Raw genomic sequence first — 46,669 nt, 5'->3', positions numbered from 1 at the left:
AACGATCTGCGGGGATTAAGAAGCCCGGTTTCTGGGTTAGCTGCGGGGATTAAGAAACCCGGTTTCTTGTTGGGATTTAACAGTAGGGGCGAATGGCCATTCGCCCCTACATTTTCACCAAAGAAACCCGGTTTCTAGGTTATCTGCGAGGACGAAGAAACCGGGTTTCTTGTTTGCTTAAAACAGATAACTGTGATATGCCGAAAAGAAACCCGGTTTCTAGCTGGTCTGCGGGGAATAAGAAACCGGGTTTCTTTTTTGCATCCTAAAGTTATTTATGAGATTCCGAAAAGAAACCCGGTTTCTGGGTTGCTTTTACTCCGGTTTGAACTCCCCACAATTTAGCGTAGATACCCTGAATCTGTAGGAGTTCTTCGTGTTTGCCTTGTTCGACTAATTGGCCGTTTTCCATGACATAAATACAGTCCGCATTGCGAATGGTGGAAAGACGATGCGCGATCGCGATTGTGGTGCGATTTTTGGTGATTTTTTCTAATGAACGAGCGATCGCTGCTTCGGTTTCATTGTCCACTGCGGAAGTGGCTTCATCGAGAATTAAAATCGGTGGATTTTTCAAAATTGCGCGGGCGATCGCTAACCGTTGCCGCTGACCACCGGACAACTTTTGGCCCCGTTCCCCGACAATGGTATTATAGCCATCTGGTAACTGCATAATAAATTCATGGGCTTCGGCGATCGTGGCAGCGGCGACAATTTCTGCAAATTTAGACTCAAAACTACCATAAGCAATATTATCCGCTACGGTGCCATGAAATAAAAACACATCTTGACTGACTAAACCAATAGCTTGACGTAAGGATTTTAAATGAATTTCTTGTAAAGGAATGCCATCGAGGGTAATAGTTCCCGAATTCACTTCATAAAGTCGCAATAACAATTTAACCAAGGTACTTTTTCCCGACCCGGTAGCACCGACAATGCCAATAGTTTGGCCAGCGGGAATATGCAGGGAAAGATTTTGCAGTACGGGCAGCCGATTTTTATAGGCAAAGTTGACATTTTCAAATGCTAATTCACCGCGAACCGAGTCTACGGGTAAATAGCGATCGCCGGAGTGAATTTGCATCGGCGTATCTAATAAATTCATTACCCGATTTGTAGACGCCATTGCCCGTTGATACTGGTCAAGAGTTTGACCTAATCGGGTTAAAGGCCAAAGTAACCGTTGGGTTAAAAAGACCAAAACACTATAAGTACCTACGGATAAATTGCCCTTAATGGCTTCCATGCCCCCGCCGAGTAAAATTCCCGTAAATCCAATTAAAATCAGGATTCTAATTAAGGGAATAAACGCCGCACTGAGCGCGATCGCCCGCCGATTACTTTGTTGATATCCCTCACTTTCTTTAGTAATTCGGCGAATTTCATAATCTTCAGCGGTAAAGCTTTTAATCGTCGTAATTCCTGAGATATTATTCGCCAATTGACTATTGAGCAAACTGACTTTTTCCCGGACAGTGGCATAACGAGGGGCTAGTAATTTCTGAAAGGCGATCGCCCCCCAAATAATCAAAGGAATCGGTAAAATCGTCATCCATGCCACCGTCGGCGCCAGGGCAACAAATGCCCCGCCAATCACCACCACCGTAGTCATTACTTGGATAATTTCATTAGCGCCAATATCCAAAAATCGCTCTAATTGATTAATATCATCACTGACAATAGATAGCAAAGCGCCGGTACTGCTTTCTTCAAAAAAAGCTAATTCTAAATCCTGCAAATGACGATAAGCATCCTGACGTAAATCATGCTGGATTTGCTGGGCTAAATTCCGCCACCATGTGGCATAAGCATATTCAAACAGAGACTCTAATAGCCAAACAATAATTGTAATTAAACTTAAAACTAAAAACTGGCTAAAAATATCGGTAATTCCTAACTGTGCGATCGCCGATTTTTCTTTTTGCACCACCACATCAACTGCGGCGCCAATTAATGCGGGTGGTGCCAAATCTAAGAGTTTATTTGAAATCGAGTAAAGACTAGCCAGCCAAATCTTTTGGCGATATTTTTCGGTATAGTCTAATAACCGTTGTAACGGATGAGTTTCAGCCATAGATTTCGCCATAGATTTCGCCATAGATTTCGCCATGTTTTATAGAATAAAAATTAAATGCCGTTGGGGGATCATCCCAATCAGGGATGCTGATTGGGATGATCTAATTCCATTTTAGGTATCAAGTTCTTCGGGATTGATGCCGAGACTTTTTAGCTTTTCTGCCAATTTAGCGGCCTTTTCTTGGGCGATTAAAGCTTCTTGCTTCGCCGCTAAAATTTGCTCCTCTGGAGTTAAATATCTTTGTCCTTGGGCATCATACCAATATAACCATTCTCTAGTAATTCCTTGGTAGGTTCCCTCACTGCGACCGATACCTAAATTTATTTCGGCTAACCAGACAGGTTCACCGCTTAATAATTGATAACCCCCTGGTTCTAGTTTATACACCTCTAACCGGGCTTTTCTCTTTCTCAGGGGGTTATAAATTACATAATATAAAATCCCCAGTTCGGCGTATTCTTTTTTCTTGTATGTATATTCTCCCCGACGGGTTTGGGAGACTACTTCTAGCACCAGAATCGGTCTTTTTTGTTCTTCCCACAAGACATAAGATAACCGTAAATCTGAGTCAATAATCCGGGGGACTCCGATAGAAAGAAATCCATCGGGGACGATCGCTGGTTGATTCGGATCGGAATAAATCCCCATATCGACCCCAAAAAACCAGTCCATTCTTTCTGACCAAATTAACGCGAGAATGGCTTTGAGCAGTCCAGGAATTAAGTTTTGTAGTTCGTTATCCACAGGTGTATCGTCAGAATCAGGTAAATCTTCAGCGGAGGGCAAGCAATCTCTAGGATTATATTCTAGTAGCATAGCCGGTAAAAGAGTTTAGGTAATTTTTTTATTTTAGCACAGGACTTATTGGGGTTGGATGGGTGCAAAAAAAAACAACTTGACAATATTGCCAAGTTGAGAAGGAACTTATATAGTCAGGAGCAGAGGAAAAAAACGGTAATTTTTTATATATTAAAAGGATATTGAAATGCGGGGTTTAAGGTTGAGGGATGACAGAAGGTTGATCGAGAAGATTATAAGTCATAATCCGATAGCTGAAGTTAAATTCTTCAGGCTGAATCTGTTTTTGGCCGACATGAAGTTGATAAATCAGGCCACCATGTCTACCATGAGTTTTTGGTGAATCATTAAAATTTCCTTGATGGTTCACGATTGACTCCCCCATGATGTGCAAGCTTTATGATTTTTTGCTTGCAGTTTTCTTTATATTTTTATTCTCAGCTATCTTTGGGGAAAAATCTGTGATTTCAATCCGCAAAATCTGTGAATTTGATCGCTGAAATCCGATGATTTAGGTCATACTTAAGTATGACTTAAATCTCCGCTCGTTTATGCCTGATATTACCAAAGTGTAGTGATTTCGCTCACCAATAAGTAATTTATTGCTTATTGGTTATTATTTATAATATGGCGATTGGCTACTTGATGGGGAAAGTCTGGGTTAATGATGGGTGACGGGTAAGTAGGGAGCGGGGGAGCGGGGGAAGAGAGGGTATAGGGTGTAGGGTGTAGGGTGTAGGGGGAAGAGGATGTAGGGTTTAGGGTGTAGGGTGTAGGGGGAAGAGGGTGTAGGGTTTAGGGTGTAGGGTGTAGGGGGAAGAGGGTGTAGGGTTTAGGGAAAAGTGAATGGTGAATAGTGATATTTCTTTTGTACGGGCGTCCTTGCGAAGCATAATCCGTCAGGCTATATGGCCATTCGGCTTTTGTACGGGCGAATGGCCATTCGGCTTTTGTACGGGCGAATGGGCATTCGGCTTTTGTACGGGCGAATGGCCATTCGCCCCTACGACTTTTCACTTTTCCTACCCAACAACCAACAACCAACAACCAACAAAATTCAGGCTTAGGATTGAATCGCTCGCAGGAATTTAGGCTCAATTAATGTCTCTAAATCAGGGATTTGTTGAATTTGGTTGCGTTCTTTGAGGAATTCAGCCAGAGATTTCATGGATTTTAATAAAGACTCGCTACTGTTATGGTCGGTGAGAATTTGTAGGTTTTTAGCTAGGTTGGGGAGTTCAATGCCTTGGATATCTTTGGCTAGTTCTTCTGGACTAACTCCGATCGCACTAGCTGCGATCGCCATTCCTTCTTCTTTGTTGTTGTTGTAAAATTCCAATCCATCGAGAATGCCTCGAATAAAGGCATCGACTGTTTGGGGACGGTCTTGAATGAACTGGGGGGAAAAAACATAGAGGTCGGCGATCGCACCGGGCAAATCAGAAGAGGTAAAAATAATCCGGCCATCCGGTTGGGCTTGATCCGCTTTGGCTAAATAAGGAGAATATGTCACCGCAATGTCAATTTGCCCCGATTGATAGGCAGCAGCAGCGGCATCCGGTGGCGTATTGACTAGGGTAAAATCACCGGCTTTTAATTTAACTGTTTCTAGGGCTTTTAACAAAAAGAAATGGCTGACGCTATCTTCTTCTACGGCAATTTTTTTACCTTTAAAGTCTGCCAGATTCTTAATACTATTCCGGGCTAAAATTCCATCAGCCCCGTTAGAAATATCCTGGACTAAGACAATTCTAAATTCCGAAACTACCCCGCCCTTTGCTGCCAGGGCTACGGCTTCCGATGTCACTGGAGACCAGCTATCTAACCGACCGGAGATATAGGCGGAGTTGGCGTCGCCGGTGCCGCTAAATATTTTAACTTCTAAGTTTAAACCTCGCTTTTGAAAAAAACCTTTTTCTTTGGCAATATGCAACGGGGTACTGCCCACCCAAGGATTTAAACCGATCGCGGCGGTGTTTTGATTCTTCTGGTTGCCAAAGGTACAAGCGTGCAAAACTAAGCTACCAGTCATCCCGGTGAGCATCCAGAGAGTTTGACGACGAGTCCAAAGTTGATTCATTCTATTTATACCTAGTCCTACCTAGGAGCAAAATTTGATCGTAGCGCATTCACGATCGCGATCGCCTCTAGGTGTGGCAAAGTAATGTCTAGTAAGGAAATTTACGCTTAATGGCGGATTGTATGTTGTTTAATCTAGAAGTTAAATCTAAAAGGAAATAAGCCTGATCCCACCGACAACATCCCACCGATAACATTTTACCTAAAACATCCCACCGACAACGTTTTACCTACAATATCCCACCGATAACATCCCACCCACAACATTTTACCTACAACATTTTTTATGTCAGTTTTTCCTAATTCACCGATTCTCTTGTCATTAGAAACGGCCATTGATTACCACCCGGTGACGGTGACGCCACAAACTCTTCTATTAGAAGCGATCGCCACCCATGAATTTCGCACCCCTTTAACCAGTATTTTAGGCTCAAGTAGACTGCTGGAAAACTATGGGGATAATTTATCCGAAAGCCAAAAAAGTAAGCATTTTCAACGAATTCAAAGAGCCGTGAAGGAAATGAATTATTTACTCGAAGATATCCTGATGTTGGAAAATGCAGAATATCAGAAAATTTACTGTCATCTTAAAACCATAGAAATGGTAAAGTTTTGTGAACAAATTTTAGAAAAACTAGAGGTGATGTATCCGGGTAGAACCGTTTATTTACAACATGATTATCCCATGATGAACGCGGAATTAGATCCAATTATTTTACGACATATCTTGCTCAACTTGCTGTCCAATGCTTTAAAATATTCTCAACCAGATAGTCCAGTCTATTTTCAGCTTGATTTAACCAATGAATCCGTTATTTTCAAAATTCAGGATCAAGGCATCGGCATTCCTAGTGAAGACTTAGAAAATTTGTTTAACTCATTTTATCGAGGAAAAAATGTCGGCAAAATTCCCGGAACCGGACTAGGACTTTCGATTGTGAAAAACTTTATTCAACTTCATCGGGGTCAGATTGAATTTCATAGTGTAGTTAACTCAGGCACCACTGTAACGGTGACTTTACCTTTAGAATAGGAGATATTCATCTATGCTAAGAATCTTAACTATTGAAGATGAAGAAAATATTCGGGATACGATCGTGGAAACTTTGAGTATGGAAGGGTTTGAAGTCATTCAGGCGGAAAATGGTAAAGTTGGACTTAAATTAGCCCAAAAGCATTTACCGGATTTAATTCTTTGTGATGTACTCATGCCCGAATTAGATGGCTATGATGTGCTTAGGCAACTCAATCAGAATCGACAGACTCAGGGAATACCGTTTATTTTCCTCACCGCTAAAGATACTAGCGATGATTTTCGCTATGGGATGAACTTGGGGGCGAATGATTATCTAATGAAGCCATTTACTACTCAAGAGTTAGTGATGGCCGTGAAGAGTCGATTACAAAGATATAGAATGGAGTAAACGTGAAACGTGAAACGTGAAACGTGAAACGTGAAACGTGAAACGTGAAACGTGAAACGTGAAAGTGCCGCCATCGGATAACTCAGAAACCGGGTTTCTTTTCTGGATATGACAGTTATCTGTTTTAAGCAAATAAGAAACCCGGTTTCTCGGTGCGCTTTCGGTGCGATCGGTCTATGGCAAGGGGTCTCTCCCCTAGCATCCAGGGATTGACTCAGATATGCTAAGGAATTGATTCAAATTTCCTAAATGACTTTTTTAGATCGCATTTGATCTATTAGATCGCTAAAAAGCCCCATGATCGCCTGGGAGGGAATTGACCACCTTCCCTGATATCAAGAGAGTACCTTCCGGGGACTGATGTACGTCTTGGAAGATTTAAGTGCTATCCAGGTTTTACAGTTTAATTGTATGCTATGGATTATCGATCAATTTCGCAGTCATTCTGAAGATGCATCAAACCAGTAACAATGAGTAAAATTTTAATCATAGAAGACGAAGACGACATTCGCGATATTATTATTCAACTACTGACCGCCCACAATTATCAAGTGATTGATGCAAAAGATGGGGAAACCGGAATCAAATTGGCGATCGCCCATCATCCGGATCTGATTATTTGTGACATTATGATGCCTGGAGTTGATGGTTATGAGGTGTTAAGGCAATTACATAACCATCCCTCAACTCAGATGATTCCTTTTATATTTTTAACCGCTAAAGCGACGAAAGAAGATATTCGTCAAGGAATGGAACTGGGGGCGGACGACTATTTAAGCAAACCATTTACGAGATCGGAATTACTCGGTGCCGTGAAAATTCGCTTAGAAAAAAAAGTGCTTTTGCAGCAACAGTCGGAGAAAAAACTAGATGATTTACGCAAAAATTTAACGCGATCGCTGCCCCACGAACTACTCACCCCGTTAAATGGAATTCTGGGTTTTGCCAAACTTCTGGGGGATCATGCGACAGAAATCACACCGGATGAGATCAAAGAAATGTCAGAAATGATCGAAACTTCAGCGTGGCGATTGCATCGCACGATTCAAAACTTTTTACTCCATGCACAACTAGAAATTATCCGTCAAGATCCGCAACGACTCCAATCTTTTTTGATGGGAGAAACCGGCTCGACTCAGTTTATTTTGCAAGTTTTAGCCCAAAAGAAAGCCCAGGAATTCAACCGCACCGAAGATTTACATTTAGACATGGAAGATACCCCATTGCCCGTTGCGGAAAACTGGTTGAGCAAAATTGCCAAAGAACTGATTGATAATGCGTTTAAATTTTCTCAACCGGGCAGTATTGTAGAGGTGAAAACTCTAATCAATGCACCAGAATTTATCTTGACTGTTTGCGATCGCGGTCGGGGAATGACTGCCCAACAAATTGCTAATGTAGGAGCTTACGTCCAATTTGAACGTAAGCTTTATGAGCAACAAGGCTCCGGTTTAGGTTTAGTAATTGCCCAAGAACTCACCGAATTGTATGGGGGTCGTATCTCGATCAAGAGTTCTCCAGAACAAGGCACTACAGTTAGCGCCATATTTCCCCTAACTAAAAACCAAGAATTAATCAACAAGTCTAATTACTATGAAACTTTTTTTAATTGATGGTTTTATCGATGGTTTTCTCTGACCAAACCATCCGAATCGAATAACCCATTTATTATGCGATATTAAAAGTAATTGTCAAAGTAACCGTCAAAGTAATCGTTAAATTAATTATTGCCAGTAATTATTGCAATTGCTGAAAATACATTTATAGGACTTATTAGAGTTATTAAATACCAAAAAACCTGTCATTCCCGCGCCCTCTATAGCAATCCTATTTAAGTTGTAATATGTTTTGAAATGTCACCCTGTAGGGGCAATTTATGAATTTCCCCTACCACAACCCCTAAACCGATTGCTATAGAATTCAGAAAAACTCTGTAATTCTGACAATAACCGCTATATTTAGGGCTGATCTATATTTTTGCTATAACTTGCTATAACTTGCTATAACTTGCTATAACTTGCTATAACTTGCTATAACTTGCTATAACTTGCTATAACTTGCTATAACTATAACTTGCTATAACTATAACTTGCTATAACTATAACTTGCTATAACTATAACTTGCTATAATATATTGCTTGAATAGGATTAAAATGTCTAAAAAAATTCTCATTTTTGATTTTGATGGAACTTTAGCCAATACTCTAGATGCTATTATCGAAATTACTAATCGATTTTCTGATGAATTTGGCTATAAAAAAATCACGGATGAAGAAATAACAACGCTGCAAAATTTAACTTCTAGAGACATTATTAAAAACTCAAAAATACCCTTAATCAAAATACCCATTTTAATTCATTTAATCAAAAATGAATTAAATCATAATCTGCCAAAAGTGCAGCCCATAGAAGGAATTGATTCAGTATTAAAAAATCTTAACTTAATGGGATATGACCTGGGAATTGTCAGTTCTAACTCCTCAGAAAATATTCATCAGTTTATTCAGATAAATAATTGGAACCACCTGTTTAAAATCATATGTTGTGGGGCGACGATTTTTGGTAAAGCTAAAGTGCTGCATAAACTCCTACACACCCAAAACTTATCCCCGAAACAGATAGTTTATTTTGGCGACGAAACCCGCGATATTGATGCAGCTAAAAAGGTAAATATTCCCGTGGTTGGGGTGAGTTGGGGGTTTAATTCTCGTTCAGTTTTAGCGGCACATCATCCAGATTTTTTAATCGATCGCCCCGCCGAAATTTTGGATGTCATTTCCCAGTTATAAAGCCGCAGAATATGATATTAATAATAATAATGATAATATTAATGATAATAGCCTGATGGTTCCGCATCGGGGAAAAGGGGGAGATCGGTCTCCCGACTCTTCTCATTTGATGCTTAAAGCTTGTGCATATTTTTAACGATGAACCGCAATGCGATCGCCTTGAATTTTTTTCACTGCCTGAGCCAGAGGTAAAGCGCGAATGCACCTTTGAAAAACATTGACTTGGTAAACTTTGCGTTGAGTAATATCTAGGGCAGTTAACCAACCACTATTAGAATTGTACACGCCCGTATCAATGCCAATCCATCCTTGACCGAGTGCAAGTTGTCCCGGTTCTATGCCCTTGAAAGTAAAGGTCATTGTATGACCAATGACAATTAATTTATCAGGGAAATACGGCTTAGACATTTGATGAAATTCGCTGCGAATCCAACAGAAATCTTCCGGTCCTTGGGCTTTAATGGGCAGTTCCGGGTGAACTCCCGCATGAACCAACCAAATATCCCCTAAATCAATATAAGCCGGCAGAGTTCGCATCCATTCAATATCTTCCAGGATTTGTTGGGGGTTGCCATAACTCGCTACCGTGGTATGTCCACCACTGTAAAGCCAAGATTGGAATGCGGCTTTATTAATTTTATTTTGACGCAAACTCTCCAGGAGGAGTTGTTCGTGGTTTCCTAATACGCATTGATAGGAACCTTCTTTGATAAATTTGACCACTTGGGCGCTCTTGGGTCCGCGATCGATTAAATCGCCGACAAAGTAAATTTGATCGCTTCGATCAGGGGCGATCGCCTCTAGTAACTTCATCAAACCGTCATAGTGGCCATGCACGTCACCAATAAAAATACGTCGATCAGTCATATTAATAAATTCTGCCTCCTAGATCGCCATCATCGGTAGTTGCACCAACAGTTTCACCAGCGCATCCCAACTTATCCGGGAAAAATTTAGCACCTGAATCGCACTCATATTTTTATTATGGCGCGATCACTGGCTCAAAGCACGCAAAAACCGCTGAAGATTGGTTAGCAAACCGGGTTTTTTCCGTTGGGGTGTAGCTACTGGGGTCGCTTCAGTTTGATCCACCGATGGGGAAGTGCCTTTTTGTAATATCTCTTCTAAGACTTCTCCCACTGGTTTTTGGGTCGTTTCGGAAATCAGTTCATAGCCTTCTTCTTTTTCCAGCCAAACTTGCCAGGGGTTCGGGTAACAGCGAAATAGGGCCGCCCCTTCCAGAGGACGGATATAGTAGCAAGATTCAAAAGTGCTGATGAAGCGCTCCCGCAGTTGTCGGGCTGCGTAGCCAATGCCAATGGTGGTAATACTTTCTAGTTTAGGGATGAATAGCACCACGGGGCGATCGCCTGCTTGCTCACACATCTTTTCCAAATCATTCACTTCCACCGCAGACGGTTCAATAAAGAAAAATAGGCGATCGTCCGGTTGAATTTTGCCTTTGGGTTCCGTCATCCCCCGCACCACATAAGGGGTTTCACCCCAATCCCGTCGAGCCAAAGCCGCCGCCCCCGGATCGGGAAAATACACTTTCAGGTGCGAACCGTACTCTTCAAAGATGGGAATAAATTGATGAGCCGGATCCTGAACTTTCAACTCTGGAATCAGGATTTCTACTTGCAGACGGTGCAAGCCATCTTTGAGAGCGGCAGTGGTCGCCGTCTTTGCTTGATCTAATGCCTCTTCAATACTGTTAGGGAGTGTCACCATAATTTTATTTTTAACGTTTAACTTTTAACGGTGTTGGTTGGGTTTTGTGGGTTTTGAGACTTCAAGGACTAATTCTATATTGATTTCTTCTCTGCTTCAACCAAGCCTGCAAATCTACCCCAGTGGCTTGTTGAATATATTCATAAGTTTTTGCCCCGGTTTTAACCGTCCACCCTCCCTGAACACAAGCGGCGATCGCGTTCGGTAAATTATCCTCCCGAAGAATCAGCATGATCGGTTCATATCCTTTCTCTTGCAGCCTTGAGGCATAGTTCTTGAATTTCTTTAACGTGCCTGAATCACCAGAACCAATTCTATACTTGGTATCAATGGCATGATTGCCAATTACTAAATCACATATCTCATCTTTTCCTTCTCGGATCCCCTCGGCAAAGTTCTCACACTTTTGCTGACACAATTCTTTAACCAAACGTTGCCAGCACATTCCCAACTCTCTGCCCCAATATTGTTTATTTTCCGCCTTCATCTCTTGAGTCAATCCGAAGACTAGCATCAAATCATCTTCCTCGGCAGATTCCTCCCCAAAGAGTTTGGCCGAAAATGACTGTTGGTATTCTTGTAAAATCGCCTCTAAAGATTTTGATTTAGGATCATTCATCGATTAGGCTTCTCCAAAACTACGATAGTGTCATGTTTGATACTCCCAGCCCATTCTAGATTTCTCGGTAAATTTAATTGCCGATTTTTCAAAATTAAATGAAATTTAAATTTTTCCTTAAATCCTACTTGATTCGCTAGATCAGTTAACAGAGAAGCTACGGGGATTTCTACGCCACAAATTTTACTGACATCTCCCATTGAAAAACAGTAGTAACCTCCGGGACGTAACCGCAAAAAACTACTTTGAAAATGCTGGATCATATCCATAAAATACTGATAAACAACTCTAGCCCTGAGTTGATTTTGACCTTTACTTGCTTGATATTTTTTGCCCGTGTAAATATCCTCGATCAACCGATCTAAATTAGGATGTCCTGTTTCACCCAGTTCTTGACATTGTTTTTTAGGAATTCGTTCTGTGCCAATTTCTCTAGCATACAAATCTAATCTTTCTGTATTATTTTTCACCAATCCTAGCCAGTGTAATTCAAATTTTGCCGCCCAGACATAATCGATCGCATTAATATAAGGAGGAGAAGTCACGATCGCAGACGCACGAAAATCGCCGGTTAAATTTCTGGCATCATGCAAAGGTAATTCTTTTGCGGTTCCTTTTGATTCTTTGAAAATTGGTTGCCATTCTGCTACCGCATCAATGGCTTTATCTAAGTAAAACTGAAAATATCTAAAAACATCTTCTCTCGATCGCTGGGGAATTTCTGCAATATGAGTCCGACGGGCAGCCAGCAGCATTCCATCATTCATATTGGAAGTTTTTCTCACCGTGGAGGCGAAAGCTAACCAAAATAACGGTTGATTTTTTACATTAGATTTTGAAATCAAAGATTTGAGAATTTCTAAACCGGCTTGGACTGACGGTTGAAACCAAAAATCTTTATTGCTAAAATTAACCGTATTCGGGGCAAATTTCTCCGCGATCGCTTCTCTCATCATCCTTGCCGCTTCTTCCCGCACTTCTGCCACCGCAAAATCACTTGTTTTAACCTGACAAATTAGCCGACTTAAAGGTTGATAATCCAACCAATAAACTGAGCAATCGTGTTTCAATGATTCAATAATTGTTGTCCCAGAACCGGCAAATGGATCGAGAATATTCATTGAATTTTGAGCATACTTTTGTAAGAACCAACGAGGTATTTCGGGAATCGATTTGGCAGGTTGAAAACCTAAAGAGTAAATTTTTAATGGTTGATTTCTCGTCAACGAAATAAACGTATCATTTTCTAAGTCTATGGGGATATCCCCTTGAAAATGTTGGTAGGAAATAAACTGTGGTTCTACCTGAGTTACTCTGGTCTGGATCATAAGTTTTAAATAAGTTTAAAATTTAGGCAAAGTAAGTAATTTTATTGGTCAAAAGGTTGTCGTTCAAAAGGTCGTCAGGCCATTTGAATCACCAATAATTATAACCATAACCATAACCAACAACAACCAAAGAATCCCTACCCAACAACCAACAACAACCAACAACCAACCAACAACCATTAACGAGCGATGCCGTGCAGCGGATCCCTTACGGGAATCGCGCATTCTGGCCTTAACCGTTGTAAAACTTGCTTAAATACCATTGCGGTCCAGTCAATATCCTCCACGGTGGTATGACGGCCTAAAGTCATGCGAATGGCGGCAGTGGCGGCTTGCGGCGAATATCCCATCGCCAACAAGACGGGACTGGGATTTAGTTGACCACTGCTGCAAGCGGATCCCGAACTAATGGCAATGCCCGCTAAATTCATTTGCCGAACTAAGGTTCTACCACTGACCGCACCTGTTTCGGCTTGATAGGGCGAATTTTCTTGGAGGCAAAAGCTGACATGGTGGGGTAAACGGTGCAGCCGATCGCCTGTGGGGGTTAAACCGGGAATATCCGCCAATTGGTCAAACAGGCGATCGCGCAAACTGCGTAACCGGGGGGTTTCCGCAGCCATGTCTGTCCTTGCCAACTCTGCCGCTACCCCAAAACCAGCGATCGCTGCCACTGCCTGAGTTCCCGATCGCCAGCCTCCTTCCTGACCGCCCCCACAAAGCCAGGGGACCAACTCCACCCCAGGGCGAACATAAAGCGCCCCAGCCCCTTGGGGACCATAAAATTTATGACTGGACAAAGACAGCAAATCCACCGGCAACTGTTCTAAGTCCAAAGGCAAGCGACCCGCCACTTGTACCGCATCCGTATGAAATAAAACCCCGTGCGATCGGGCAATTTCCGCCAAAGCTTGAATCGGTTGTAGGGTTCCTACCTCACTTTGGCCATAAATAATCGACACCAATACCGTATTTTCTTGAATCGCTGCGGTTAAATCTGCGGGATTAACTCGTCCCTGAGCATTCACCGGCAACCGAGTCACTTGCCACCCGGACTTTTCCAACCATTCCACCGGCTTACTCACTGCCGAATGTTCCACCTGAGAAATAATTAGATGTTGCGGTTGGGCATAACGTCGGGCCACCCCCATAATCGCCAAATTATCCGACTCCGTGCCCCCAGAAGTAAACACGATCGCCTCTGGCACCACATTCAACAATGACGCCACCTGCATTCGGGCGACTTCCACCAAAGTGCTGGAACGTCCACCCCACTCGTGAATACTGGAGGGATTGCCCCACTGGTCAAGTAACGCGGTTTGCATAGCGGCGATCGCTTCCGCACGGGGGGGAGTTGTGGCGCTGTAATCTAAATAAATCTGCATCTTTTTCCTGGTTATCCGTTATCGGTTATTCGTTATTCGTTATTTGTTATTTAGCTGCAAATAACAAATAACAAACAACCAATAACAAACAACCATTAATTTAGATCGTCTAACTAAATCGTCCAGATTGGACCTGGACTAATGAACCTTAAAAGTCTATACAGACTTTGTTGCCTGACTCTATGGAATCGATCGCAATTCCTATCAATAGAGTGCAAGAGTAAGCTCCTCTGGATAAAAATCTCGACAATTTGAGAGAAAAACCTCTGAGAAATCATCCGGACTGAGAGAGTTTGAGCGGCATTGATCATGGTTAATTGCTTGTTCATAATTCTGACACTTATTGTTTCTATCCACCGGGTTTGCACACATTGTAATCCTCATGGGATAACACTGCTTGAGGAATCGCGATCGATCCATTATCGTGGCAAATCATCCGATAGTTGCGGGTCACGGGAATACTAATAATTTGACGATTATGGCGCAAACGCTTACCGCCGAAATCTCGATAATTTCGTTGATCGTTAAGACCCGCGATAATATTTCGAGCTTTCAAAACCACGTATTCCGGTAACTCTCTTAAATCAATGGGATCCGCTTCAAAGCTAGTTTCCCATTCGAGTTTTTGCTGTCTTTTTTCCGCTAGGGATCGAATGGCTTCCTCTTGTGCCGCTTTTAACTGGGCACAACGATGGCATATTTGACCATATCCCTTATGACCGCATGTAAATGTTTTTTTTCTTCTCGGCATAAGTTTCACCAATCAACTCAACAAGTCATTCTGATTGAGAATTAACACTTCTTAACAGGGAATCAGTCAAGCAGGACTTTTTGATTAAGTTTGTTATAGATTCATTGCGTTATGTAAAGTAAGGATTAGGAATCAACCACAATCCTCAACCGGACAATATTTCCGCATTGTTGAATCTAGACCGCCCTAAACAGGGCGAAATAACCTAACTTAATTCTCAATAAGATTCCAGAGGTAATGAGTAATTACTCTTAATATACCTCTGTATATTTGGCGTAATGCCTAACCTAATCCTGTTTGACGAGCGCTGAGAGCGACACTTTACAGGTGGAAAGAATCAGCATTCTTTGTGCCGTAGCCGCAAGTCAGCAAGATACAAATATTATCGTACTCTAATTTCTGCACAAAGCAAGATTTTTTCGGTGGTTTTTGTGTTAATCTCAGACAGTCGGTGGTGCTTGATTTTCTCAGGCGGCTTTCTCAGTCAGGCGATAAACCATCCACCCTGAAGAAAAGTGAGCCCAAGGTGCCGATTCCGAAAAAGTGCTGACCTGCCGAGGATCTTGATTTAATATCCTTAGCTGTGCCGGTAATTTTTCCAGCCAACCGATGATTCCAGCGGTTAACTTTTTCCCGATTTAAAGATATCTCCTTTGTTTGTGATCTCACGGATTTATCGGCGTATTTTCTGGACTGCCTTTCTGACAGTCACCGTGACAGGTTGTCAACGGTGTCAGGCACCAATTAGCCAGCCAAAGCCCCTTAGCCAGCTAAAGACTGCCCCACTGCCCCAAGACCCCTTTGTCCAGGTCTATTTTAATCAGCATCAAGGGGCTGAGTATCAGGAACCCTTCAGACCCCAGCAGCGTTTTGGGGATGATTTGGAACAAGTGATGGTGGAGGCGATCGCCGCTGCCAATTCCACCGTCGAGGTAGCAGTGCAAGAGTTACGCTTGCCGAAAATTGCCGCTGCTTTGGTGGAACGTCATCAAGCGGGGGTGCAGGTGCGGGTGATTTTGGAAAATAACTATAGTCGTCCTTTTAGTGATTTTACCCCTGGCGAGGTGCAAGCCCTGGATGAGCGATCGCGCCAACGTTATGAAGAATTTCGCCAGTTAGTAGATCGGAATGGGGACGGAAAACTTAGCCCCGATGAAATTGCCCAAGGAGATGCCCTGGTCATTTTGCGGCAAGGGGGAGTTGCGGCGATCGATGACACCGCTGATGGGAGTAAGGGCAGTGGTTTAATGCATCATAAATTTGTGGTGGTGGATGGATCGACGGTAATTGTCACTTCCGCAAATTTCACCACCAGTGATATTCACGGGGATTTTCAGTCTCCGAGTAGTCGCGGTAATCCGAATAATTTATTGAAAATCAACAGTCCTGAACTCGCTACCAGGTTTCAGGAAGAGTTTAATCTGATGTGGGGTGATGGTCCGGGAGGTAAAACCGATAGTCGGTTTGGGGTGAAAAAACCGCTGCGTCAGATCGATCCTTTGCAGGTGGGCAATAATCAGATTACGTTGCAATTTTCCCCCTCTGGGGCAAAAGTTCCTTGGGCCGAAAGTGCCAATGGTTTGATTGGCCAAACTTTGGCTACCGCAGCCACTTCCGTCGATCTAGCCTTGTTTGTTTTTGCGGAACAAAGGCTGGTGGATCTGCTGGAAACGCGCTATAGACAAGGGGTGATGGTGCGATCGCTCATCGATGCGAATTTTGCCTATCGTGACTACAGCGAAGGTCTGGATATGTTAGGGGTAGCCTTGCCGGATCAAAAGTGTCGCTATCCCATCGATAACCAGCCCTGGCAAAATCCCATTACCACGGTAGGCATTCCCCAACTGCCACCGGGAGATTTATTGCATCACAAATTTGCCGTTATCGACGGTGAAACCATCATTGCTGGTTCTCATAATTGGTCAGCTAGTGCCAACTATAATAATGATGAAACTCTCTTAGTTATTACTAATCCCACGGTGGCGGCGCATTTTGTCCGAGAATTCGATCGCCTCTACGAAGGGGCAACCCTGGGAATTTCACCGAGTCTTCAGGAAAAAATTAACGAAGCAGCAAAAGATTGTCCCGCCCCGGTTTCACGAAATCAAGCGGAAGATACCGGCTTATCAACCGGGTTATCAACCGGGTTATCAACCGGGTTATCAAGCAGTGCAAAAGTGAATGTAAATACGGCTACCCAGGAAGAATTAGAGACTTTACCAGGGGTCGGCCCAGTGTTAGCCCAACGAATTATTGCTGCGAGAAATAATCAACGGTTTAGTTCTTTGGCGGATTTGGATCGAGTGCCGGGAGTTGGGCCAAAGATGTTGGAAAATTTGCGCGATCGCGTCACATTTTAAGTTTATCATATTAATAATTATTCAATATTTATTAAAACCAAATTAAACCAATTTTGCGATAATTACAATGGTGATTTTACTGCAAAAAATGCGATCGCAACCCGAAGCGTTTCTACTGGAAAATTTTTGTAAATATTATTATATTATTATCAATTTCAAAATAATCCAGAGTCGGTTTTAACCGACTTGCTTGCGCTATTAGCCGGAGGTTTTAACCTCCGGCGGTTTATGTACCCCTGCAATTAACCGACGATTGCGGGGATTAAAGTTCGGCGGGGATTAAAGTTCGGCGGGGATTAAAGTTCGGCGGGGATTAAAATCCCCGTAGGGGTCAACGGCCGTTGACCCCTACGGTCGGTTTTAACCGACTATTTTACCAATTTGAAAAACTACTGCTACAATTTCAAGGTTTACTTTGATGCAAAAATTGCGATCGCAATGCTTGTGATCGCAACCCGAAGCGCCCCTGCTGTTGAATTTCTGTAAACAATATTTGTAAACAATATTATTTTATGGAAAAAATCTGGATTTGGGCTTTAGTATTATTCTGTGGTGCTTTGTTCACCTTTTGCGACTCTTTAAGCGCCAATTGGGGAAAAACCGGAGATTGGAAAAGCATGGCCGTGGTTTGTCTGCTTTCGCCCACAACTTATTTAATTTTTGGCATATTAAATCAGAAAATAGACCTGGGAATTGCCGGTTCTCTGGTAAATCTTCTGATTATGATTGGCACCGTTTTAGTGGGGATATTTTATTTTCACGAAGTTTTGACATCTACCCAACTTCTAGGGCTATTTTTGGCTTGTCTGGCCATTGTTTTACTTAACACTTAAACCCGGAAATGCGATCGCTTCCTGCCGCCCCCTGCCGAACCCAGCCGCCCCTATTCCGGCAAAACCGGGAGACACAAAAACTTATAGAAATATCAAGGATATTATATGGCTTGTATCGAGATCGGTATAAAAGCACTCTTGTCTAATCCCTAGATTAAACTAGAAATAGATTGAATGCCTATTCAACAACTCCATCACCGACTATGAAAGCAATTGAAACCACAGCCACTATTAACGAGAGAGGAGAACTCACCCTCGATCGCACCCTAGATGTCACCAAACCTCAGCGAGTCCGCGTTGTCGTCTTAATGATGGAAGAAGACGAGGAAGACCCGGATGAGACTCCTACCGAAATCGCCATAGAAGGCATTCGGCAAGGGTTACAGGAAGCCTTAACCGGACAGACTATCCCCCTGGCACAAATGTGGGAGGGCATTGATGCAGAGTGAACCCTCACCCATCCAAATCGCCTTAACTCCGCGCTTTAAACGGGACTTGCGAGAACTTGCTAAACGCTATCGGTCAATTCGTAGCGATATCCAACCTTTAATCTAACAACTACAAGCCGGTCAAACTCCCGGCGATAGAATAGCAGGTGTCAAATATCAGGTCTTTAAAGTTCGTCTCCAAAATAGCAACATTCAAAAAGGAAAAAGTGGCGGCTACCGAGTCATCTATTATCTAAAAAACGAACAAAATATTATCCTAGCCACCATTTATTCCAAATCCGATTTGTCAGATATTAGCCTTCAAGTGATTTCTGAGGTAATTTATCAATACGACCAACAAAGTCAAATAGAAGAAGATTCCGAATAATCCTGATTCTGACCTAAACCTTGTACTATTTCAAACCTTGCTGGGACTGGGTGAACCCGTTGAGATTGAGGCGACAACCAACAATCACTACAGCGATGATTCCGAAAATTTCCACCAGAGAAACCCGGTTTCTGGGTTATCGGCGATGGACCGAGAAACAGGGTTTCTTTTTTGCTGAAAACAGATAAGTGTAATTTCCACCACAGAAACCCGGTTTCTAAGTTATCGGCAAAGACCGAGAAACCGGGTTTCTTTGAAAGCCTAAAACCGATAACTGTAATTTACACCACAGAAACCCGGTTTCTGGGGTATTTACGGGAATCGCCTCGTGTCAAAGTATATTAAATAACTGTAAATTTACTAATCTAAATTCGATGTTAGATGAAACATATCCTTGTCCGGTTTGTCGCTACGGCGAAATATCCGGCTTAACCTTAATGAATGCCTTTGGCTGTCATTTTTGCCAGCATATTTTTACCGCCGATCTTCAGCAAAACTGCATTACAATGGTAGACGGAGAACAACCCCTTACCTGGTATTGGAATGGCCGAGGCTGGCAAGGCATTGGGGCAGAGGTAGAATTTGGCTGGGGACTTTGGCTGGGGGCAGGCTTGCTGGTTTTGCTGCCACCGGCAATGATTTGGCTGACTTCCCGGATTTTTCCCCCGTTACCGGATAGTCCCTGGGCTTGGTTCCCGGATTTTTGGGCAGTTTCCGCTTTTTTCGGCCATATGACTTTGGTAATCTGGTTGTGGATCAAGGCGGTAGAATTCCCGGTACTTGCTTTTATCAAGGCTTGGGGCAGGAGAATTAGATAATTTTTGTTGTTGGTTGGTGGTTGTTAGTTGTTAGTTCTTTGTTGTTTGTTGTTTGTTGTTTGTGGGTATGTCAACCAAACAAAAAACAACCCCCCCTACCCCCCCCTTTCAAAGGGGGGCAACCAACAACGAACAACAAACAACCACCAACAACCAACAAACAACCACCAACAAACAACAAACAACAAACATCTAATGCAGATAAGTATCGAATGTGATCTGATCCGATTGATAACCGGGGGGTTCAATGTGAATTAAGATGCGGGCGGGGGCTAGTTTGGCTTGTAAACGGGCTTCTACTTCTTCGGTGATGCGGTGGGCGGTTTCCACGTCTTTGGCATTGACAATCATATGCATTTCAATAAAGACTTGGCGACCCAAAACGCCACGGGAGGCGATGTCGTGACAGTTGAGGACTCCAGGAACTTGCATGGCGATCGCCTGTATTGCTTCTGGTGCCACAGCCATTTCATCCACTAACCAAGGCAAATTTTCCGTCAGCACTTCCCAACCACTTTTAAACACTAATAAGGCGACGGGAAATGCCAGCACCACATCCAGCCATTGCAACTGGGGCAAGTTCCACATATTCCCTTGCCAAACGCCGATTAATCCGGCAATCACTAACATCGTCACCCAAACATCGCTCATGGTATGTTTGGCGTCTGCTACCAAAATACTGCTACCAATGCGAGTGCCTACTGCCCGTTCATAAAAGGCGACAAAAATATTTATCCCCAAAACGATTAGCAGCAGCCAAAGTTCGTTAGGGGCAATTTTTACCTGATCGCCCCCATTCAGCAGGCGATCGACCGCCCCACGCAAAATTTCAAAGCAAGCAACCCCCAAGAAAGCGGCAATCCCTAGGGCGCCCACCGCATCAAATTTTTGGTGTCCATAGGGGTGGTGGCGATCGGGTTCGGGGGAAGCCAGACGGTTGGTAATTAGTCCTAAAACATTGTTGGCGCTGTCGGTGACACTATGTAGCGCATCCGCAAGTAAACTCAGGGAACCCGTCCAAGTTCCCACCACGACTTTAATCATCATCACCAGTACATTCAATGCTAGGGTGATGAGTAATACTTTGCGGACTTCTGTCCGATTATCGGTAGCCACAGATTTTTCCTTAAGACCTATATATTATCTTATGACAATTTATTAACTGGGGTAGGGACGCTACGTCCAAGCACCCATATCGAGGATGGGGGGTCGCGATCGCGGATGGAAAGAAATTTGCTCACAAAAGTTAAGAGCGTTTCCGTTCACCATTACTATAGAATAGCAAGGCTATTAGGATAGAGCATCCATGTCCGAAACTCAACTTACCCTCAATCTCTTACAGGGCTCAGTGAGCTTTCGCTTCACCCCCGAATCCGCAAAACAGCTACAAAAACACATTGCTGAATTGATGGAGAAATTAAAAGCGGTGGCCGCCAAATCTACACCTGGGGCAGCGCCAGGAAAACCGAGTCCCCAAAAACCGATGGAATATCAATATACCGGGGATGTGTTTCTGGAAATTTTCTGTAATCCCAATATTTATCCCAGTCCTTTTGCGGCTAAAGTGCTGATTACCCTGCGAGACGATCGCATTCGCCTAAGTAGCGAAGCCGAATTGACTCGCTTAATAGAAGATATTAACCAATATCTCGAACAATTTGGTTAAGATTAGTTAAATTTATATCGGGGCAACCACCCGCGATCGATTGCCCCTAATAACTTCAATTAAATCACTCAGCGGAAATTCTAGAAAAGTCTAATTATAATTGTGCTATAATCACACTGGATTCATCCGCTGATAATTATCACAAAATTATCACAAAATTATCACAAAAATTAAGCAATTATGAGTCAATGGAAAGATTTAGCAATGACTTCTCATTACCAAACCGCGATCGCGATTAAAAATGAACTAGCATCAAATCATATCGAATCTGCCCAATCCGGAATAGAGGAGTTAATTGAAGCCTTGAGCCGTGCAGACAAAAGAGCCTTAAAAAGTCAAATAACTCGCTTAATAATGCATATTATTAAATGGAAAACTCAGCCGGAAAAACGCACGCCCAGTTGGGTTTACTCCATTGAAAGTGCGCGAATGGAAATCCAGGATTTACTGGCCGATGAACCCAGCTTAAAATCTTATCTGGAGACTTTGCCCGATGAATTATTTGCCAAAGCTAAGAAATTAGCCGAAGCGGAAATGAATGTGAAATCTGATATTGCCAATATTACAGAAGTTGAATTATTTGAAATGGAATATAAACTGTAAAAATTAGATTTAGATTAACATATAAAAATATACAGCACTTTGCGGAGTTATGAAGTACAAAAAAACTGTCATTCCCGCGCAGGCGGGAATCTATAAAACCTCTGTACTTCATCCTATAAAAACCGCTATAATCAAAATATTTATCAAAAAAATATTAAACAAATATTTTCTATGAATCAAAAAACAATTTTAATCACTGGCGGTACTGGGTCATTTGGCAAAGAATGTATTCGACATATTCTCCAATCATATCAACCGAAAAAACTCATTGTTTACTCGCGGGACGAACTCAAACAATATGAAATGGCTCAAGAGTTTAACTCCCCAGTCATGCGATATTTTATTGGTGATGTGCGAGATGCTCCCCGACTGCAACGAGCCATGCATGGAGTTGATTATGTGATTCATGCTGCCGCGCTCAAGCACGTTCCGATCGCCGAATATAATCCAATGGAATGCATCAAAACCAATATTCACGGATCGAACAACGTTATTGATGCAGCCATTGAAAATCAAGTAGAAAAAGTCATTGCCCTATCCACCGATAAAGCAGCAAATCCGATTAATCTTTACGGTGCCACTAAATTAGCTGCGGATAAATTGTTCGTGGCTGCTAATAATATTGTCGGTCGTCCAAAACCCCGCTTTTCTGTGGTTCGTTATGGAAATGTGGTGGGTTCTAGAGGCTCCGTTGTGCCATTTTTTCAAAAATTGATTCGGGAAGGGGCGAAGGAATTACCAATTACCGACCCCCGGATGACGCGGTTTTGGATTACCCTTCCCCAAGGAGTAGATTTTGTGCTCAAATGCTTTGAGCGAATGCAGGGGGGAGAAATTTTTGTGCCGAAAATTCCGTCGATGAAAATTAGCGATTTAGCCGCCGCTTTAGCCCCAGGAATGCCTACTAAAATTATTGGCATCAGACCAGGAGAAAAACTGCACGAAGTTTTATGTCCTGGGGATGATTCCCATTTGACGGTAGAATTTGCGGATCATTATGTGATTAAGCCCACGATTCAGTTTACACAGCCGGTAGATTTTACTCATAATCCTTTGGGTGAAATCGGCTCATCGGTGGGCGAGGGATTTCAATACAGTTCCGATCAAAATACCCAATGGCTCAGTGCCAGTCAACTGTTAAATATTTTGAACCAATCAGTCGAAGCAATCAGTCAATGAGTGATTTTCAATGAGTGATTTAATGAGTGATTTTATTCCTTACGGACGACAAGATATTAACCAGCAAGATATCGATGCGGTGATTTCTGTTTTGCGCGGAGATTGGATTACCCAAGGGCCGACCATAGAACGATTTGAGCAGGCAGTCGCGGCGTATTGTGGGGTTAATTATGCGGTGGCGGTTTCTAGTGCTACCGCAGCTTTGCACCTTGCTTGTTTAGCCCTGGGACTGGGGGCGGGTGATATCTTGTGGACTTCGCCGAATACTTTTGTCGCTTCGGCAAATTGTGGTTTGTATTGTGGTGCAGATGTGGATTTTGTGGATATTGACCCCCAGACCTACAATCTGAGTGTTACTGCCCTGGAACAGAAACTCTCCCAGGCTGAACGAGACGGTAAACTGCCCAAGGTGGTTGTACCCGTTCATTTGGCAGGACAGTCTTGCCAGATGGATAAGATTGCCGCTTTGTCTGAAAAGTACGGTTTTACAGTTTTGGAAGATGCCTCTCATGCTATTGGTGCGAAATATCAGGGCAGTCCGGTAGGAAATTGTCAGTTTTCAGATATGGCGGTATTCAGCTTTCATCCGGTGAAGATTATTACCACTGGAGAAGGGGGTATGGTGGTGACAAATCGTGCCGATTTGTGGGAAAAGCTGATGCGGTTGCGGACTCACGGCATTACCCGCAATCCTGAGTTAATGCAGGGTGAGTCTCATGGGTTGTGGTATTACCAGCAGTTAGAGTTGGGGTTTAACTACCGGATGACTGATATTCAAGCGGCATTGGGTGCAAGTCAGATGAAACGTTTGGATGAATTTGTGTCCCGTCGTCGATTTTTAGCGGAACGTTATAATCAGTTGTTGTCAGATTTTCCCCTAGTTTTACCTTGGCAACATCCTGATACTGAATCTAGCTGGCATCTTTATATTATTCGGCTGAAACTGGATCAAATTGCTCAAACTCATCGCCAAGTCTTTGAGGATTTACGACAGGCTGGGATTGGAGTAAATTTGCACTATATCCCGGTTCATACTCAACCTTATTATCAAAAACTAGGGTTTGCTTCGGGGGATTTTCCTGAAGCTGAAGCATATTATCAAGAGGCGATTAGTCTTCCTTTGTATTATGGTTTAAGTGAAGAAAATCAAAACCGAGTTGTGGCAGTTTTGCGGGATATTATTGAATGTTGTGATTTCTGATGTTTTTAAATGATGTTTTTCAATATAGAGGTAAGGGCGAAGCATTCGCGCATCAAGATGCCCGGTTAACCGACAGATTATCTCCGCGAATGCTTTTCCCCTACAGGAAATTTTGATATGATGTTTCTCAATATAGAGGTAAGGGCGAAGCATTCGCGCATCAAGATGCCAGGTTAACCGACAGATTATCTCCGCGAATGCTTCGCCCCTACAGGAAATTTTGATATGAAAATTGCGATTATTGTTCAAGCCAGAATGACTTCTAACCGCTTACCGGGGAAAGTTCTTAAGCCAGTATTGGGAAAACCTTTGCTGGCATATCAAATTGAAAGATTGCAAAGGGTAAAATTAGCGGATGAAATTGTTATTGCTACCACGACTAATCACAGTGATGAACCTATTGTTGAGTTATGTAATAGTCTTTCTGTTGCCTATTTTAGGGGTTCTGAAACTGATGTTTTAGCTAGATATTATCAGGCTGCCAGAATACATAAAGCCGATGTGGTGGTTCGGGTGACTTCTGATTGTCCTTTAATTGACCCGGATGTGATTTCATCAGCGATCGCTTATTATTTGCAAAAACCGGATGCTTTGAAAAAACCCGGTTTTTATGATTATGTGTCTAACTGTTTAGAACGCAGTTATCCCAGAGGGATGGATACGGAAGTGTTTTCTTTTTCCGTATTGCAAGAGGCTTTTTTAGAAGCCACAGCACAACCAGACCGCGAGCACGTTACCCCTTTTATTTACCGACAACCAGAACGATATCGTTTAGGTTCTATGGTTTATGCGGAAGATTGTAGTCACCATCGTTGGACGGTAGATACTCCCGAAGATTTTGATTTAATTGAGAAAATCCTGACAATAATTTATCCAGAAAAACCGCATTTTACTTTAGCCGATTGCTTGAGTATAATAAAAAAGTATCCTGAGTGGTATTTTATTAATAGTCATATAGAACAGAAAAAATATGGGCAGTAAATCAATCAATCCCCACAATAATCTAGTGCGATAATCTAGTGCGATAATCTAGTGCGATCGCCGCTTTTGTACTTCATAACCATGACAATTGCTATATTTGATTTTACAGTTGATGGAAATACATCTGTTTTATGAATATGCCTGACTAAGTAATTTTCCTTATTTGCAAGAATTGAGTCGGCGCTCTTCTGTGAGCCATTGGCGCTAAGATTTTCTGCCAGAGACTCTTGTTGAGTCAAATGTAAAGTTTTATGTCCACATTCCACACTGCTGTGATATTGCATATTAAAATAAAATGAGTTTGATTGCTGTATAGATGCTGTTGGGTTTCGTTTTCAGATTAGCGACCGACAAATCTGGAGAAGGTTCTCAGCAAAATTGTCTTAAATTGAGTAATAGTAAGGTTTTTCAAACCTAAATTACTCAGTTATCCAAAATGAAAATCACCGTTTTATTGAGGTAAAGCAAACATGACTGTTGACAAGTCAACTAAGAATGATGCCCTAAACTATGCTTTTAGTTTGACGTTTAATCCAGAAATTCTTAGAATTATTTCCTATGTGTCATTGATTATCATACTGCTTGTCGGAGCGATTTTGACTAAAACATTGGTTGACGTTGATCCTCATACCACTGCAATCTATAAATTGTTTGGGTTTAATCACTCCTGTAATTGGTTGGATCATGAACCCAGTAGAACGGTTTCGGCGATGCTTCTACCCTTGTGGGAAGTTCCTTTTCTCTTTTATCTAATTTTCAATTTTTTGAGAATTCAAGATGCTTATAAGGAAAACAAAGCTCCACGATATGCCTATGTCGTATCGGGAATTTTCTTGCCCATTGAAATTCTCTTGACTGTCTGGTTCAGAATTGTGTTTGTCTGGAGTCCAGAAGTCAACTTCTTGTATCATTATCTCCCCTATATCGGCTTTCAGTTTCTTCTGTTTTTGGTAGCCTTCGAGAATGCCCTGTATTTCTATGCGATGAAGGCACTACCCTTTAAAAATAGCCGACTCATGGCCATTGGCTATCTTGTGGTGTTATTCTTAGTAACAGTAGCCTATACGGTCATTGGACTATCAAGTGCCTTTGGACATCCTATTCTCGATCTTATCCACGATCCCGGACAACGCTTATTCTTCAGATCCCTAACCAATTTCTATACGGTTTTAGTTCTTCCTGTTCCTATCATCCTATCTATATTGGAATTGAAGCGATCGCCCAATCATAAACTATCCTTTGAGTAAGCCCTTCAGCAATGCCAATTTTGTCAGGTGTGTTAATCTACATAACACACCTTTTTATTTTAGGATTGTAGGTGTAGGGTGGGCAAAATGCAAGCCCCCCCTACGAATGTTATAACTAATGGGGTCTGTGGTGCATTTATTTCTGCCCGTAAATTATTCCCAATCTTGGCTGGTATCGCACAGAAAACTATCTGCGATCGCGAAGCGGCGCGGATGCGCCATCGCGTCCTCAAACTTATAGGGACATTTTTCTGGAAAAGTTTTTAATGGCAAGTTTGTTTCTCGTAAAGCCAAATCAACTCCTGCTTCAAAGCCATCTTCTAAAGCGTCAAAGATGCGAGACTTTAAGCTAGGATTGCGATAAAAATGGCGATTAATTGCCCGCCGTTGTTCTCGTATAGTCAAAAACAAACTGCGAGAACGGTTTTCTGGTTGATACTCCCACTTGAGAAGATGCCCTAACAAGACAGTAAGACGACTGACTAATTCTCGGTATTCCTGTCTCCCCAAAGCTTCTAACTCCTCCTGTAAATTTTGCCAATCTAACTCTGATACTTGTCTTTTTGCGAGTACCTCTACTTGCCACTGTGTCCAGCCATAAAAATCTTGTTCGTATTGTGAAACTGTTTTAGAATTCATTATGATTAAGGATTTGAACAATAATAAGTTGTACTATTTGCTATGATATCCAAAAATATCATCATCCGCGTAGATGCGTCCACTAAGATCGGTTCAGGTCATCTGATGCGCTGCTTGGCACTTGCTCAAACATGGCAAGATACCCAAGGACAGCCTATTTTTATCATGGCAAATTATGTCCCAGCCTTGGAGGAACGCCTCCAGTCAGAAGGAATGAAATTTGGCCAATTGACCACAGAACCAGGAAGTTTAGCAGATGCCCAGGAAACTGCGGCATTAGCGCATCAGTTTGAGGCGAATTGGGTTGTGCTTGATGGGTATCATTTCGGGGGAAAATATCAGCAAATCCTTAAGCAATCTAAATTAAATTTATTATTTATCGATGATTATGGACACGCGGCACACTATTATGCTGATTTGATCCTGAATCAAAATATCTCGGCTAACGAGCAATGGTATCAGCATCGCGAACCTTATACTCAGCTATTGCTTGGCACTCGTTACACCCTATTGCGGCGGGAATTTTGGCCTTGGCAGCAATGGCAGCGAACGGTATCACCAGTAGCTAAAAAAGTTTTGGTGACATTGGGAGGATCGGATCCAGATAATGTGACGTTAAAAGTGATTCAGGCTTTGCAGCTTTTGGCAGTTGAGGAACTAGAGGTAGTAGTGGTGGTGGGGGGAAGTAACCCCCATTATAACTCTTTAGAAATAGCGGTACAAAATTCACTAATTCCTATTCGTTTGCAGCGGAATGTCACTAATATGCCAGAGTTAATGGCTTGGGCAGATATAGCAATTTCCGCTGGGGGTAGCACTTGCTGGGAATTAGCGTTTATGGGTTTGCCGAGTATTGTGTTAGTTTTGGCGGAAAATCAGCGGGCGATCGCGGCTGAATTAGATAGTCAAGGTGTAATTATTAATCTGGGTTGGCATCAGGATGTGACTATCGATAAAATTGGTTTGGCATTGCAAGAATTGCTATGGGAAGGTCTCAAGGTTGAAACCATGAGTAAAAAAGGACAAACGTTAGTTGATGGCAATGGCGCAAGGCAAGTTGTCTTAGAAATTGTCAATATGTTAGTCTAGTTTTGAATCGGGTTTTATGGGGTCTAAATTATGACAACTTCCCTAAGATACTCACTTTTTGATGTTACTTATCCTGATAGCGATGGTTTGCCAATGGCTGAGAGTGATGCAACTAGAGATTACTTGATTTATGGTGTGGAAAAGTTTGTTCGCGAAGCGTTGTGGACGCAACACGAAAGCGATCGCGTGATTCCAATGATGCAAACCAATGATGCAAACCAATGATGCAAACCCAAATGTTACGCTTAAGAACAGTGCAAGAAAGTGATGCTCAATTACTCTGGGAATGGGCTAATGACCCCCAAGTGCGTGCGGCTTCTTTTTCATCAGAGCCTATTCCTTGGGAACAGCACATTCAATGGTTTGATGCTCAAGTCAAAAATCCAAATTGCATCATTTACATTGCAATAAATTTAGACAATATTCCCATAGGGCAAATTCGTTATAAAATTCAGGATAATCAAGCGGTAATCTCTATCAGTATTGCCAGTGATTATCGCCATCAAGGTTATGGCAGTGACTTAATCAAACTAGGCAGCGATCGCCTATTTAAAGAATTGAAAATTCTCCAAATTCATGCTTATATTAAACCAGAGAATCAGTCATCCATCCGGTCTTTTATCAAAGCCGGTTTTGTAGAAATCGGTACAATCAATTGGCCGAAATCAACGGAAAATAACCAACTAGCCATGCATTTAGTCAAAAACATCCGCGCAACAACTACTTGATATAATCGATCCCCCCAACCACCCTTAAAAAGGGGGGTAAAGAATCTTGCATTTTTTTCTAATTAAATGATATAATTGCCTGATATATTTACCTGATAAATTATGAAAAATATCGTTATATCTGAGAAAAATATCGGAGTCAGTCATCCACCGTTTATCATTGCCGAAATGTCCGGCAACCACAATCAATCTTTAGACCGAGCATTAGAAATTGTAGAAGCAGCAGCTACAGCGGGGGTACAGGCGATTAAACTGCAAACTTACACCGCCGATACGATGACTTTAGATATCAAGAAAGGCGAGTTTTTTATTGATGACCCAAACAGCTTATGGGCAGGTTATTCTCTCTATGAACTCTATCAACAAGCTTATACTCCGTGGGAATGGCACAAACCGATTTTCGATCGCTGTAAAGAACTGAATATAATTGGATTTAGCACTCCCTTTGATGAGACTGCGGTGGATTTTCTCGAATCTTTAAATGTCCCTTGTTATAAAATTGCCTCCTTTGAAAATACGGATTTACCATTAATTCGTAAAGTCGCGAGTACCGGCAAACCGATGATTATTTCTACCGGCATGGCAACCGTAGCCGAATTAGATGAAACAGTCCGCACCGCTAGAGAAGCAGGTTGTCAGGATATCATTTTACTCAAATGTACCAGCACCTATCCGGCCACCCCAGAAAATAGCAATATTTTGACGATTCCCCATTTACGAGATTTATTTAATGTCCAAGTGGGATTATCCGATCACACGATGGGAATTGGGGTCGCGATCGCCAGTATTGCCTTGGGTGCGACGGTGATTGAAAAACACTTTACTTTGCGTCGTGCTGATGGGGGTGTGGATGCAGCTTTTTCTATGGAACCCGAAGAAATGGCGCAATTAGTTGTAGAATCACAAAGAGCTTGTCAGAGTTTGGGAAAAATCCAATATGGGCGAACCAGGGCAGAAGAAAAATCTTTAATTTTTCGGCGATCGCTTTACATTTCCCAAGACATGAAAGCTGGGGAAATTCTCACCCCAGAGAATCTGAGAATTGTTCGCCCCGGATTGGGTTTACCAGCTAAATATTATGATATTCTGTTGGGGAAAACGATTAAACAAGATGTTAAAATCGGCACGCCTGTCACCTGGAATCTATTATAGTACCTGAGTAGCGCAGCAGAATGTAACGCACCAAAAAAGCCGTAGGGTGCGTTAATGCAGCGCAGCAGAATGTAACGCACCAAAAAAGCCGTAGGGTGCGTTAATGCAGCGCAGCAGAATGTAACGCACCAAAAAAGCCGTAGGGTGCGTTAATGCAGCGCAGCGGAATGTAACGCACCAAAAACTCCTGGTAGTTATTAATTTTAGTAAAAAAACAAATGCTCACCTTAGAACAAACCCTGGAACAGCAAAAAAATCTGAATCAACTCTGTGCAGATAGACCTCAAAAAACTTCGGAATTTTTTGCCGGTAATGCTTTCTATGGCATTGATTTAATTATTAAAAAATATGCGAATTTATCCCCGAACTATCCCCTAAAAGCGATCGTGCCTCACGGGGTTAACTTAAGTGATGATAAAGTTTGGGAAGCGGAGTTACAATCACTCCTACCCACAATCTGGGCTTACCCACCTTATCGAGTAAAAAGTTATCTAAAACAACTGCCTAATGACTATCCTCGCAAACAAGTTATCCCGGCGGTTTCTCCATTTTTATATTTAATAGAATTATTAAAAAATCAGCCAAAACCCAAGCGCCAGGGAACGATTTTTTTCCCTTTTCACTCTACCCATCACATCATCGTGAAAATGGATGATGAATCTCTGGCCGAAAAGCTAGAACAACTGCCTGATACTCTCAAGCCGATTACCGTCTGTATTTACTGGAAAGATTATCATTTAGGCCGGCACATTCCTTTTGAAAAAAGAGGGATGCGAGTTGTATCTGCCGGTCATATATATGACCCGGATTTTTTATTTCGCTTTTATCACTTGTGTTCTCTGCATCAATATGCCTCTAGCAATGGGTTAGGCTCTCATTTATTTTACGCGGTTAAGGCAGGGTGTGCTTATTTTCACTTGAATCAAGCGCCGGATTATGAACTACAAGGAGATGATAAGTTTTTAAGACATTTCGCCCCACCTCCGGCGATGAGAGAAGAACAATTAAAGAAGTTGTTTACCAATGTTCATCCTGAAACAAACCTAGAACAAATGGCCATAGTCGATGAATATTTAGGAGCAAAATTTTTGCTATCTCCAGAACAAATGCGTTCTCAACTATTAGCCGCCGAAACTGAATATAATTATTTCCTGGTTCAGTCAGCAGTCAAATACTTGAATCAGGGTAAAAATGTCGAAAATTTAAAAGTTCTGGAAATGGCGATCGCCGCTTTACCGAATGAACCGGGACTGCACTATGGCAAGGCGATCGCCTTAGCGCGAATGGGGCAAAATCAGGCAGCCATAGAAAGCTTAAATATCTTATTAGCGGCTATTCCAGAACATCCAAAAGCCCGACAGTTACTCATGGAAATTCAGCCCAGTTCTGCACAAGGCATTTCTGCCGCCAATTTAGTTGAACAAGCAACCGAAGCCATAAATACGCAGAATCATACCCAAGCATTTGACTTATTAAACCAAGCCAAAAAACTGCAAACCACAACGCAAAAATACACGCAAAACATCGATTATTTGCGAGGAATTTGTTTTCTCAATCAACATCAACCAGGCGCTGCCCTCCAAGCGTTACAAGAAGAACTCCGCTATTTTCCCCAAAATACCGCAGCGCAAACCCTGAAAAATCAACTACTAGATCAATATCCGCAGCTAATCACCGGGAAAATTAACGATCCAGAATTTCAACAATTACTGGAAATTGTTCGCCCATACACCATGTTAAGCGAAGCCCGTTTATATTCATTATTTTCTTTGGTCAAGCAAATTTGTCAAAAAAATATTCCCGGTAATATTGTTGAATGTGGCGTTGCTGGGGGGGGTTCCACCGCATTAATGGCTGCCGTAATTCAACGGTACAGTAAACAACCCCGTTGGTTGTATGCCTTTGATTCTTTTAGTGGAATGCCAGCCCCCACAGAAAAAGATCGACATCAGGGAATTCCTGCGGATCAAACCGGCTGGGGAACCGGCACCTGTGCCGCACCAGAAACTACTGTTCAAGAAATTTGTTCTAAGTTAAAAGTGCGGCAAATTGTTAAAACCGTTAAAGGTTATTTTCAAGAAACTTTGCCCAAAATGCGAAATATGGTGGGCATGATTTCTCTGTTGCACGTCGATGGTGATTGGTATGAATCAACCCAGGTAATTTTTCAGAATTTATATGACCGAGTGGTGAATGATGGTTATATTCAAGTCGATGATTATGGTCACTGGGAAGGTTGTCGCCAAGCGGTTCACGAATTTGCCGAGCAAAAACAAATTACATTGAATCTTCAACCCATTGATGAAACCGGCGTTTTTTTCATAAAACCAGATAAATTTCCTTTGAATCCGATGATTCCAAGCGATCTGATCCGCGAGTTTTATCAAGATGACCCGGTGGCTTATGGAATTGAAAGTCAAATGTCATTAAACGAACGGTTTCAACTTTACTATGTTTTACGCCAATTGCTACCACAAAGCTCATCCCCATTGCGGTTTGTGGAAATTGGCTCTTATGCGGGCAGTTCTTTGTTTTTAGAATGTCAAACATTTAAACGAATTGTGCCACAGTGCCAAGGATTTGCGATCGATCCCGGTGGACATCCCCAATTACAAACAGTTCTCCAACATTTTAAGAATGAAGTCACACACTTGCGAATGTTATCTCATCAAGCCGCCCCGCAATTACAGTCTTTATTTGCTCAGGATGGTCAACAGCCCGTATTTATTTTTGTTGATGGAGATCATAGTTATGAAGGGGTTCGGCAAGATATTCTGAATTATTTTCCGCTATTAGCCCCTGGGGGAATTATGGTATTTCACGATTATTTACCGCCCCTGAATGATGAAAATCGCACGGCAATTTTATTTCATCATGGTGGCAAAGAGCCAGGAATTCGGCAAGCTTGTCAAGAGTTAATGGACAAAACTTATCCTTGCGAACGGATAGAAGTACCTTTGTTATATCCAACGGATCCTACTCAAACTCAGGCACATTTGCCCATTATTCCCGGCGTTTTTTCTACGCTTCGGGTTTATCGTAAACTTTTGTCTTAAGATGATTCTAAAGTTTTTACTTTCTGCCGTTTTCAAATTCAGCAACCCATGAAACAAATGAAAATTCTACATATCATTCATCAGTTATCGCGAGGAGGGGCAACCCGGTCAGCGATCGCGATCGCCAAATACTCTGCCCATCTTGGTAATTTTCAGCATCATGTAATTTCTTTGCAACCTTGTGCCGATTCGTTGCCTTTAGAATTAGCCCAAGCAGGGGGAATGACTGTCATCAACTGCCCAGATAAATCTCAACGCGATCGCGAAATTGCCAGCGCCGATATTGTCCATATTCATTTTTGGAATAATCCCGATCTTTATGACCTGCTTACGTCAGAACTGCCCCCCTGTCGCTTGCTGATTTGGTTTCATATTGCTGGTGAATACCCACCCCACATCATCACCCAGGAATTAGTAGAATATGCAGATTTTGCCATTCCTTGTAATCCTTATACCGCTGAACTTCCCGTATTTCAGAATCTCTCACCAGAGGTAAGACTGGAGAAAATTGGCATGGTTTATGATGCCGCAGACTTTGCCAGAGTTGAAAATATCCAAACCAAACCTCACGACACATTTAATGTCGGTTATATTGGCACTGTGTATTTTACCAAAATGCACCCGAATTATGTGCCAATGAGTGCTAAAATTGAGATTCCCAATGTGAAGTTTATCGTCTGTGGTGGCAGAACAATTGAAGCTTATCTCAAACAACAAGCCCAAGACCTTGGGGCTTTAGCAAAGTTTGACTTTCGGGGGTATGTAGATGATATTAAATCAGTCATAGAAATATTAGATGTTTATGGCTATCCCCTTTGTGAAGATACTTATGCTGCTGCGGAGTTAAATTTACAAGAGGTAATGTATGCCGGAATCCCCCCGGTGGTCTTTCCTTATGGCGGGGTAAAACGCCTGATTGTCGATAACTTTACTGGGTTAATTGTTGACAGTGAATTAGAATATAAACAAGCGATAGAATATCTTTATCATCATCCTGAAGAACGGCAAAGATTAGGTCAAAATGCGCGGGTTTATGCTCAACAAATTTTTGGGGCAGAAAATGCTGCCAAGCAAATAAATCCCATTTACGATCGCCTGCTAAAATTACCGAAAGCCAAGAAACCCGGTTTTTTGAAAAAACCGGGTTTCTCCGGTTTCTCCACTGGCAGTTTGCTGCAACAACCCGTGACTTTTGACGACTTAATCGGCGATCCTTTTAAACCCTCTGGGGCTGAATTATTTATCAAATCTCTTGGGCAAACTGCTCCCCAATTTAACACGAGCATGACTTCAGATGATATTCAAGAACTTTTTGACAGCGATCGCCAAATTTCTGAATCATCAAAATTAATTTATACCTTGGGTGGAGGCGGACTATTAGATTATCAAGCCTTCTATCCCAATGATGGTTACTTGCGGTTATGGGCTGGATTAGTCCGACAACGGCTAGGACAATATGAGCAAGCACTTGCTGACTTATTAGCGGCCATTAATTTAGGCTGTAATCATTGGCGAGTTAGCTGGTACATTGCTCAAATTGCCGAAAAAGTAAACAATATTCAATTAGCGGAAAACTCTCTGAAAACCGTGCTGCAAGCAGTCCCAGATTTTGCCCCAGCCCAAGCAATTTTGCCGCGAATTAAATCCTTAAAAAATTCTATTTATTCTGCTTATGGAGAACTCACTCAGATAGATCCGCAAAATATTACCAACTTCCAGCAAACGCGGCAAAAACTAGCGCAACAATGGTTGGTCATCAGTGATGCTCAACTGGAAACGGCTTATAGTGAAGTTATGGGTAAAATACATCAAACAATAATGAACAGTCGAATCAAAAATGAGCCGATCGCCGAATCAGAACAGCCATTTGTCAAGCAATTAATTGACAATATTGCTCAAGGATTAGGGCAACCCCAAGGTATCCAATCACTCTTGGCAGTCATGCTTTACACGCGATCGCATCAATTGCCGTCACGGTGGTATGAAAATGCGCCGATTCCCCAATGGCTGTTAAACGATTTTGTCAATTTTTTAATCGACTATCCCGAACTGTTCAACCAAATTGGTGAAACCACTGATTATGCCAACTATATGCAGGGATTAGTGGATTATCTCCATCAGCGCATATTCAGCAATCAAAAATCAACGATTTGGCAAAATATAGCTCGTCTATTCACCCAAAATGTGAATCTGGTTCCCTTATACTTTAATGCCCTAAATATCAAGGATATCATTATCAAAACTAGCGAGATTAATGAGTTTGCCCTAAGTGAAGCATATCAGCTAGATTACTGTTTCCCTGAACGACCCCAGCGGCCAAAAATTCGCGTTGGTATTCTGAAAAGCAATTTCCAAGCATCGACGGAAACTTTTGCCACTTTGCCGGTTTTTGAATATCTCGATCGCAGCCAATTTGAAGTAATTCTTTATGCCAATCATTTTAAAAATCAGCCCCTCGAACAGTATTGCCAGAGTCGATGCGATGCTAGAGTAAAACTGCCAGAAAATATCCATGACCAAGTAAAACAAATCCGGTCTGATGACTTAGATATTTTATTCATTGGCATGAATGTCATAACTCGTTTGCGGGAAAGAGGGTTACTAGAAATGCATCGTCTAGCCCGCGTACAAATCACCTCATTCTGTTCTCCCATCACCACCCGTATGCGGCATATCGACTATTATATTGCCGGGGAATTAACCGCACCAGCGCCAACTTATCAAGACCAATATCGCGAACGCTTAGTAAATATTCCGGGGTCGGGAATTTGTTTCCGTTTCCCCACAGAACATCCCCCAGCCACCGTCAAACCAGACCGGCAAAGTTGGGGGGCAACCAGTGAATCGATTGTATTTATCTCTGGGGCAAATTTCCACAAAATTGTACCCGAACTCCGGGAAACTTGGGCTAAAATTATCGCCGCAGTCCCGAATTCTATATTAGTATTATATCCCTTTGGTCCAGCATGGAATCCGAATTATCCCACGATTCCTTTTATTAATCTGATGCGGGCGGTATTTAGCAAATATGGCATCGATTCTAACCGTCTGGTGTTCATTAATACTTTACCCAGTCCGACGGATATTAAAGAATGTCTGAAAATTGCGGATATTTATCTGGACTCCTACCCTTATGCGGGCGCAACTTCTTTAATTGATCCCTTAGAAATCGGTTTACCTCCCATTGTTTGGGAAGGGAATACTCTGCGATCGCGCCAAGGTTCCGCATTGCTACACGAACTGCAAGTTCCCCAACTAATTGCTAACAGCGAAACAGCTTACATTAACTTAGCTGTCACCTTAGCAAATAGCCGACAATTGCGTCAGCAATACCGGCAGCAAATTCAGCAAAAAATGCAAAACCAACCCCCATTTTTGGATAGTCGCAGCTATTCGGCTAAAATGGGCAACCTATTTCACCAGCTTTTCCAAACATGGCAGGAAAAACAAAAATCTGTCCAGGTAGAATCTCTGAATTTAGGGTCTAATCCGTTACTCCAAGATGTCACCACAACAGAATTTATTAACCGGGCGATCGGTTGTGCCAATCTCTATTATATTGACCCTACCGATCAATCAATTATCGAGGAATTGCGGCAAATTCGCCGACAAATAGCCGAATTTTGGTTAAATACCGCACCGGAACAACTGCAACATTTCTACCAAAGTAATTTGGGGCAAGCTTATCAAAAATTAGTCAACAGTCAGATGCAAAAAGAACCCCTGACCTCAATGGAACAAACTTTTGTTCAACAATTAGCCAATGAACTGATGCTGGGGATGAAGTCCCCCAAAGCAATTAATTATCTTCTCGCAGCCCAACTCTACCGACCCGTTCAGATCCCGCCAAATACTCAAGGAATTCCTGATTGGCTGGTTTTATAGCGTTTTTTGCTTTCTGGAGATAATCTGGACTTAGAAGCAGATAATCTGGACATAAATAGATCGCCCCACCCTAGCTTTATCCCGATTAAAAATAGGCTAATGGTGGGGTTTTTCTGGAATTCATCAATCAGTTCAACGGGGCTATTGTTTTTATTTGAGAAGGGAGGGCGCTGTAAAGAAATTTGTTTATGAATATCAAAATTATCTGTCGTTAACCAGCCCATCCCCTTTTACTATTACGATGTAGTTAAATGACATATCCGCAATTTGAGTCACCAAGGCTAAAGAGGCACAAAGATTAACTGAGAGCTTTACAGAAAATCATCTTTTATCTTTTATCTTTGCTCATCCGCTACTCATATTTACTATTGCGATGTAGTTACTGCAAAAGTAGCTAAAGCCTTTGAAGGTTTGATTTATCCCAGCTATATTACTATTACGATGTAAAAAGAGAGACCAAACAAATGAGCAACCCAGACAGCACCCCAACCCATATCGGCACAACCGAAGCCGCCCACTACCTAGGTATTTCCACCGTCAGACTCCGCATCCTGCTCCAACAAGGCCGAGTCAAAGGCGCCGAAAAACAAGGCCGCGTTTGGATTATCCCCTTATTTAACGGAATGCCCGTTATCGAAGAACGCGGCAAAGGTCCCAAAGGCACCTGGTACAAGCGCCGCCGGGAAGCGGAAACCTGTATTCTAGTGAACCGGCAAATTATCGGCAAAAACGCCAAAGAAAATCAGAACGAGCCGCCGATTGTGGTCAAAGAAGGCAAAAACCAACACGAATGCCACGAACTAGAAATTAATGGCCCCTGTCGGATTGTGTACACTCCCCACGAAACAGGCCCCTGCGGTGCTCGCCTGTGGATTGAAGCAGCGGCTCATGTACCCTTAGTAAGAAAGATTTTTGCCGCCTATCAGCCAGTAAATCAACCGACGAAAGCGGTTTTTGAGCTTTGATGATTTGAGAGACTCTTTATACTTTCTCTTTGGCTGGGGGAACAATGCCCCGCTGATTTAAGGTTGCATCGATTTCTTGAAGTAATTGAAAGTCTTCTTCTGGCAAAGGATAAGTATTACTATTAAACGCTCCTGCACTAATTGCTGGATACTTTTCTAGGAAAGAAAATGCTTGACGAAATTGCTGGGGAGTCGCTTCTATGGGCGCTTGTAAATGGCAGGGAATAATCCGTTCAAATTGCCAGAGAGCGACTTTACTTGCCCAGTTTAAAGTTTCTTTTGGTGCGCGGTTAAGGATAAGGGTCTGAAGAATTGGGGCAACAAAGAGATGACCATTACCTCGCAAGGCTTCAAACGATCGCATCCAACCCGGTTGCCACTGAAACGGATATAAGCCAAAGTAATTTTTCCGAGAGCGATCGCTTGCTTGTCGGGCATCTTTTAGCATGGGGTTCCATTCCATTACATCGAGCACATTAGGACGGAAATAAAAAGCAAACAAAGTAATTCTTTGCCATCCTTTGCGGCGATTTTCTGGGGTATCTTTGATGATATCTGCCGAACTATCTTTAGCATGGAATAACAACGGATAAGGATCGAGTTGTGCGATCGCCGGAGGATCTGCGGGCACCGAAACCACCGTATCCGTAACTAATAAAGTGCGCGATCGCTTATGGAAAAAAGCCACCTCTCCAAAGCGACCAGTCCCCAAATTAATCGGCCCCAATATCTCATAATCAAACTCATCGGCAAACGGAGTTTGACTACTATTTTCGGGCAAAACTTGCGTGCGGTTACGGGGAAACCCCAACCAACTCAGGGGCAAATTCAGGGGAAAACTCCACTGATTTGGGGCCACATATATTTGTGCGGTGGGAAAACGACGAGCAAACGGCCCCACAAACACCTTATGTTCTAATCCCGAAACTGTGGGCAGAATAATATATTTTACTGGACCATATTTTGCCACCAACTCCTGCATCAAACTCACACATTCACGAGTCGGCGCCACGGGAGCATAAACCAACAAACCCCCTTGTGCCAACCGGACTACGGTCATCCGAATGGGCACCACCACATAAAAAATCCCCTGAAGTTGGTCAAAAGTCCAAATCGTATCTTGAATAACTTCTTTGCGAATTGTCCGCCGCTGACCATAAGGATACAGTGGCACCAACGGCCACCAGGGCCAAGAAATATCCCTGGAATCACTAAATTCTAGTTGTGGATTTTGCGCCTTATGGTTAATTCCCGCCACTTCCTGACCCCCTGCAGACTTGCTATCTATCGACTCTGGAGTTTAGCAAATTTTGGTCTATTCTGTATATTTTCCTCGCAAGGGCGAAGCATTCCGGTAGGGGCGAAGCATTCCGGTAGTGTACGGGCGTGATCTTTCCGGCAGATAATTGATTGCTTGGAATATTGTAGGGGCGAATGGCCATTCGCCCCTACTGCCGGAATGCTTCGCCCCTACTGTTGGATGAATTTTTGTAAATTGTATAATTTATTTATCATACAAACATTAAATTTTCGTAAAAATTTCGTAGGGGCGAAGCATTCCGGCAGTCTATTTAATATTACCAACCATAACCTATATACCGGAATGCTTCGCCCTTGCCTGCTTCAGGGCGGCGTTGCATTCCGGTATATAAGTTAATGTTTCCAGCGGATACGATCTGCCGGAATGCTTCGCCCCTACTGTTGGATGAATTTTTGTAAATTGTATAATTTATTTATCATGGAAACATTGTTTTTAGCTTGGCAAGATCCACTGAGCCGTTCCTGGTTTCCCATTGGTCGGCTAACCTTTGATGGAAATTGGTATCAGTTTCTTTACACTTATGGCGCGAAATATGCCGAAGAAAATTGTAAATTTCTGCCACTTCATTCATTTCCAGAACTAACCAGAGAATATAAATCTTTTGGTTTATTTCCCTTCTTTGCTAACCGCTTGATGCGTCCTTCTCGCCCGGAATATAGGAATTATCTTGAATGGCTGAATATTCCCGAACATCAAGACGATCCAATGGTCATTTTTTCTCGGAATGGTGGCCGTAAAGCCACCGATACTTTTGAGATTTTTCCCTGCCCTAAGCCCGATGAAAATGGACTTTATCACATCCATTTCTTTGCTCATGGCTTACGGTATTTACCCAAAGGATCCGTGGAAAGAATTAGTGAATTGCAACCTAATGAACTGTTGTATTTAGCGAATGAATTCCAAAATCCTTACGACTCTCGCGCTTTATTGCTATGTACCAGAGACCACCATATTGTCGGTTATTGTCCTCGGTATTTAGTGGCAGATGCCCTGGAACTTGTGCGAGAAAAGCCAGAGTTAGTAAATGTACAAGTTGAGCGAGTTAACCCAGCACCAACCCCCCTGCATTTTCGCTTATTGTGCAACATGACCGCTGAATGGCCAGAAAAATTTATTCCTTTCTCTGGAAAAGAATATCAACCCATTCTATCGGAGGTATGGGAACAGCGATAGCGCATCCGCAACGGGAGAGCGATCGCACCGAGTCTCAGTTACTTATTTAAACGGATATCCGCTAAAATAAGCCTTTAAAGAGCGATCGCCCTCCGCGATCGCTTCGCTAACGCGCATCTGGCGTCAGCTAAAATCGACCAATAACTCAGATCGCACGTCAAGTAACCAGAGATACATCTATGCCTAATCTATCTCTTCCCTATCCCGAAGACTTACTGATTACTTCGGGCAAATCACCCCAAGCTTTAGAAGCTGAATATTTTTACTGGCAGTCAAATTGTTTGAATTACGCCGGTTATCTCTGGGCAAAGCCGCTGAGTTTTGCCATAAGAACAAACTGCAATTTATGTACGAACTCGGACGTTTACAAGTTCCGGTAATTAACCTGGCCGATGACCAAATTGCTGAGGAATTGCGTGATGATTAATTGCCAAATTTTTTTACCACAGAGACACAGAGAAACACAGAGAAACAGCGATCGTCAGGATCAAGAATTATAATTAGGGACTTGAATAAATCCCATCCCAACTTGATTAAAATGATCGTCTCACGTCAAAATAAAGGTAATTCCATATTCTTTCATTACCACCATTGAGGATAAGTCCGTAAATGAACTTCGTGGTTTGTCTATATAATATTTACTACGCAGTGAACAGGTTTTTGCAAATCGTGCTTCATTGATAAAAATTTGATGAAATTTCTGATTTTCAAAACTTTTAAATAGGGTTTGCATAGCCTGATTTGCTTGATCTAATCAAGATTGATTCATTTCTCGATCGCAGTTTTGGGCTAGAGTGCCATGATCTACTTGACCGATGAAGTCTGCCAGAGGATCGGTCATGGTGTTTTCTGAAGGTTGGTTCACCTGATTAATAAATTGTAGAACTTGGTTCAGTTGTGGCTCGGAGAGGTGACTAATTTTTTTTAATATTTCTTGACGGATTTCAGTGGTGGTCATGGTTTTTATGGGTTTTTACTGTTCTCTTCAATTATATATAGCGAGTATGTAGGGTGGGCAAAATTTTGCCCACCCTACCGATGGGGTCTTGGAGTTTATCAAATAATTTTTGTCATTATTTTCCCTATCTTCTTCTCTGTGTCCTCTGTGTCTCTGTGGTGAATTTTTAAGGCATCAACTCCAAAACAATCCCCACCCGACTATCATCATCCCCGTCAGCAATTTGCCATTGTAAATCCGTGGCTAACCGCACATTCCGACTCACCGCATAGCCCACGGAAAAACTAGCCAAACCCACCGACTCATCCCCACCAATCCCCACTTGACTATAACCCAGAGAAATATCCCCGGCGCCGCCACGGGATAAAGCCAACATCAACCTGCCACCAACTTCTAACCCATTGGTAGAATAAGCTTCAGTTTCTAAATGGCGATAGCCTACCACTGGGGCAATATTCACATAGTTACCCAAGGGTAATAAATAGTAACGCAATTGGGCGCCAGCGGAGGTGCGATCGCCATTCCCACTTGCCTGATAATCTCCGCTTACCGTCAGACCTGTGCCACCCAAAAACAAATCCTCCACTCCCACATTAAACCCACTGGCATCATCAGTCGAAGGAAACTGAGAATATCCCGCCCGGACTCTGGTGCGAAAACTCGGATCGGAGCGAATATCTTTTAACACATCCGGCACTTCCTGTAACCAGCGCTGCAACACCGGACTTTCCTCAATAATTTCTGGGCTTAAATCCAAATCTGCGGGATTAATTTGGGAAGAGCGATCGCCCTGACCCCAAACTGGCATCAGGTGACAGCCTAAACCCAACAAACTACCGACCAATCCCAGACCTAACTTTTGTAATAGCATTCTAATTATTAATTTAAGCGATAAATATCCCCCAGGTGGGGTTCGGAGAGGCGCAAGCATTGCGCCCCTACATAAAATAACGATTTTTCTTCTTAAGCGGTTTCAAAACCCCTGCAAGAATAGCTTCTTAAGAGAGGCTCTCATGCGATCGCAATAATAGCAAGGCGATCGCCTTACATCAACACACCCCAAATCCCCAAATCCCCAAATCCCCAAATAAAAACGGCCCTGGTAAAACCAGGGCCGATAACACGAAACAACAGAGGAGCGAAAACGAAAACAGAAACTTACTTAACGAACAACTCCCTGGGCAGTAGCAGCATCCAAAGGCTTCATCAGATAAAGCCGCAGCAGTTGCCAGCCCATAGAAACAAACAAGGGGAGTTTTTGGAAGAACTGCAAAAACTTCGGAGTGTTGGAATTTGCAATTTCAGCTAGTTTAGCATTATTTGCCGCACAAATATCCAGCCGCTGATAAAATTCTGGATCGTTCACATTCAGCATCACCGGGAACACCCGACCAGCGGTTTCATTGGTTTTCTCGATCACGTGAATATCGTACTCGCGAGCATTCAAACCAATGGAAGCATAGAAATCAGCCCGTTGCAAGTCATTCAGGTACATAGTGACAAACACGGACAGCAAGAAGAAGCGGCACCACAGTTTAGCTTTCCAGTCATTTAAAATACTGGGCTGAGACTTCATAATCGCATCAAAGAAATCTCCGTGGCGGTTTTCATCCTGACACCAGTTTTCAAACCAGCGGAAAATCGGATAAATCCGGTTTTCGGGATGGGATTCTAAATGACGATAAATGGTGATATAACGCCAGTAACCAATTTTTTCCGACAGGTAGGTGGCGTAGAAAATGAATTTTGGCTTAAAGAAGGTGTAATTCTTGCTTTTGGTCAAAAAGCCTAGATCCAACTGTAAGTTGAAATCGGACATAGCTTTATTCAAGAAGCCAGCGTGACGAGCTTCGTCCCGAGACATCAGGTTAAAGCATTCCGCTAACACGGGGCTTTTGTCTTTAAGACGACGACCCAGTTCTTTGTATAGGAGGAACCCGGAAAACTCAGCGGTACAAGAACGCTCCAGAAATTCGATAAATAACCGGCGAGTGTCTCCATCAATATGATCGAAGGATTGATTAAATTCCTCATCCCGCACGAAGTGATGACGGTTATAGTCGGCGCGGAATTCTTCAAGGATAGCTTGCAGTTCATCCTCATTCGGTGAGATGTCCATTTTTTCCATCTCATCGAAGTCAGTGGTATAGAAGCGGGGGGTGAGGATGGTGTCCTTAGCAGGGATTTTGACCCCAGGTCTGAGTTCTTCAAAGGACGCTGGTTTTTTGAGGGAATCTACCATAGATCGATTTCTTGAGAAAATTTTTCAATGAATAACGGACAGAAACTGTGCAGGCGGATCCATCCAGTTCCGACTGAATGGATCTGACTCATGCTTTCCCGTTGAGGGCAAGGGGCGTTTAGGATTTCCCCGGTAATCTAGGGTTAAAGGATTGATTAATAAAAATCATTCCTAGTCTAGACTAAGGGTTCCTTTACCCCATCCGCATCTCCCCAATCCGCAGGAACGGAATTTGTTCGGATATTTATGAGAGCAGTATTTGCTAATAAGTTCCAGTGTATCAGTGCTTCTTGGACTAAGATACGACAAAATCGTTAAGATTCACAACAGTTTGTAAAGTTATGTAAAGAAACACGCAGTAAATCTTTATATAGGGCGTATATAAGGCGGGAAATACTGATTACCGAAATATTCAGGATGTTGATGTACGGTTTCCGCGACTTAGCACTCAGTGCCAGAGAGTGCTAAATTTTCTATTTGGAAAGCTACACAGTAAGAATCTATGGCTAAAATTGTTGCATTTGATGAAGAGTCTCGGCGATCGCTGGAAAAAGGAATTAACGCTTTAGCTGATGCGGTGCGGATTACGATGGGGCCGAGAGGACGGAATGTAGTTCTAGAGAAAAAATTTGGCGCCCCACAGATTGTCAATGATGGGATTACCATTGCCAAAGAAATCGATCTAGAAGATCCTCTGGAAAATACCGGCGCCAAGCTAATTCAAGAAGTCGCTGCCAAGACTAAAGATGTAGCTGGAGATGGCACCACCACCGCTACGGTTTTAGCCCAGGCCATGATTCGCGAAGGGTTAAAAATTGTGGCCGCAGGCGCCAACCCCGTGTCAGTCAGACGGGGGATTGAAAAAACTGTAGCCAAGCTAGTGGAAGAAATCAAGGCGATCGCCAAACCCGTAGAAGGGGCTGCGATCGCTCAGGTAGCCACAGTTTCCGCTGGCAACGACGAAGAAATTGGTCAGATGATTGCCGAAGCAATGGACAAAGTGACCAAAGACGGAGTAATCACCGCCGAAGAATCCAAATCTTTGACCACGGAATTAGAAGTAGTCGAAGGGATGCAAATCGATCGCGGCTATATTTCTCCCTACTTTGTCACCGACAACGAACGGATGGTAGTGGAATTTGAAAATCCCCTAATCCTGATTGCTGACAAAAAAATTAGCTCCATCCAAGACCTCGTAGGCATTCTAGAAAAAGTTGCCCGCCAAGGCAAACCCTTATTAATCATTGCCGAAGACGTAGACGGGGAAGCCCTAGCTACCTTAGTGGTAAATAAAGCTCGCGGAGTCTTAAATATCGCCGCCATCAAATCTCCTGGATTTGGCGAACGCCGCAAAGCCATGCTGCAAGACATTGCCATCCTCACCAGCGGGCAATTAATTTCTGAAGAAATTGGCCTCAGCTTAGATACCGCCACCGTGGATATGCTGGGTACTGCCCGCAAAATCACCATTAGCAAAGACAACACCACCATCGTGGCTGAACCCGATGCCAAAACCAAGGGTGAAATTGCCAAACGGATCGAGCAACTGCGGAAAGAATTAAGCAGAACCGATTCCGACTACGACAAAGAAAAACTGCAAGAACGGATTGCCAAACTTGCCGGTGGTGTAGCGGTCATTAAAGTCGGCGCACCCACGGAAACCGAACTCAAAGAACGCAAACTGCGGATTGAAGACGCCCTCAACGCCACCAAAGCCGCTGTAGAAGAAGGTATTGTCCCTGGTGGTGGCACCACTTTACTGCACTTAATTCGGAAAATCGATGCAATTAAGGCTGATTTCAATGCGGAAGAAAAACTCGGCGCTCAAATCCTGCAAAAAGCCTTAGAAGCACCCGTGCGTCAGATTGCCGAAAATGCTGGGGTTGAAGGTTCGGTGATTGTGGAGAAAGTCCGCGAAAGCGCTTTCAACGTTGGCTACAACGCCATTACCGGCAAATTTGAGGATATGATTGCCGTGGGAATCATCGACCCGGCGAAAGTCGTTCGTTCTTCCTTACAAAATGCTGCTTCGATCGCCAGCATGGTCTTGACTACGGAAGCTTTAGTCGTTGAAAAACCAGAACCCCCGTCTCGGATGCCCGCAGGGGATCCAATGGGCGGCATGGGCGGCATGGGCGGCATGGGCGGCATGGGCGGCATGGGCGGCATGGGCATGATGTAGTTCAATGGGATGCCATCAATCTTTAATAAAGAGAAACAGAGAGAGGCGAAAACCATTAAGTCGGTTCTTGATGGAAAGGTGATGGATCGAGACGTAAATGGCGCTCGCGGGATATTCTTGCGGGCTTTGGTAGATACGCCCTGGATGCGTGAGCATCTTGCATTTGTTAATGAAAGTTAGCAAAAAGGTATCGGTAGAGAGAATATAGAGATTGATGGCACCTCGCTGCTCATTTATCAAGATGCAGAAAGATGTGGATAAAACCTCTGCATCATAACTGCTTGATGCGTACCCGGCTGTATTAGGATATACCAAGGGAGATGTTCTATTGTGTCTTCAGTTCAATATCTCTTATAGGGCAACTCTGAGACTGTTGACGAAAGTTTTAGTGAGAGAAAAGCTTTCTGTTTAACAGTTAACGGCCAACGATGAATGAAAACCAGCAGCTTGTCCTAAAGGACAAGCTGCTTTTTTATGGGGAGCGGGGTGTGGGGTGTGGGGGTGCGGGGGTGCGGGGGTGCGGGGCAAGAGAAGTGAAAAGTCGTAGGGGCTTTCTGGCCATAAGGCCTGACGGATTATGCTTCGCAAGGA

General features: G+C 42.9%; 44 protein-coding genes. 27 read left to right on the top strand and 17 right to left on the bottom strand.

Annotated features, from left to right (window positions below):
- Positions 1 to 92 precede the first annotated feature (92 nt).
- Positions 93 to 269 (top strand): hypothetical protein, encoded by a 177-nt coding sequence (locus tag AM228_RS32215; RefSeq protein WP_156331648.1) that lies wholly within the window; start codon positions 93 to 95, stop codon positions 267 to 269.
- 2 nt (positions 270 to 271) lie between these two features.
- On the opposite strand, the gene AM228_RS09165 is transcribed toward AM228_RS32215, so the two are convergent.
- The 4 genes from AM228_RS09165 to AM228_RS09150 all read right to left on the bottom strand — a co-directional run bounded on the left by AM228_RS09165 (position 272) and on the right by AM228_RS09150 (position 4,958).
- Entirely contained in the window at positions 272 to 2,101 is a 1,830-nt protein-coding gene (locus tag AM228_RS09165; protein ID WP_231636716.1) for an ABC transporter ATP-binding protein, read from the bottom strand.
- Positions 2,102 to 2,191: 90 nt separating this feature from the next.
- The gene (locus AM228_RS09160) at positions 2,192 to 2,896 is read right to left on the bottom strand and encodes a Uma2 family endonuclease (RefSeq protein WP_054465816.1); all 705 of its coding nucleotides are present in this window, start codon (positions 2,894 to 2,896) and stop codon (positions 2,192 to 2,194) included.
- 178 nt (positions 2,897 to 3,074) lie between these two features.
- Positions 3,075 to 3,248 carry a hypothetical protein gene (locus AM228_RS09155; protein ID WP_190879895.1) on the bottom strand — a complete coding sequence of 58 codons (174 nt, stop codon included), beginning with the start codon at positions 3,246 to 3,248 and terminating at the stop codon, positions 3,075 to 3,077.
- Between the two features lie 693 nt (positions 3,249 to 3,941).
- Positions 3,942 to 4,958, bottom strand: coding sequence for an ABC transporter substrate-binding protein (locus tag AM228_RS09150; RefSeq protein ID WP_054465814.1), 1,017 nt, complete (start codon positions 4,956 to 4,958; stop codon positions 3,942 to 3,944).
- A gap of 285 nt (positions 4,959 to 5,243) precedes the next feature.
- Here AM228_RS09150 and AM228_RS09145 point away from each other — a divergent pair, with 285 nt between their 5' ends.
- The 5 genes from AM228_RS09145 to AM228_RS32210 all read left to right on the top strand — a co-directional run bounded on the left by AM228_RS09145 (position 5,244) and on the right by AM228_RS32210 (position 9,306).
- Entirely contained in the window at positions 5,244 to 5,990 is a 747-nt protein-coding gene (locus AM228_RS09145; RefSeq protein ID WP_054465813.1) for a sensor histidine kinase KdpD, read from the top strand.
- Positions 5,991 to 6,003: 13 nt separating this feature from the next.
- On the top strand, positions 6,004 to 6,381 hold the full coding sequence (locus AM228_RS09140; RefSeq protein ID WP_054465812.1) for a response regulator transcription factor: 378 nt from the start codon (positions 6,004 to 6,006) through the stop codon (positions 6,379 to 6,381).
- 470 nt (positions 6,382 to 6,851) lie between these two features.
- On the top strand, positions 6,852 to 7,994 hold the full coding sequence (locus tag AM228_RS09135) for a response regulator (RefSeq protein WP_054465811.1): 1,143 nt from the start codon (positions 6,852 to 6,854) through the stop codon (positions 7,992 to 7,994).
- Between the two features lie 540 nt (positions 7,995 to 8,534).
- On the top strand, positions 8,535 to 9,170 hold the full coding sequence (locus AM228_RS09130; protein ID WP_054465810.1) for an HAD hydrolase-like protein: 636 nt from the start codon (positions 8,535 to 8,537) through the stop codon (positions 9,168 to 9,170).
- Positions 9,151 to 9,306 carry a hypothetical protein gene (locus AM228_RS32210; RefSeq protein WP_156331647.1) on the top strand — a complete coding sequence of 52 codons (156 nt, stop codon included), beginning with the start codon at positions 9,151 to 9,153 and terminating at the stop codon, positions 9,304 to 9,306. The genes AM228_RS09130 and AM228_RS32210 overlap by 20 nt, the downstream gene beginning before the upstream one ends.
- Here the strand turns inward: AM228_RS32210 and AM228_RS09125 are convergent.
- From AM228_RS09125 to AM228_RS09100, 6 genes are all read right to left on the bottom strand, one after another.
- Positions 9,303 to 10,037, bottom strand: coding sequence for a metallophosphoesterase family protein (locus AM228_RS09125; protein WP_054465809.1), 735 nt, complete (start codon positions 10,035 to 10,037; stop codon positions 9,303 to 9,305). The genes AM228_RS32210 and AM228_RS09125 overlap by 4 nt on opposite strands.
- Before the next feature lie 126 nt (positions 10,038 to 10,163).
- Positions 10,164 to 10,901, bottom strand: a complete 738-nt coding sequence (locus AM228_RS09120; protein WP_054465808.1) for a DUF1995 family protein — start codon at positions 10,899 to 10,901, stop codon at positions 10,164 to 10,166.
- A gap of 61 nt (positions 10,902 to 10,962) precedes the next feature.
- A complete protein-coding gene (locus AM228_RS09115; protein ID WP_054465807.1) occupies positions 10,963 to 11,520 on the bottom strand; it encodes a hypothetical protein in 558 nt (185 codons plus the stop codon).
- Positions 11,517 to 12,848, bottom strand: a complete 1,332-nt coding sequence (locus AM228_RS09110) for a DNA methylase (RefSeq protein WP_054465806.1) — start codon at positions 12,846 to 12,848, stop codon at positions 11,517 to 11,519. Before AM228_RS09110 ends, AM228_RS09115 begins: the two co-directional genes overlap by 4 nt.
- Positions 12,849 to 13,027: 179 nt before the next feature.
- A complete protein-coding gene (locus AM228_RS09105) occupies positions 13,028 to 14,233 on the bottom strand; it encodes a cysteine desulfurase family protein (protein ID WP_054465805.1) in 1,206 nt (401 codons plus the stop codon).
- Between the two features lie 349 nt (positions 14,234 to 14,582).
- The gene (locus AM228_RS09100) at positions 14,583 to 14,984 is read right to left on the bottom strand and encodes a hypothetical protein (RefSeq protein WP_054465804.1); all 402 of its coding nucleotides are present in this window, start codon (positions 14,982 to 14,984) and stop codon (positions 14,583 to 14,585) included.
- Between the two features lie 659 nt (positions 14,985 to 15,643).
- On the opposite strand from AM228_RS09100, the gene AM228_RS09095 reads away from it, so the two are divergent.
- From AM228_RS09095 to AM228_RS09080, 5 genes are all read left to right on the top strand, one after another.
- On the top strand, positions 15,644 to 17,344 hold the full coding sequence (locus tag AM228_RS09095; RefSeq protein ID WP_054465826.1) for a phospholipase D-like domain-containing protein: 1,701 nt from the start codon (positions 15,644 to 15,646) through the stop codon (positions 17,342 to 17,344).
- Between the two features lie 512 nt (positions 17,345 to 17,856).
- A complete protein-coding gene (locus AM228_RS09090; RefSeq protein WP_054465803.1) occupies positions 17,857 to 18,177 on the top strand; it encodes a hypothetical protein in 321 nt (106 codons plus the stop codon).
- 203 nt (positions 18,178 to 18,380) lie between these two features.
- The gene (locus AM228_RS09085) at positions 18,381 to 18,626 is read left to right on the top strand and encodes a hypothetical protein (protein WP_054465802.1); all 246 of its coding nucleotides are present in this window, start codon (positions 18,381 to 18,383) and stop codon (positions 18,624 to 18,626) included.
- Between the two features lie 538 nt (positions 18,627 to 19,164).
- Positions 19,165 to 19,338: a hypothetical protein gene (locus AM228_RS32205; RefSeq protein ID WP_156331646.1), complete on the top strand. Its 174-nt coding sequence runs from the start codon at positions 19,165 to 19,167 to the stop codon at positions 19,336 to 19,338.
- A 29-nt stretch (positions 19,339 to 19,367) separates the two neighbouring features.
- The gene (locus AM228_RS09080) at positions 19,368 to 19,811 is read left to right on the top strand and encodes a hypothetical protein (RefSeq protein ID WP_054465801.1); all 444 of its coding nucleotides are present in this window, start codon (positions 19,368 to 19,370) and stop codon (positions 19,809 to 19,811) included.
- Positions 19,812 to 20,003: 192 nt separating this feature from the next.
- Here AM228_RS09080 and AM228_RS09075 read toward each other — a convergent pair whose 3' ends face one another.
- Entirely contained in the window at positions 20,004 to 20,927 is a 924-nt protein-coding gene (locus AM228_RS09075; protein ID WP_054465800.1) for a cation diffusion facilitator family transporter, read from the bottom strand.
- Positions 20,928 to 21,117: 190 nt separating this feature from the next.
- Between AM228_RS09075 and AM228_RS09070 the strand changes: the two genes are divergently transcribed.
- The 6 genes from AM228_RS09070 (at position 21,118) to AM228_RS09040 (ending at position 26,688) form a co-directional block, all read left to right on the top strand.
- The gene (locus tag AM228_RS09070) at positions 21,118 to 21,477 is read left to right on the top strand and encodes a hypothetical protein (protein ID WP_054465799.1); all 360 of its coding nucleotides are present in this window, start codon (positions 21,118 to 21,120) and stop codon (positions 21,475 to 21,477) included.
- Positions 21,478 to 21,657: 180 nt separating this feature from the next.
- Positions 21,658 to 22,080, top strand: coding sequence for a DUF29 domain-containing protein (locus AM228_RS09065; protein ID WP_054465798.1), 423 nt, complete (start codon positions 21,658 to 21,660; stop codon positions 22,078 to 22,080).
- Positions 22,081 to 22,251: 171 nt separating this feature from the next.
- The gene (pseB, locus tag AM228_RS09060) at positions 22,252 to 23,259 is read left to right on the top strand and encodes a UDP-N-acetylglucosamine 4,6-dehydratase (inverting) (RefSeq protein ID WP_054465797.1); all 1,008 of its coding nucleotides are present in this window, start codon (positions 22,252 to 22,254) and stop codon (positions 23,257 to 23,259) included.
- Between the two features lie 10 nt (positions 23,260 to 23,269).
- The gene (gene pseC, locus AM228_RS09055) at positions 23,270 to 24,460 is read left to right on the top strand and encodes a UDP-4-amino-4,6-dideoxy-N-acetyl-beta-L-altrosamine transaminase (protein WP_231636715.1); all 1,191 of its coding nucleotides are present in this window, start codon (positions 23,270 to 23,272) and stop codon (positions 24,458 to 24,460) included.
- A gap of 225 nt (positions 24,461 to 24,685) precedes the next feature.
- Positions 24,686 to 25,441, top strand: a complete 756-nt coding sequence (locus tag AM228_RS09050; protein ID WP_054465796.1) for a cytidylyltransferase domain-containing protein — start codon at positions 24,686 to 24,688, stop codon at positions 25,439 to 25,441.
- A gap of 470 nt (positions 25,442 to 25,911) precedes the next feature.
- Positions 25,912 to 26,688 carry a hypothetical protein gene (locus AM228_RS09040; RefSeq protein ID WP_054465794.1) on the top strand — a complete coding sequence of 259 codons (777 nt, stop codon included), beginning with the start codon at positions 25,912 to 25,914 and terminating at the stop codon, positions 26,686 to 26,688.
- A 153-nt stretch (positions 26,689 to 26,841) separates the two neighbouring features.
- Here AM228_RS09040 and AM228_RS09035 read toward each other — a convergent pair whose 3' ends face one another.
- Positions 26,842 to 27,327, bottom strand: a complete 486-nt coding sequence (locus AM228_RS09035; RefSeq protein ID WP_054465793.1) for a DUF29 domain-containing protein — start codon at positions 27,325 to 27,327, stop codon at positions 26,842 to 26,844.
- A gap of 42 nt (positions 27,328 to 27,369) precedes the next feature.
- On the opposite strand from AM228_RS09035, the gene pseG reads away from it, so the two are divergent.
- The 7 genes from pseG to AM228_RS09000 all read left to right on the top strand — a co-directional run bounded on the left by pseG (position 27,370) and on the right by AM228_RS09000 (position 38,202).
- Positions 27,370 to 28,416: a UDP-2,4-diacetamido-2,4,6-trideoxy-beta-L-altropyranose hydrolase gene (pseG, locus tag AM228_RS09030; RefSeq protein WP_054465792.1), complete on the top strand. Its 1,047-nt coding sequence runs from the start codon at positions 27,370 to 27,372 to the stop codon at positions 28,414 to 28,416.
- 30 nt (positions 28,417 to 28,446) lie between these two features.
- Positions 28,447 to 28,641 (top strand): hypothetical protein, encoded by a 195-nt coding sequence (locus AM228_RS34125; protein WP_197285254.1) that lies wholly within the window; start codon positions 28,447 to 28,449, stop codon positions 28,639 to 28,641.
- Positions 28,638 to 29,144, top strand: coding sequence for a GNAT family N-acetyltransferase (locus tag AM228_RS09025; RefSeq protein ID WP_054465791.1), 507 nt, complete (start codon positions 28,638 to 28,640; stop codon positions 29,142 to 29,144). Before AM228_RS34125 ends, AM228_RS09025 begins: the two co-directional genes overlap by 4 nt.
- A gap of 102 nt (positions 29,145 to 29,246) precedes the next feature.
- On the top strand, positions 29,247 to 30,296 hold the full coding sequence (pseI, locus tag AM228_RS09020) for a pseudaminic acid synthase (protein ID WP_197285253.1): 1,050 nt from the start codon (positions 29,247 to 29,249) through the stop codon (positions 30,294 to 30,296).
- 218 nt (positions 30,297 to 30,514) lie between these two features.
- On the top strand, positions 30,515 to 33,352 hold the full coding sequence (locus AM228_RS09015) for a TylF/MycF/NovP-related O-methyltransferase (protein ID WP_054465789.1): 2,838 nt from the start codon (positions 30,515 to 30,517) through the stop codon (positions 33,350 to 33,352).
- A gap of 57 nt (positions 33,353 to 33,409) precedes the next feature.
- Complete coding sequence (locus AM228_RS09010) at positions 33,410 to 37,237, top strand: glycosyltransferase (RefSeq protein ID WP_190879865.1); 3,828 nt, start codon at positions 33,410 to 33,412, stop codon at positions 37,235 to 37,237.
- A gap of 464 nt (positions 37,238 to 37,701) precedes the next feature.
- Entirely contained in the window at positions 37,702 to 38,202 is a 501-nt protein-coding gene (locus AM228_RS09000; protein WP_054465786.1) for a helix-turn-helix domain-containing protein, read from the top strand.
- A gap of 16 nt (positions 38,203 to 38,218) precedes the next feature.
- Here the strand turns inward: AM228_RS09000 and AM228_RS08995 are convergent, their stop codons facing one another.
- Positions 38,219 to 39,451 (bottom strand): DUF4336 domain-containing protein, encoded by a 1,233-nt coding sequence (locus AM228_RS08995; protein ID WP_190879899.1) that lies wholly within the window; start codon positions 39,449 to 39,451, stop codon positions 38,219 to 38,221.
- Positions 39,452 to 39,940: 489 nt separating this feature from the next.
- Here AM228_RS08995 and AM228_RS08990 point away from each other — a divergent pair, with 489 nt between their 5' ends.
- Entirely contained in the window at positions 39,941 to 40,696 is a 756-nt protein-coding gene (locus AM228_RS08990; protein WP_054465824.1) for an HIRAN domain-containing protein, read from the top strand.
- 256 nt (positions 40,697 to 40,952) lie between these two features.
- Entirely contained in the window at positions 40,953 to 41,123 is a 171-nt protein-coding gene (locus tag AM228_RS34120; RefSeq protein ID WP_322096575.1) for a UPF0175 family protein, read from the top strand.
- Positions 41,124 to 41,450: 327 nt separating this feature from the next.
- Here the strand turns inward: AM228_RS34120 and AM228_RS08975 are convergent, their stop codons facing one another.
- From AM228_RS08975 to acsF, 3 genes are all read right to left on the bottom strand, one after another.
- On the bottom strand, positions 41,451 to 41,654 hold the full coding sequence (locus tag AM228_RS08975) for a hypothetical protein (RefSeq protein ID WP_054465783.1): 204 nt from the start codon (positions 41,652 to 41,654) through the stop codon (positions 41,451 to 41,453).
- 166 nt (positions 41,655 to 41,820) lie between these two features.
- Positions 41,821 to 42,525, bottom strand: a complete 705-nt coding sequence (locus tag AM228_RS08970; protein WP_054465782.1) for a hypothetical protein — start codon at positions 42,523 to 42,525, stop codon at positions 41,821 to 41,823.
- A gap of 291 nt (positions 42,526 to 42,816) precedes the next feature.
- Positions 42,817 to 43,896, bottom strand: coding sequence for a magnesium-protoporphyrin IX monomethyl ester (oxidative) cyclase (gene acsF, locus AM228_RS08965; protein WP_054465781.1), 1,080 nt, complete (start codon positions 43,894 to 43,896; stop codon positions 42,817 to 42,819).
- Positions 43,897 to 44,398: 502 nt separating this feature from the next.
- Here acsF and groL point away from each other — a divergent pair.
- Positions 44,399 to 46,078 carry a chaperonin GroEL gene (gene groL, locus AM228_RS08960; protein ID WP_054465780.1) on the top strand — a complete coding sequence of 560 codons (1,680 nt, stop codon included), beginning with the start codon at positions 44,399 to 44,401 and terminating at the stop codon, positions 46,076 to 46,078.
- Between the two features lie 408 nt (positions 46,079 to 46,486).
- On the opposite strand, the gene AM228_RS35045 is transcribed toward groL, so the two are convergent.
- On the bottom strand, positions 46,487 to 46,669 hold a 183-nt coding region (locus AM228_RS35045), incomplete at its 5' end, for a hypothetical protein (RefSeq protein ID WP_231636714.1).

It is taken from the genome of Planktothricoides sp. SR001, assembly GCF_001276715.1.
GTDB lineage: Bacteria > Cyanobacteriota > Cyanobacteriia > Cyanobacteriales > Laspinemataceae > Planktothricoides > Planktothricoides raciborskii.
The sequence above is the reverse complement of the archived record's forward strand: the minus strand, read 5'-3'. Positions and strand labels throughout refer to the sequence as shown.

What these genes read in the sequence shown, in the direction of transcription:
- AM228_RS32215 (WP_156331648.1), top strand. Translation starts at nt 93, where the DNA reads ATGGCCATTCGCCCCTACATTTTCACCAAAGAAACCCGGTTTCTAGGT.
- AM228_RS09165 (WP_231636716.1), bottom strand. Translation starts at nt 2,101, where the DNA reads ATGGCGAAATCTATGGCGAAATCTATGGCTGAAACTCATCCGTTACAA.
- AM228_RS09160 (WP_054465816.1), bottom strand. Translation starts at nt 2,896, where the DNA reads ATGCTACTAGAATATAATCCTAGAGATTGCTTGCCCTCCGCTGAAGAT.
- AM228_RS09150 (WP_054465814.1), bottom strand. Translation starts at nt 4,958, where the DNA reads ATGAATCAACTTTGGACTCGTCGTCAAACTCTCTGGATGCTCACCGGG.
- AM228_RS09145 (WP_054465813.1), top strand. Translation starts at nt 5,244, where the DNA reads ATGTCAGTTTTTCCTAATTCACCGATTCTCTTGTCATTAGAAACGGCC.
- AM228_RS09140 (WP_054465812.1), top strand. Translation starts at nt 6,004, where the DNA reads ATGCTAAGAATCTTAACTATTGAAGATGAAGAAAATATTCGGGATACG.
- AM228_RS09135 (WP_054465811.1), top strand. Translation starts at nt 6,852, where the DNA reads ATGAGTAAAATTTTAATCATAGAAGACGAAGACGACATTCGCGATATT.
- AM228_RS09130 (WP_054465810.1), top strand. Translation starts at nt 8,535, where the DNA reads ATGTCTAAAAAAATTCTCATTTTTGATTTTGATGGAACTTTAGCCAAT.
- AM228_RS32210 (WP_156331647.1), top strand. Translation starts at nt 9,151, where the DNA reads ATGTCATTTCCCAGTTATAAAGCCGCAGAATATGATATTAATAATAAT.
- AM228_RS09125 (WP_054465809.1), bottom strand. Translation starts at nt 10,037, where the DNA reads ATGACTGATCGACGTATTTTTATTGGTGACGTGCATGGCCACTATGAC.
- AM228_RS09120 (WP_054465808.1), bottom strand. Translation starts at nt 10,901, where the DNA reads ATGGTGACACTCCCTAACAGTATTGAAGAGGCATTAGATCAAGCAAAG.
- AM228_RS09115 (WP_054465807.1), bottom strand. Translation starts at nt 11,520, where the DNA reads ATGAATGATCCTAAATCAAAATCTTTAGAGGCGATTTTACAAGAATAC.
- AM228_RS09110 (WP_054465806.1), bottom strand. Translation starts at nt 12,848, where the DNA reads ATGATCCAGACCAGAGTAACTCAGGTAGAACCACAGTTTATTTCCTAC.
- AM228_RS09105 (WP_054465805.1), bottom strand. Translation starts at nt 14,233, where the DNA reads ATGCAGATTTATTTAGATTACAGCGCCACAACTCCCCCCCGTGCGGAA.
- AM228_RS09100 (WP_054465804.1), bottom strand. Translation starts at nt 14,984, where the DNA reads ATGCCGAGAAGAAAAAAAACATTTACATGCGGTCATAAGGGATATGGT.
- AM228_RS09090 (WP_054465803.1), top strand. Translation starts at nt 17,857, where the DNA reads ATGGAAAAAATCTGGATTTGGGCTTTAGTATTATTCTGTGGTGCTTTG.
- AM228_RS09085 (WP_054465802.1), top strand. Translation starts at nt 18,381, where the DNA reads ATGAAAGCAATTGAAACCACAGCCACTATTAACGAGAGAGGAGAACTC.
- AM228_RS09080 (WP_054465801.1), top strand. Translation starts at nt 19,368, where the DNA reads ATGTTAGATGAAACATATCCTTGTCCGGTTTGTCGCTACGGCGAAATA.
- AM228_RS09070 (WP_054465799.1), top strand. Translation starts at nt 21,118, where the DNA reads ATGTCCGAAACTCAACTTACCCTCAATCTCTTACAGGGCTCAGTGAGC.
- AM228_RS09065 (WP_054465798.1), top strand. Translation starts at nt 21,658, where the DNA reads ATGAGTCAATGGAAAGATTTAGCAATGACTTCTCATTACCAAACCGCG.
- pseB (WP_054465797.1), top strand. Translation starts at nt 22,252, where the DNA reads ATGAATCAAAAAACAATTTTAATCACTGGCGGTACTGGGTCATTTGGC.
- pseC (WP_231636715.1), top strand. Translation starts at nt 23,270, where the DNA reads ATGAGTGATTTAATGAGTGATTTTATTCCTTACGGACGACAAGATATT.
- AM228_RS09050 (WP_054465796.1), top strand. Translation starts at nt 24,686, where the DNA reads ATGAAAATTGCGATTATTGTTCAAGCCAGAATGACTTCTAACCGCTTA.
- AM228_RS09040 (WP_054465794.1), top strand. Translation starts at nt 25,912, where the DNA reads ATGACTGTTGACAAGTCAACTAAGAATGATGCCCTAAACTATGCTTTT.
- AM228_RS09035 (WP_054465793.1), bottom strand. Translation starts at nt 27,327, where the DNA reads ATGAATTCTAAAACAGTTTCACAATACGAACAAGATTTTTATGGCTGG.
- pseG (WP_054465792.1), top strand. Translation starts at nt 27,370, where the DNA reads ATGATATCCAAAAATATCATCATCCGCGTAGATGCGTCCACTAAGATC.
- AM228_RS34125 (WP_197285254.1), top strand. Translation starts at nt 28,447, where the DNA reads ATGACAACTTCCCTAAGATACTCACTTTTTGATGTTACTTATCCTGAT.
- AM228_RS09025 (WP_054465791.1), top strand. Translation starts at nt 28,638, where the DNA reads ATGATGCAAACCCAAATGTTACGCTTAAGAACAGTGCAAGAAAGTGAT.
- pseI (WP_197285253.1), top strand. Translation starts at nt 29,247, where the DNA reads ATGAAAAATATCGTTATATCTGAGAAAAATATCGGAGTCAGTCATCCA.
- AM228_RS09015 (WP_054465789.1), top strand. Translation starts at nt 30,515, where the DNA reads ATGCTCACCTTAGAACAAACCCTGGAACAGCAAAAAAATCTGAATCAA.
- AM228_RS09010 (WP_190879865.1), top strand. Translation starts at nt 33,410, where the DNA reads ATGAAAATTCTACATATCATTCATCAGTTATCGCGAGGAGGGGCAACC.
- AM228_RS09000 (WP_054465786.1), top strand. Translation starts at nt 37,702, where the DNA reads ATGAGCAACCCAGACAGCACCCCAACCCATATCGGCACAACCGAAGCC.
- AM228_RS08990 (WP_054465824.1), top strand. Translation starts at nt 39,941, where the DNA reads ATGGAAACATTGTTTTTAGCTTGGCAAGATCCACTGAGCCGTTCCTGG.
- AM228_RS08975 (WP_054465783.1), bottom strand. Translation starts at nt 41,654, where the DNA reads ATGACCACCACTGAAATCCGTCAAGAAATATTAAAAAAAATTAGTCAC.
- AM228_RS08970 (WP_054465782.1), bottom strand. Translation starts at nt 42,525, where the DNA reads ATGCTATTACAAAAGTTAGGTCTGGGATTGGTCGGTAGTTTGTTGGGT.
- acsF (WP_054465781.1), bottom strand. Translation starts at nt 43,896, where the DNA reads ATGGTAGATTCCCTCAAAAAACCAGCGTCCTTTGAAGAACTCAGACCT.
- groL (WP_054465780.1), top strand. Translation starts at nt 44,399, where the DNA reads ATGGCTAAAATTGTTGCATTTGATGAAGAGTCTCGGCGATCGCTGGAA.